Raw genomic sequence first — 57,671 nt, 5'->3', positions numbered from 1 at the left:
GAAAGCACTGATGACATTCATCAAGCCTAATAAAAACGGCATTTTGAGTACAGGGTCTTGCGGCTCCATTAAAATGAAACCTTTTTTGGCCACACGGGCCATTTCATATAAAGCGGCGTAGGGTCGGGGAAAATGGTGATAAGATTCCTTGCACAAAATGTAATCGAAGGCATGATTAGGATAGCTCATTGCTTCGGCATTTTGTAGGGAAAAATCTGTAATCACTTGTTGGTTTTTTGCGATGGTCAAAAAATCGGTGTTCAGATCACTTGCAATAGCCTTGTTGCCTGATTGGAGAATGTACTGTGCATCAAATCCATAGGCATCGCCAAGCGTAAGCCATGTTCCGTTTTTATCGGCAAGTAACGGATTTAGGCTTTTGAAGAAAATTTCTTGTAACCATTTGCCAATAGTAAGTTGCTTGGTATTCAAATGGTTTTTAAGGTAAGTTGATTTCGACTCCTCGGTAGGGAATTTTTGGTTGTACCATTGGCTGTGCTTCTCGTAACTATCTAAATTAAACATGGGCTTTTTGAATATCTACGGGCTAAAAGCCAAAGATGTTGGGCAGAAAAAAATAAAAAAAATCTTCCCAACGTTTAGTTGATACGATACGTAATAGCTAATAGGGATTGATGTATAAACACGGATTTACATATTTGAATGAGCGATTTGGATAAGGAGATAGCAGCATTAGTTAAAGCTTGTGCTGAAGGGCATCGCCTATCACAGGAACGCTTGTACAAGCTATTTTATGCAGATATGTTGAGGACCTGTATCCGATACGTGAAAACAGACGATTTGGCTAGGGAGGCCTTGAATACTGCTTTTTTGAAAGTGTTTCAACACCTTCATACTTATGAAGCATTTAAAGGGACACTAGAAGCTTGGATGCGCACCATTATGATTAGAACATGCATTGACCTGAATAGAAAAGAATGCAAGTTTGAAGCCGCTACTTTAGCGGATGATTTTAGCCACGAACAAGCTTTTGTAGCTCCCGAAATTTTAGATAAACTTTACGCCCAAGATCTTATTGGTTTAATTAGGCATCTACCTTATGCTACTCAATTGGTTTTTAATCTTTCCGTGATTGATGGTTATTCGCATAAGGAAATTGCCGACAGGCTAGAAATAGGCGAAGCTACCTCTAGGTGGCATCTCTCAGAAGGGAAAAAGCAGCTTCGGAAATTACTGCTTTCCAATACAGAAAGCGACATTCATTATCATACTGAAAACAAAGGAGAGAAAAAATGAAAAAGTCGGTATGGTCTCATCAACTTTGGCAAAAGAAAATGGCCGAGCTCCCAGTCAATGATGACTTGGATGCGGCATGGCGGCAAATGAATCATTTGTTGGATCAGCAATTTGTGCCCACCAGTGCCCAAGAGGTCTCTCTTCCTGAAAATGGCTTATTCGCTCAGCTTGCTCAAATCATTAAACTGATTCTTCCTGTAGTGCTGGTAGCAGGTGGGGTTTATTTTGCTTTTTATCAAAAGCCAAAAGCTACAGTGCAGAAAAAAAGTACAAAGCAAGAGCTGGTTGAAGTACCGAGGAAAAAACAGGTGTTAGAAAACTTGGTGGTTGTTGATACCGCAACATTGATGCCTTCTGAGAAGAAAGTTAAGGAGATGTTTGTTAAAAAAGGAAAATCATCCTCAAAAAATAGTTTGCTGAAAACTCCTTCGACCTCTCCAAATCATCCTCAAGAAATAGACAATTTAAAGAGAGGAGTTGACGCAGCTATCCTTTTAAACAAAGCCGAAATGCAAACCGAAATTGACAGGCCTGCAACCGCTAGGGCGAGCCTACTTCCTTATTTGGATAACAGCGTTGGCCTAGGAGCGTATCAGGTGACGGCAGATTCATTGAAGTGGGTGCCTAATGAGCTAATGCAAAGAGGTCAAAAAGACCTGAAGTCACCAGTAGTTTTATCTAAACGTGAACAACGTCGTTTGAGAAGGACTTTGGCCAGAGATTCGGTAAGGAAAGTAAAGGAGGCGAACCAATTGCAGATGGCCAACTTAAAGCCCATTAAGGAAAAGCCGAAAAATAGAAAGCCAAAGGAAATGGTTACACCCAAATTTAGTTTCGAACTACAGGGTGGGCTAATGTTTGCCAACCAAAATACTACTCCCTATTTAGGTGTCCAAACTCAATGGACCTTAACCAATAAGTGGTTGCTTGGCACAGGAGTTCGGTTTACACAGGCTAAGATGAATGGCGCATACGAGCACCCAGGTTATAACACGGTGACCACAGGTAGTCCTTTCCAAGTGCTTGATTCAAGGAAACATACCAATTTGGTACTTCCGTTAAATGTCAGTTATAGGCTTCATCAACTGGTTAGTTTAAAAGCTGAAGCCAACTTGGCATTTGCCCTGGCGAAAAGTGGCGGCAGTAATGTAGGGTATGTTGCCAGCTATTTAGATACTGTTTTCCATAGCAAGCAAATTCAACAAGCTTTGTCTGAAACGAGTGTCAACAAACTGCATTTTAATATTGGGGGCGGAGTCAATATTCAGTTCAAGCGATTTAATATCGAAGCCATGTATTTCTACCAGCCAAGGCCTTATCGGATCAGTAGCGGTTTGGGCAGTTACCAGCAAGGCTATCGAGCTTTTAGTATTGGTTTGGGCTATCGCTTCTAGTCAATTATTTCTCCTTTACAGCAGCAACCATTTTTTCGGTTACCAACTGGGTGTTCTTATTGCCAAAGGCGTTTCTGATGTAGTTCATCACATCTGCAATTTCATCATCCGCAAAACCCGAAGGTGGCATGGCATTGTTATACGCTACCCCGTTTACCACTACTTTACCATTCATGCCGAATTTAATGGAGTGAATAGATTTTTCGGGATATTTTAGCAAGAAATCGGATTTGGCCAGCGGCGGGAAAGTACCTTTTAACCCTTGTCCATTAGCTAGGTGACAAGTTACACAGCTTTCCATATAAAGTTCTTTGCCTCGTTCAATGCTCTGGTTTAAATCGTCTTGAGCATTTAATGAGAAAATCGCGGCATAGGCCAGTCCACAGCCAATAAAGGTCAATAACTTCATGCTTATGCTTTAGGACTTATTTTAACAATTGAACCTGTATTTTCTAACACAACGTAGATATTGCCGTCAGGACCTTGTTTCACATCTCTCACCCTGCCTATCTTGTCAAAAATGATTTCTTTCTTCACCACTTTGTTGCCTTTAACGGTTAAATGTTCCAAGTTCATAAACTTTAAAGAACCTACTAGCAAATCGCCATTCCATTCTTTAAATTTCGGACTGTTCACAAACGTCATCCCGCAAGGAGCGATAGAAGGTTTCCAGTAAATGACTGGTTGTTCCAAACCAGGAGCTTCGGTTTTATCAGAGATAATGGAGTTGTCGTAATCAATCCCGTAAGTGATTAATGGCCAGCCATAGTTTTTACCTTTCTCCACAATGTTCAGCTCGTCGCCACCTTGAGGACCATGCTCATGTGCCCAAATGGTGCCCGTAGTAGGGTGCATTACTAAACCCTGTGGATTTCTGTGTCCGTAGCTCCATATTTCTGGTAAAGCATCTTTTGTTTTTACAAAGGGATTATCGCTAGGAATTTTTCCATCTTCATGTAGGCGGACCATTTTTCCCTGTGCTTTGCTCAAGTTTTGGGAGTTTTCTTTTTGTCCACGTTCCCCTAATGAAAGGAAAACATAACCTTTATTGTCGAATAAAATTTTACCTCCAAAGTGTACGCCCCCTCTTACATTTGGACTTGCTTTGTACAAATGTTCGATATTGGTGAGTTGGTGTCCGTCTAGTTTTGCACGCATTAGTGCGGTATTTGCCCCGTTATCATCGCCAGCTTCGCCTTCTTTTTTAGGAGAAGAATAGCTGATGTAAATCCAGCCGTTTTCTTTATAGTTGGGGTGAAGTACCACGTCGAGCAAACCACCTTGTCCACGGTAATACACTTTAGGGATACCCGTAATCTCCTGTGGGTCTAGTGTGCCCCCTTTTACTATTCTCAATTTTCCGCCTCTTTCGGTAACCAGCACTCGGCCATCAGGTAAAAAGGCCATTGCCCAAGGCATGGTCAAACCAGTCACAATGGTTTCCGATTTAAGGTTTTTTTCGTCAAGGCTGGCTTCACTTGGCTTGATGTTACAATGGCTCATTAATAAGCCAGCGACCAATAAAGCTACAGGTAAAATAAAAAATTTAAAAGACTGTTTAATCATCGAAAAAGGAGACTTCATAAAGGACATTTTTTCCTAAAGATATTAAAATAACGTAAGTTGGGGATAAAGAAAAAAGGAATTTTAGCATACAGCTTTTTCTTCAGCATGAAAAAGTGCGGATTTTTTACGTGCTGGACTTTCGCAAAGCGGAATTGCTGAGCGATAAACTATTTTAGGATTTGGAGTTTGTTAGGCAACCCTCTCTGCCCTTTGGGCATCTCCCCCAGAGGGAGAGAAAAGCAAGGTGTTAACATCGGACGAGAAATGGACGCACACCGTTTATAGAGCTCCCTCTTTGGGCATCTCTTCCAGAGGGGAGGGGAGAAAAGAGCATGGTTTTTTGGCTGATTAGTGATAAAAAAAACGGTCGCAATTACTAAGTATTGCGACCGTTTAAAGGTGTAAAATGCTATTTATTTATCCTGATGCGTTTTAAGCAGGCTTTGAAAATAGTCAGTTAAAAATTTTAACTGCGCTTTTTCCATTGGCTGCTCGTTGTTAAAGACAGGAGCTGTTGCAAAATCGCAACGCAGGTTGCCCAATGGCTGTAGTTCAGTAAAGGCTTCCTGATAGGGTTTAATTCCCCAAAGGCTTTCCAATTGTTGCCAGTTGCCAGTAGCAAAGTTACAGGCAGGAACGCTTTTGCGCGTTAAGCCACTCGTTTCAAATAGCGAGAGGCTTTCGGTTTTCAAGCCTGTTAAGAATGTTGTTTCTCCAGTTGCAAAACTACAGCCTATTGATGGTTGCGGCCGTAAAGCTGCATCCGTGCCATAGCTTACCTGGGCGTGGCTTAACAACCCTGCAAGCAGCAGGTTTGTTAACGCGAGACCAAATTTTAATCCTTTCATTGCTTAATATTCATTAAATACTTTTTTGAAAATCGCCTCATGCTCCAATGTACCGGCATATTCCATCAATACCGCATCAAATTTATCAGCGGCACTTTTCATGCCCAGAGCCACCATCTCTTGGTCTTTGCTATTAAGCATTAACAAAATAGTAGCAATACTACCAGGTTCTTTTTTCTCAATATTAGCCACCATATCGCCTACAAAAGCAGCTACTTTCTCTTTCTTTATATCACTATTTGCATAATGGTTATAAACTTTTTCAAACGAAGAGTTTAATGATACAATAGCGTTGATGTCTCTTTTTGCAATAGCATTATTGATCACTTCGCTATTGTTTTGAGTTGAATGCAACATAATGCCACAAGATGAAATGGTAAACATCATAATTCCAAAGCCTAAGCCTAATAAGATTGATTTTTTCATGGTTTTGATTTAAATATAAATTGTTAATAAAAGTTAGGCCGCTAGCGTGTTTATGTTATTTGTAAGCACCAGCGGCCGACTGTTGTTTCTTTATTTAGCCGTTAACATGCGATTAATTTGTTTTAATGCAGATTTAAGATGTGCGTTGGTTAGTGCATCAGTAAATTTGCCGCTCTTAATGGCTGCTTCAACTTGCGTTTTTAATTGTTCTGCGTTAACGGTAGCTAGAGCCTTAACAACTCCATTGTCGTTATTTGGAATTAACTCTGATACTACGCTTCCAATCATAGGCAAACCTTTTAAAATCTCTAGCGGACTTGCTGTAGCAGGCATAATTAACTTAGCCATTTTTTCCAAATAGCTATTTTGAACGCTCTGCCTATAATTATCTATCTTTCCACCGTTAATCAATTCTGCCCATATTTTATTTTGAACGTCTTTAAGGTAATCTACCAATTGGTAGCTTTTATCGCCAAAACGCGTATTCATTAAACTCATTTTAGCGAGGGTTTGCTCTCCGATCAATGCATCTATCTGGGGAAGTATATATTTTTTCTGAAGATCAACTGCTTGTGGATTACCTGGGTTATAAAACTTCCCTAAAATGGCCTCATTATTAAATAACCAGCCCTGGCTATGCAAAGCCCAACGATCCAAAAAGCTTATAGCCTCCTTTTGTAGTGCTATTGGGGCAGGGCTATAATTATTTGGCGCACCATCACTAGCTTGATAACTATCGCCATAAACCCCGCCGATATAAGTAGCGGCATGACCAAGATATCGCATAAATTGCGTTAATAATCCATACTGGAATGATTCGGCTAATTTTTGATAATCTTCTCCTGGTTTAATTTTCCATTCAGGTAAATGAGCAGCTATGTACTGCAGGTTTTTTATGCCATAGGTATTGGCCTTCATTTGATTGTCACCCAAATCTTCGTATTGAGCTCTTGGATCGGGAACTCCTGGATATTCTACTGTAGCTCCCCAGCGCAAGCGCGGGTTTTTAATGGCAGCGGATGTTGTGGCATCTAATTTTAGTTTTTCTTGACTTTCACTCAAATTACCATACCAACGATAGCCCCAAGCAATGGCCCATTCATCATAATCATTCACACGTGGGAACAAACCTGCGGTATCAATATTATCTTCAGGTTGTGCTACATAGTTAAAACGAGCATAATCCATGATGGATGGTGTATGACCATTTTTTTCGACCCAAGCTTTGTTACGCAACATCTCTACTGGTACCGAATTAGAGGCAATAAAGTTATGACGCAGGCCAAGGGTGTGCCCGACCTCGTGAGCCGATACAAATCGGATCATTCGTCCCATTAACTCATCATCCATTTCATATTTACGAACTCTTGGATATACTGCACCTAGTTGTGCCAGCGGCCAGTTTTCTAAAATTACCATTACATTGTGGTACCAATTGATGTGCGCTTCCATGATTTCTCCGGTGCGTGGATCGTTTACATTTGGTCCAGAAGCATTAATGACTGGTGAAGGCTTATACACGATGGCAGAATAGCGGGCATCGTCCAGCGACCAGGTAGAATCCTGTTCTTTGGTAGGGGCGCGTTTGGCCATAATAGCGTTTTTAAAACCAGCTTTTTCAAAAGCCTTTTGCCAGTCGTTTACGCCTTGTATTAAGTAGGGGATCCATTTTTCAGGTGTAGTAGGGTCAATGTAATATATAATGGGTTTTTGTGGCTCCACTAATTCGCCTGCCAAGTAACGTTGCACGTCTTCTGGTTTCGGTTCTAGCCGCCAACGATTAGTCATTGCACGCGTTTTAACTCCATGTGGATTGTAGGAATAATCAATAAAAACATTATAAAAGTAACCTACACGATTATCGTACTCACGCATTCGCATTGGCTTTTCTGGCAATAAAACCCAACTGCTATTTAAAACCATGGAGTAACTATTGTCCGAAGCTTGTTGTCCAGGTACTGATACTCCAGCAGGCAGCATCCCAGCAGCACCTCCGCCTCCGCCTCCACCGTAGGTCCTTGCCAAACGAAACGAGAGATTGTTTGGGAAGGCGTTCAACGCATCTACGAAAAATGCCTCTGCTTTAGACGATCCTATTTTAGCCTGCTGCTTAACTTTTGAATCAAAGCCAAAAAGATCTTCATTATTTTCTAACATTTGAGTGATGTCTATTAATTTAGCGCTGTCAGGTGAAGTAGTTTTAACGGGCAGCACATAATTAATGGATTGTTTATTTGAACGTTCCACATTTTTGTACATGTCATCTCCAGGCTTCACGCCCAAAATCGTATAATCTCGTTTTGAGATATTAATTTTCTGTCTTTTACTGTCTAAACTAAGCGTAATAATGACCTCGTTAATTTGATCACCAGCATAAAAATTCTTTAATCCAGCGGCTCCCTCAGCTATTCTGTTAACGATTAAAATTTCTTTGTTCATTATATTTTGAGGAATTTCCAAGTAGTATTTCTTATCTACTTCAATCAAATTCATCAAACCTTTTTTTACGACAGCTTTATCGGTAACGATCTTATTATAAGCCATTGGCTTCTTCAGGGAATCCAGATTTGGCATTTTAAAGGCCGGTGCTTCTGTTTTACCCGTTTCTTTTTTCTTTGTCTGCTGCGCATAGCTGCCCGTCAGGGCAAACATCGACAGCAAAGCAATCAGTGTTGTTTTTTTCATTTTAGGGTTAGAAATTAATGGTTTAAGAATTGTAAATTGTTGTGTTTGGTGCAAAGCAACCCATTTGTACCTCACCGTTAAAAATTACCAAAGGCTTAGTCCTCTAAAAGTTTTTGACCAGAAAAATCCTTGGTTGGTTGGGGAATGCGCCCCCTATTTGGCCACATAGCACCAAAGTGTTTGCCTTAAATCTAACGGCCTCCAAATCGGCGCTGAAGAAAGTATAGGTGCTTAACAGATTCCCATTTTGATCTCTCAACTGGAACCTATAGCCAAGCCTTGCATCTGCTGCTTTGAGCGGATATTTCTTAAAGTTAGCCTGTTGTTTGTAGGTAAGCCCTTCAAATTCATTAACGGTTACACTGCGCGACAGGTTTAATTTTAGTGGGCCGCTGTTGCTAATTAAATTGATCACCCTTACGGCAAAGGCACTATCGGCTACATTATACAAAGGGTAGGTTTCTTCTTTTGTAAGGATGGTTTCGAGATTTGGCGACTGCCCCGTAAGGTACAAACTGTACATGCCCCCACCTACAAAGTTTTGGCTTAGGCTTAGCAATGGCGCTGCCGATTTATGGCTGCCTACTTGGATGCTCGTTGTGGAAAGCAGCACCCCTCTTTTCACGTCAGTAGCATAGTCTAACGAATCAGGGTAGGTGATAAAGTTAGCGGCATTGCCTGTGGCATTTACCTTTAGCGGCGCAAATCCAATGGCTGCATTTACAATTTGCAGCCCCGCTATTTCTTTTGTTTTTTCCTTCTTGCAACTATAGAAAAGCCCGCCTAACATAGCCATTAATATTACAATCTTTGTCTTCATCTTTATGTCTTTATTTATCATCGTTATTACAAATTATTTTTGCTGTAAATTAATAACCAGGGGTTTGCGCTAAACCGGCCCTGTTGTCGTTAACGGTTAGTGGCAGGTATTGCTTATAGCTCTCCCATTTCGCTCCTGTGCCCAGTCTGCTGGTTTGCATTTCTTGCTGCATTACAGCGTCCAATTTGCCTGTACGCCTCAAATCAAACAGGCGATGTCCGTCTTCGAAAAATAATTCTGTGCGTCTTTCTTTTAAAATGGCATCCAGTAGGGCATCGGGCGTAGCGGCGGTGGTAACTCCCAATCCAGCACGTGAACGAATGGCGTTTAAATCGGTAATGGCGCTTGCCAGTTTGCCAGCATCGCCCAACTTGGCCAATTGTGCCGCCGCCTCTGCGCGGATCAGGTATTGCTCGGCCAGCCTCAGCAAAGGCAGGCGGTCCAGTTTGGGTTGCCCGATAATGGTGCTTTTGTATTTACTGGGCAGGTTTATCATCATGCCTGTCAAAAAGTTTAAATCCATTCTAACCCAGTTTTTAAGGCGCAGGTCGTTAGGCTCAAAACTGCTCATCAAGGAACTACTCAATGAATTACTAGGCGGGGGGAACCCACCGGCTTCAAATAAACGAGCATCCTCGTCGCAATCGCCCTCTAAAATAAACTCGCGGCTGGTGGCTAAAAAGGTATTGCCTATGCTGGCACGTGGTTGCAGGGCGTAGCGCGTATCTTTAATTACCTGATCGGCATTGTCCCAGGCCTGTTGCCATTGGCCGGTAAATAAACTTACCCTGGCCAGCAGGGCTTTGGCCGCCAGCTGGTTTGGCCGGGTGCGGGCATTGGTAGCCGTGGTTGTTTTTCCAGACACGTCTTTATAATCGGGGCTGAGCAAACTGATGGCCTGCTTTAAATCGGCCTGCATTAAGCTATAGGCCTGTGCCGGGGCTACACGCGGCACGATTATGTTTTCTTTATAATTGGTACTGGTGATGATGGCCACATTGCCGTACATATTTACCAGGTAATAATACGCCAATGCACGCATAAAATAGGCTTCGCCCAGCCATTGGTTTTTATAAAGCAGTTTGCTTTGGTTGGGTACATTTTCGAGTACGCCGTTGCAGATGTAAATGATATTGTATAGCCTTGGCCAAAAATACTTGCCAGCAGTATTGACGGGGGTAATTTTCCAACTATAAACGGCAACTGAAGAGGGTTCCCCATCTAAAGCTGCAAAAGGATCTTCAACCGCCACCATTTCATCTGCATACAATGCCAGTAAAAGGTTGCTTCCTTTTGTTCCTGTCTGGCTCTGTTTTAGTGCGCCATAGGCCCCGGTCAGCAGCGGACCTATGGCATCATCGTTCGCGTAAGCACCTTCTGCTTCGACGGAATTGGCGGGTTTGGGCAGGGTTAAATAATCCTTCTTGCACGATGCCAAAAGCCCCAGGCCCAGCAGTAGCCAAAAACCTGGTTTTAAGGAGGTGAATATTTTTTTCATTTTTTAAATTATAAATGGTTCTATGTTTAATTGATTTACTTGTGGAGGCCTGTTGCCCACCATTAAAAGCTTACTTTTAAAGCGCCCTGGAAAGTTCTGGTCAGTACGTATCCAGGGCGGGTAACATCGGGGTCTGTACCCGAAAATGGGGTCCAGATGACAAACAGGTTACTGCCCGTAAGCTGCAGGCTCACATTTTTTAAACCCAGTTTTTCAACGGTTTTCTGTGGCAGGTTCCAGGATATGTCCGCATTTTGCAAACGCACCACGCTGCCATCTTCAATACCAAAAGAGGTTTCGTCTATAGCCCGATTTGCTGGGGCGAAAGTAAGCTTTCCTATGTCCGATACCTGGCCCGGACGCTGCCAACGGTCTAAAGCTAAAGTCGACATATTACGGAATTGGCTCATACTCATCAAATTCGCCTTTATATCGTTTTGCATCATTCGCTTGGTATAGCCAATGGTAAAGCCCAGCGAAAAAGCTTTGTAATTGAAGCGGTTGTTTAGCGCACCAAAAAATTTGGGCGAGAAATCTACCCATTCGCTATGCCTGTTTCTATCAATTTGACCAGTAAGGAGATTGCTAAGGTCTGTATATGCATTGGGTCTCAGATCATTACTGATAATGCCGTTAGCTTCGCGGTACATCAAATCGCCATTTTGCGGGTTTACACCTACAAAATTGATGACCCTTTTGCCATTAACGGATTTGCCCTCCTCATAATTGAAGAAAATATTGGTCATTGCCTGATCCAGTTTGGTTACTTTGTTGCGCTGTATGGATGCGTTGAAGTTGGCCCGCCAGCTAAAATCTTTTGAAGTGGCCACCAATAGCCCCAGCACGGCTTCGAAACCGGTATTTTGGATGGTTGCCGGGGTGTTGGTAATTACCGAAGCAAAACCGGTGCTGGTTGGTAATGGCATAGCCTGCAACTGATCACTGCTGATGTTGCGGTAATAGCTAAAAGAGGTGGTTAAGTTTCCTTTTAAAAAGTTGAGTTCCATACCAAGCTCTGATTTGGTGTTCTTTTCCCAATGAAGATCGGGGTTGGCCAAATTTACTGGAAACAGACTAGTCTGGTTAAGATACTGACCCACCGGATCATCATTTTTTGCTAGCATGGCCACGTATTGATAATTGGCAATCCCATCTCCACCCTGTGTACCCCAACTGGCCCTAAGCTTGCCAAAAGCAACAAAAGGCAGGGCTTTGGCAAACCAGGGTTCGGCACTCATGATCCAAGCCCCAGAAACTGAACCAAATAGTCCATATCTGTTGCCAGAACCAAACTTGGTAGAACCATCATAGCGGGCATTTAAATCGAGGATGTATTTGTTATTCCAGTTGTAATTCAGCTGTGCAAAATAACCCAAATAGCGGCCAGGCTCGTAGTTGTAGCTAGCTGTAATATCTGAAGGATTTTTGGTAAAAGTGGGGTTATCAATTACCACATCGGTAAGCAGATTTCTCCCTTTAATCTGAGTACTGTAAGTATATTCATCCCGCAGGGTAAAGCCTGCCCTAGCCGAGAGGCTGCCCAGGCTGCCCAGTTTACTCACATAAGCAATGTTAGGATCTAATGTGATGGTACGCATACCGCTGGATAGTACACCACTTCTTGTAGTAGCCTGGATTAGGGAACCACGATTAGGATCCAAGGCCGTGCTGGGCGTGGCCGCAAACTGACGCGAATTGGTCATGTTGTAACCCATCCTTGTTTCGATGGTTAAGCCTTTTATCGGGCGGTAGTTGAGCGTTAGGCCAGTATTAAATAAGTTGGTATTGGATTGGAACAGCTTGGAAAGGTCAGCCATCACATTGGAAGGATAGTCGACAAAGTTGTAGGAGCCATCGGCAAGTAAAAGTGGTGGCGCATTGGGTACCAGGGTAACATCCCCAATAACATTAATGGCATTATCTGCATTGCTGCTGTACAATGCCGAAATTGCCGCATCGAACTTGCCCCCCTGGTTAAAAGCGAGGTTGATATTGGCCCCGCCCCTTTTTGATCCGCCAGGGCCTATGTTTACACTCCTGTCGTTTTGGAAATTACCCCCCAAATAATAGGTGAAATTATTGAAACCACCAGAATAGGAGCCGTTTACATTATAGTTAAGCGGTTGCTGCGGAGCGAAATACTCATTCCAATTGGTGTAGCGCGTTGCTGGCCAAGTGCCATTAAAAGGGAAACCAGATCGATCGTTGGCAATGGCTTGTCCACTATTCCGATAGGACTCCAGTTGCAGGTTAATAAAATCGGTGGTTTTCAGCAATTCGGGTGTGTAGCCCCGTACATCAAGCCTGGTATTTACGTTAATGCTCAACCTGGGCTCGCCCTGCTTGCCCTTTTTAGTGGTAATGATAATTACCCCGTAGGCACCCCTTGAACCGTAAATAGAGGTGGCGGCCGCATCTTTAAGGATGTCGATACTTTCAATCATCGAGGGATCTAAAAAATCCAGACCATTTCCATAACCACGTGGTAGATTACCTAAAGTAACCGGTGTAGAGGTTAATGGATTGTTATTTTTGTTGTTGTCCCCGTACAAATCTAAAGGCATTTTGCCCAAAGGAAATTGGGCACCATCTACAATGAGCAAAGGCTCCGAGTAGCCAAAAACCTGCGCCCCCCTAATGGTTGCATTAATGCGATTGCCCGCTCCGCCGCCATTATCTTGTTGGATAAAAAGGCCTGGCACCTGATTTTTAATGATTTCGAGTACGTTCCTGGAAGGGTTTTTTTCGATCTCTTCTTTAGAAATAGTCGTAATATTGCCCGTACTTGTCCTTTTTGGACCACTTCCATAGGCTTGTACCTGTACTTCATCGAGTTTGCCGACATCGGGCTTCATGGCCACAATGGTAAGATTCGTTGGGTTGTCTTTAAATGCTGAGGCCTTTAACTCGCGGGTTTCATAACCTACATAGGTAAAAACCAGCATGCTTTCCCTGCTTTTTACGGGGATATAAAATTTGCCTTGCTGTCCTGTGATAAAAGGATTGTTGGCAACACCCTTTTCACGTACTGTTACGCCTGGCAGGGGTTGGCCAAATTCATCGGTTACCAGCCCGTATATACTCTGTTGCACGGAAGAACTGGTGTTGCTATTTGGCTTGGCCTTTAGCACAATTGTTTTATCGGTAACGCTGTACGTGATCGGCTGGTTTGCGAATACTTTATCCAAAGCCTCAGTAAGTGGCATATTGTTGAGCTGCACACTAACGGGTTTGCTGCCTTTTAATACGTTATCATCGTACCAAAAGCTAAAGCCGCTCTGCTTTTTAATTTCTACCATCACCTGATCGAGCCTGGCATTGCTTACTTTAAGACTAATGACCTGGGCATATAAACTAGCAGATACTTTCAGGGAAAGTATCATGAATAATACTATTAATTTCATCGTTAACAGTGTTTGGAATATTGGTTTTTTCTTTTTATGCCCAAGGCATAAGAAATGTTCATAAAAATTCATATTTTAGTTAGTTGGTTAGCTTAAAAAATCTTTAACAGGCTTTGTGTTCGCCCTGCGAACAATGCTTCCCAATAGCGCCGGTGGTCTTGAACAATTGCCGGCGCTTCTTTTTGAGGGAATTCATGAGTAGTGTAGAGTTTTTTTAGTTCATAAGCATTAATTTTTGGTCAAATACTATTCATCTTTTTATTAAGGTTTTACCGTAATTACACGGCCATTTACTTCAAAGTGGATATCGTTTAAAGCCAGTACTTTCAACAAGGCAGATAGGTCGGCATTTCGAGGCATGCCACCAGTGAAAGTTCTTTTTGGCAGTACCCCTTCATATTTAACGGTTACATTGTACCACCGGCTTACTTGTCGCATGATGGTTTGGATATCTGCATTGTTAAAAAGCAGTTCGCCGTTTTTCCATGCCAGCGCCGTTTCAAGATTGGCCTTGTCTACTAACAGTTCTTCATGGGTAGCAATTGCCTGCTCTCCTGGTGTAATGATTTTTGTTTTATTCCCATAACTTACCTGAATTTTGCCCTGTTCAAGTGTTGTTGTGGTCTTATGCTCATCGGCATAACTGTTTACATTAAAGTGTGTTCCCAGTACTTTAATGGTTTGATCAGTTGTTTTTACTATGAAAGGATGGGTTTTATCGTGAGCGACTTCAAAATAAGCTTCACCACTGAGTTCAACTGGACGATCTTCCAATCCGCTAAAAGAAGCTGGGTATTTTAATGAACTGGCTGCGTTTAGCCATACTTTGGTTCCGTCGGGTAATTGAAGTTGAAACTGCCCGCCCATAGGGGTTGAAATCGTATTATAGATGGAGTTGGCTTTTGCTGAAGAAGGAGCTTGATCCGCATTGCTATACAGTAATCGACCATCAGCTGTTTTTTGGATCAGCACATTAGACTGTTGCGCCAACTTACCGTTAGCGGCACTGGCCAAATCAATTTTTTCTCCTCCGGCTAAAGTAAGGGTTGCATTGTCTGATCCAGGTCTGATCTCCTGAACTATTTTTTGTTGTACGGGATGCTTATCTACCTGCACCTGATAATAAGTAATGCCGAGTAGAAAAGCTACGGTTGCGGCAGCGGCATAAGGCCACCATATTTTCCGTTTTTCGGGTAAGCGTAATTTAAGGCTGCGTAAAGATTCTTCTGTTTCTTCAGGCATCCATTTCTTCAGTATTTCTGAGCGATAGTCGGCATTTGTAAGTTCTTCAAAAAGTAAGGTATTGGCAGCACTTTGGTTTGTCCAATTTTTCAGTTCCATGCTTTCATCATCAGAGAGCGATCCACTGATGTATCCAGAAATCAGGTGGATGATTCTTTGGCTTGGTTCTAGTTTTTTTAGGTTCATTGTCGTTGCCTTTTTTAAGCATTACGAAGCGAATGGGAAAAAGTACCTATTGGAATTAAAAAATATTTTATTTCGTATGCAATTCATTTTGCCAAATGAAATATCAAAAGTTTCCATTTTTGATGTGATTGCTTGCTGTGTTTTGTTTTTGAAACGAAAATGTTGCAATTTTGTAAACTGTTATTTACTTTAGATAAATAGTTACTGTAACTTCTAACCTATAGAATATCGCTCGCTAATCATCATGAAGGGCAAACAGCTTTTAAGTGACCATTTATTTCCCATTTATTTAGGGAAGGAGATGGGTTTTGAATTGGCTTACAGATCATACCACCAGCCACTTCGCTTCTTTGCAACGCGTTATGTTTCCGAAGAAGATGCTCAGGATCTCATCGAAAATATTTTTGTTAGGCTTTGGCATAAAAACCAGGTATTTGATAGTCCCAGCCATCTACAGGCTTTTTTGTACCGGGCGGCATATAACGCATGTTTAAGTCATATTAAGGCGGTAAAAAATGCCGAAAATCGTCACCATTTGGTAGGTAGCAATACCCCCGAAGCTGAAGAAAGTTTTATGCAAACGATGATCAGAGCAGAAGTGCTGGCTGAAATATACCGGGCGATCAACTCATTGCCTTTGCAATGCGCCAAAGTGATTACTTTGAGCTTTGTTGATGGTTTGAGCAATAAGGAAATAGCCCAACAGTTGGATTTAACAGAACAGACTGTAAAAAATCATAAAGTAAGGGGACTGAAGATCCTGCGGGATCAACTTTCTGGTGATGCTATGGTATTGCTGTTATCTTTGCCAGCAATTTGTAAGTATGTTATTAAATAGTGTGAATTGAGGATAGGAAAAATACTCCTTAGCCATTATAATTAGACTTTTGGTCCAAAAAAATCCGTTTCCTGATACTGTTGTTAACCTTAAGTTTGAAATCTGTCTATTTGGTTCGTTTAGGGAAAATATAACCACATAGATACATAGGGGCAAAATTCTAGTCCGATTTTAGTAGAACGAAGAGGGCTTGCTAGTACTGGGAGATAATGAAATCTCATAAAACGCTTTATCCCGAACTCACATTAGTTCAAAACATGCGACTCTGTAGGGGTAGTCTCCATGCTAATTATAGATGCTGTAAATATTTGACTTCTGCAAATGCTTGAAACATATTCATCTGAGTTCGCTTAATATGTTAACAACAACATACCCTAAAAAGCTGATGCTGAAATAAATTACCTTCGGTGAGCTCGCTAAGGCTCAGTTTGCTTCGCAACTACTTCGTGGTCAGCATGAGGGAGTGTAAATTTAACGTCACCCTAAATTTATTTCAGGTTCAGTGTATCAGCCTTTAAATATCTTAAATTTTAAAATGGCGAAATTGACGTTCAAGCCCCTTTACTACGCTATCTTTCCTAAATGGAGAGAATAAGCAGTCTTAAGGATCTAAAAGAAGCTTTGGAAAAAGAAAAGGTTGACTAGTGCTAGCCAACCTTTTGGTTCATTTTTTTAATTATTGTCCGCGTTTGCGTTCATTGTCCTTGTTGGAGGTTTGATCTGATCGTTGACCACCAGCATTGGTAATGCCTATTTTCTTTTTATCAAGCTTTACATCGTAATTTGCTCTATCGGCAATGGTGCTACCATGAACACGGCCATTATTTTTTGGAAGATTGGTACTTTTCATGATCTCTAAATTTTAAGGTTGATCAAAACATTGATTGTAGAAATAACCTGTAAACAACTGCTTTAGTTTTAGAAAAAAGAAAAAGCCCATCCTTTTCTAGTGGATGGGCTTTCGATTTATAGAGAAATCGCAGTGCGATTAGAATTTTATTCCTAAACCTACTTGGAAGCCTTGGTTTTTAAACTCAGGGGTGGTAGTGGAACCATTTTCGTTATTTTTTTGGAAGTCTATAGCGTAACGGCCATAGATACCCACTTTGTTGCTCACATCAAACCTTGCACCAATTACACCACCTAACAAGCTCTTTTTAAAACGATCAGATTCGTCTTCAACAACTTGCTGTTCTGCTGAACTAAACCCGTTTTCGAATTTATTTTTGGTAGAAAGTAAGAAGGATACTTGAGGACCAGCTACTACATTAAAACCTTCGGCTAATTTGATACTGGCCAAAATAGGCACATCGATAAAGTGGGTAGTTTGCGTGAATTTGCCCAAGCCAGATTCTAATTTGTAACCTTTGGTTGAGTATAATAACTCTGGCGTAAAGGCCAAGTTTTCTAATAATTTGATGTCTAAGGTTGCACCCACATGGTAACCTACCAGGTAATCGGTTTTAAAATCGTTATTACCGTCGTCTTTAATGATGTTTGAAAAACTGGCACCACCTTTAATACCAAGTCTAATAAAACTATCTGTTGACTGAGCGTTTGCAGTAAGGCCAGTAACAAACAGGCCAAGTACCAGGATCACTATCTTTTTCATTTCTTTTAATTTTAGTTTAATTAACGAGGGGCTACGTTGCCCTTTCGCCAAACCTCTCTCAAATAAATGTGCCAAATACGAGAGGCTACTATCTCAAGAAGTATCTGTTATCTTTAAAAAACCAGTTTAAAAGGCAGATTTTTAAACGATTAAAAAAAATAAAACGGGTTTTACGGCTAAGAAATTAAACAAGTAAAGGTGTATCAAATTTAATACAATTGGCTATTGTGGGCAGGCTCAGGGTGTATTTTTTACACCTCTTTACAAAAATGTGCTACAATTTATTGGCAACAAGAAATGTATTCCGCATCTTTAAAGGATTTTCCGCAAGAAACAGCATTCTCGGAAAAACAACAACCAAAATTTTTAACACAAAAATGAACAAGAAACTTATCTATGCATTGGGTGTGGTTTCCTTAATTTCGATAGGGAAAGCCAGTGCACAACAACCATCTTACCTCGATTTATTGAAGCAACAGCCGCATTGGGTTGATTCGGTATTTAATAAGTTGAGTACCAAACAAAAAATAGCACAGTTGTTTTTCGTGAGGGCACATACCAATCTTAGTCAAGCCTATCAAGATTCAGTTGGTAAAGTAATCAAAAGAGAAAAGTTGGGCGGCGTCGTGTTTTTTCAGGGCGGACCAGAAAGACAGGCCATCCTTACCAATAAATATCAGCAAAAATCTAAAGTTCCATTGTTGATTGCCTCTGATGGCGAATGGGGTTTGGGTATGCGATTGGACAGTACCATTTCTTATCCTTACCAAATGGCTTTAGGTGCCGTACAAAACAAAGAACTCATTTATAAAATGGGTTTAGAAGTGGCTAAAGATTTTAAACGCATTGGGATGCACATGAACTTAGCGCCCGATGTTGATGTGAATAACAACCCACGAAATCCAGTAATCAACTTCCGTTCGTTTGGAGAAAATAAATATAACGTAGCCGAAAAAAGTGCTGCTTATTTGAAAGGAATGCAGGAGGGCGGTTTATTGGTGAGTATTAAGCACTTTCCAGGCCATGGCGATACTGATGTGGATTCTCACTATGATTTGCCACAGCTTAAATTCAGTAAAGAGCGGTTGGATTCGTTGGAATTGTATCCGTTTAAAGAGCTGATTAAGCAGGGAGCTGCTGGGGTAATGATTGCCCACATGAACATTCCGTCGCTAGACCCCACCCCAAATATGCCTTCAACCCTGTCGAAGCCTATTGTGACAGACTTGTTGAAAAATGAGCTAGGGTTTAAAGGTTTAATCATTTCAGATGCAATGGACATGAAAGGCGTAACCAAATTCTATAAAGATGGTGAAGCCGAAGTAATGGGGCTAATTGCAGGAAACGACATTTTGGAACTGGCGCACGACACCAAAGAAGCAGTGAAAAAAGTGAAGCAGGCCATTAAAGACGAGCGTATCACCATGGCGCGTATTGATGAGAGTGTGAGGAAAGTGCTGACTGCTAAATATTGGGCAGGCTTGACCGTAAAACCACATGTAGATGAAAACAATATTGCGGCAGAAGTTAACCGGCCAGAAAGCATGGCGCTGGTACAACAACTGGCCGATGCCAGTATGACCCTGTTGAAAAGCAGAGATGGTTTGGCTGGCTTAACCCCTAACAAAAGAACCGTGATTGTAAATGTGGGAACTCCACAAGCAACTTTGTTCCAAACGGAAATATCGGGCATTTACAAAAACTCAATTGCTTTTAATGTAGATAAAAATGCCAGCGCAACGGCTATTGCAGATATCTTGAAACAAATTAAAGGCGACGACCAAATCATATTGGCTATTGTGGATACGAGGTTGCGCCCTGGGAATAACATCCCTTTAAATAAAGACGTGAAGGATTTGATTACTTCCCTGTCTGCTAGAAATGCGATGGTGGCTTTCTTTGCCAACCCTTATAACTTGGCTAATTTGCCAGGTATCGAAATGGCGAGGTCAATTGTAGTGGCCTACCAGAAAGAAGACTTTATGCAAAAAGCGGCAGCAGCGGTATTCAACAAAAAATTAGTGCCAACGGGCAAGCTACCTGTTACAGTGAATGCCATGTTTAAATACGGCGACGGCTTGTAAAACTTGTCATTACATTAAGAAGCGTTCAGTTCAACTGGACGCTTTTTTTGTTTTTGAAGCGCAGTTTTGCTGCTGCTATGGTCGGCAGTCCCGCTTTCACTTCAAGTCCGCACGCTCCGCCCATTGGCGAATCGTTTGCGGGCTTTACGTTTAATCGGGGCTATTTTACTGAGTTTAGTGCAATAAACCTTGGTTGTTGGTTTGCAAGTTGGCGAATGCCAAAGATAGATTAAAGTCGCTTTATTTCACCCTTTCAGGGTTGCTGGATGTGTGACGTGACTGTTATCATTGTTCCACCCCTTCGGGGTTGTGTTTCAAATCCGAAAGGCTGATGTTTTGATGAGGTTTATAAGCAATGTTAGCCTCGCTTCATCCCTTTAGATTTTCTAGAGATGCTATTTGTTTCTATAAGAATTCCATCACTTTCTTGCTATGCCCCAAGTCCGAAGGACTGACATTATCATGTTGATGGTATTTGAATGATAACGATTTATTTTTCAAAAAAAATCCCGCTCATAACGAACGGGATTAAAAATTTATTTTGTGGCGGCTGGATTAACAGCTTTGTAAGTCCAGTTCTTTAAGAAATTCGTAATCAGTTTTACACTATGACCTTTTCCTTCTTCCAAATACGCAGAGTTTTGGATGTGGATGACTTCTCCATTGCCATCTAATATTAAAAACACAGGGAAGCCAAAACGTCCCGGGTTTTTCAATTTCTTTAATACCGCTTCATTTTTGTTTTCAGGACTGTAATTAACTAATACGGTTTCGAAATTGGCATTAAGGTAGTTTTTAAGCTCAGGAGTTTCTTCCACCAAATTATGAAAGCGAATACACCACACACACCAATTGCCACCCACTTGTACAAAAACATGTTTATTCTCTTTTTTAGCTTTTACTACAGCAGCATCTATATCAGCTTGTGCATTTGCTGAGGGATTGTAAATTTTAACCCCTTCTGTTTGGCTCTGAGCAAAACTACTTAACCCGAAGATTAAAGTAATGATAAGAAATAATAATTTTTTCATTTTATAAATGTTAGATAGTTGATAATGTTGCAAATATAGATGAATTAAAATATACTACTGTTTTTGTAGAGTAAATTTTTGAAGAGCTATTTCTGTACTTTTGTGGAGCAAATGGTTCCCTTTTTAGATATTCATACACACGAAGCAAAGCAAAAGGATGGAGTAATTGCCATTCAAAGTCTTTCATTAACCGAAAGTACCTTTTTGGCGATGCCCAAAACCAAACCTATTTCCATCGGCATACATCCGTGGTATGGTCATTTGGAAGAGCTTGCCAAAAATATGAAGTATTTGAATGTGTTGGCTAAACAACACAATGTAAAACTGATTGGTGAATGTGGTTTGGATAAAATACAAGGCGAGGAAATGACCAATCAGCTCGAAATGCTAGCGGTGCAGATTGACTTGGCTGAACAGTTAAACAAACCTGTGATTTTGCACTGTGTGAAAGCTTTTGATGAGCTTATAGCTTTAAAAAAGAAATTGAAGCCCTCCGTGCCGATGATTGTACACGGCTTCAATAAAAAACATGAAATGGGGCAACAACTGATGGCACAAGGCTTTTATCTGTCCTTTGGTGCGGCAGTTTTAAAGTCCGATGAAATAGCCAAAGTGCTCAAAGAAATCGACCAGCCCTTCTTTTTAGAAACAGATGATTCGAATATTGATATCGTTGAGCTTTACGAGCGAGTAGCAGAAATAAAGAAAATATCCGTTGATGAATTGAAAGATGTTATTTTTGCAAATTGGAAGAAAATAGGATTGTTGTAAATAGTTTTGGGTTGCCTGTTACGAGTTATAAGTTTACGGGCGCTTTATCCCACAACCTGTAATCCACAACTCGTAACATTAAAATTTTACTTAGTAAATGTCTGATTTAGCTTGGTTATCGCGTTCGGCGTTATTGGTGGGCAACGAAGGAATAGCATTGTTGCAACAGAAACATGTTTTGGTGATTGGATTAGGTGGTGTGGGCTCTTTTGCGGCAGAGTTTATTTGTCGTAGCGGTATAGGCGAAATGACCATTGTAGACGGGGATGTGGTTGACCCGAGTAACAGAAACAGGCAATTGCCCGCTTTGGCTACCAATCATGGTGTAAGTAAGGCTCAAATTATGAAGGAGCGTTTATTGGCCATTAATCCCGAGCTTAAACTGCACGTTGTTGAAGACTTTTTAACCCCACAAAAATGTAGGGAAATTTTAGCTGAAAAGTTTGATTATGTGATGGATTGTATCGACAGCATTACCCCTAAGGTAACTTTGCTATCTACTGCCCTGCAATTTAACTTGCCCATTGTAAGTTCTATGGGTGCCGGCGGTAAAGTTGATCCAACCAAACTTCGCGTAACTTATTTACCTGATACCTATCAATGTGTTTTTGCGCAGTATGTTCGTAAACGTTTGAAAAAATTGGGCAATGCCAGTACCATTAAAGCCGTATTCTCCATTGAAGAAGTGATGAAAGAATCCTTAATCATGACCGACGGTTCGAACTTTAAAAGGTCTGCTTATGGTACCATTTCTTATTTGCCAGCAGCTTTCGGAGGTGTTTGTGCTTCGGTGGTGATTAGAGATTTGCTAGGCTATAAAGTGGATATTGAAAAGCGTCCAGAGCGCATCGGCAAAAAATCAATTGCCAAAAGCAAAAAGGCAACGCAGAAGAAATCCTAATTCGCTTTGCGCTAAATAACTTTTATATCTGATGATGCTCATTTTTCCCTGAGTGCCCTTTCAGTAACTTGGCGGCATGCAAAATCAGATGATCAGAGTTACAAAGGAATTTACTTTTGATATGGCGCATGCCCTTTTCAATTATGATGGCCCCTGTAAGAATATTCATGGGCATACCTATCGTTTACAGGTTACCGTATCTGGTTATGCCAACCAAGACCCGCAAAATGTAAAGTGCGGCATGCTGATCGATTTTGGCCAACTTAAAAAGGTAGTCGCCGAACATGTGATTGATAAATACGACCATGCTTTGGTATTGAACGAAGCAGTCCCAGCGTCTTTGCGTGCCAGCTGTTACGCCATTTCGGAGAAAGTGCATTTTGTTTCCTTTCAGCCCACCTGTGAAAATATGCTGCTTAGTATCAAATTTACACTCCTGCCAATTTTGGAAAGCGACGGTTTTACCTTGCAAGCAGTACGATTGTATGAAACCCCAACCTCTTGGGCCGAGTGGAGAAGAGAAGACCAACCGAAGTCTTTTCAATAAAAGTTGAGTGATTAGCTGAGTTTGGTTAACTTCACTTCATGGGAGTCAAACCACTCAAAATACTTCAGGCATCGGCGGGCTCGGGCAAAACTTTTAGCCTGGCAGCACATTATCTTACCTTGCTTTTTAGTGGCGAGCATAAATATCGGGAAATACTAGCGGTTACCTTTACCAATAAGGCTACCGAAGAAATGAAAACCCGTATTTTGGAAGTGCTCAAAGGTTTCGCCGATGGCAATACTTCCAAAAAAATAGAGGATTACAGGACCATTGTATTGGCGGCACATCCTGATTTGAACCTAGAAACATTAAAGCTAAAAGCAGATAAAGTTTATCGCAGAATTTTGCACGATTATAGTCGCTTTGCGGTAAGTACTATTGATGGATTTGTACAAAAAGTAATCCGTGGTTTTGCTTTTGAGTTGGGACTCAATGCCGATTATACCTTGGAAATGAACTACGACAAGGTGAAGAATGAGTTGGTAGAAAAGTTAGATGAAAGTCTGAATCATAACCAGCAACTACTTCAATGGATTATTGACCTAGCTCTTGAACGCATTGGCGACAATAAGAGTTGGAATTACAAAGCCGAGTTGATGAACCTCATTAGCGAAGTGTTTAAGGACAGCTACGAAGTTTTTGAAATTGCGGTGAATTCCTTGGGCTTAGATAATTTGGATGAGCTCTTTAAAAAATATATCAGCGTTACCAAAAGCCAAATCCAAAGTTTTCAAGACAGATTAAAGGAACTAGGGACCACCGCCTGGCAGCTCTTGGAAAACCACGGCGTAAGTGCCGACCAGTTGAAAGGGAAATCTCGTAACGGCTTGCTGAAAATTCTCAATATTGCTCGAGGAGATTTTTCTAAACTAGATGCTGTTTTTAAATTGATAGATGAACCCGACGAATGGTTCCAAAAAGGGGTGGACTTACCACAATTCTATCAAGAACTAAATGAGCAAATGACCGCTATTAAAGCATATTATGATGCTAACTTGGCGACTTATAGTCTGTCTATTGCTTTTAATAAAAACCTTTACTATCTGCGTTTGATGCAAGAAGTGGCAGTACTGCTCAGCAATTATCGAAACGAGAATGATAACCTTTTAATCAGTGATGCGCAAAAGTTGATTACTGGAATTACCGATGATGCGGGTGAAAATCCTTCCTTCATTTGGGAAAAAGTAGGCAGTAAGTACAGGAACTTCTTGTTTGATGAATTTCAAGATACTTCGGTGAACCAATGGAAAAGTTTTAGGTCTATTCTATCAAACGCTATTGCTTCCCCAAGTCAAAAACATATCGATAATCTGATTGTGGGGGATACTAAACAGTCTATCTATCGCTGGCGTAATGGCGATTGGAACATCCTCCATCAACAGGCAAAAAATGAAATAGGTGCCGCAAATGTACTCGATGACCATTTGGAAGAGAATTATCGCAGTACCGAAAATATCATCAGCTTTAACAATTATTTGTATCAAACGTTGCCGCTGGTAGTGCAAAATAAGCTGAACGAAAACGTCACTGAAAAATCTGATGACTTGCTGCAATGGTGGGACGAAAATGGCTATAGCGATATTGTCACTTCGGTATATGCTAAGGCCAAACAAAACCTGTCGCCGTTTACTAAAGCTGGCGGTACCATTAAAGTAAAACGTTTTGGGAAGGATGACGCAGGTGAGGAAATAGAAAGGTTTTCAGAAACGGTTTATCGCGAAATAGCTTTACAAGACGTCATCGAAGAAATTAAATTCCTTAAAACTGAGAAAGCCTATCAGGAAAAAGATATGGCCATTTTGGTGCGTTCTAACATGGAGGCAATGCTTTGTGTAACTCGCTTAATGGAACACAATATTCCTGTGCTATCTGGCGAAGCATTGATGGTGGCCAACAATAGTGCAGTACAACTCATAGTGAATACGCTAAAAGTGTTGGTGGGTATCGACTCGCAAACGGCATTATATAAGGCCAATAGCATTTCGCTTTACCATCGTTTGCATCAAAAAGTTATTGAACCAGCAGCGTATTTGGCATTAACAGGTAAATCATTAAGTAGTCTGTCTTCGCTACTTCCAAAATCGCTTTGCGAAAATTGGCAGACTTGGATGCAGCTGCCTTTGATTGAACTTGTAGAAAACCTTATCGAAGCATATGGACTGTCTACATTAAAACAGCATATTCCTTATTTGTTGGCATTTAGAGATTTAGTGGCCAATGCTACACGTTTGGGCGAGAAAGGCATCGTTAACTTCCTCACTTGGTGGGATGAAGATGGGGTGCGACAATCCTTGCCTTCTCCAGATGAGGCCAATGCCGTACAAATTGTGACCATCCATAAATCCAAAGGATTGGCATTTAGAGCTGTTTTTGTGCCTTTTTGTAATTGGGAGCTTAAAACAAAAGCCAACTCTATTTTTTGGGTGTCGGCCGAAGATACCATTTACAAGGAGTTGGGCGGTATTCCTTTGAAATTTGCGGAGGAGCTTAGCAATTCAACGGTGGCCAAAGCCTATTACAAGGAATTGTTGGATAGTAATTTGGATGCCTTAAATATGCTTTACGTGGCTACCACTCGTTCCAAAGATTACCTATACCTATCGGTGATGGAGAAAAAGGATGCTTCTAATATCAGTTCCGTGGGCGACGCGTTGGCGCAAGTGGTAGGACAATTGAGTTCGGTTGATGAAGAAGGTTTTGACGCCACCGATCGGTATGAAATTATCGACCATGTGCTGGAAAAACCTGAAATAAGCGAAAGCAATGGCTTTGAATTGGAGGAATATCCCACAACCAATCGACTGTCGGCTTTGTATGTGCCTTCACAGGATAAACATTTACAGCATGTGCTCAACATAGAACAATCAGGTCGTTTAGGTTCTATCAAGCACGAAGTATTGGCCAATGCCGCTAACCAAAAAGAAGTAAAAAGTTACCTTGATGAGTTATTGTTAAGCGGAGTGATTGCAGAACTGGAAGTGAAAACACTGCATGAAGAAGTGATGGACGTTTTAAATCACCCCGAGTTAAAGGCTATTTTCGACAAGTCAACCGAAAGTATCATTGAGAAAAACATTATTGATGCCGATGGTAAGTTACATCGACCAGATCGTATTTTAATTGATGGCGAAGGAGTCACTATTTTAGACTATAAGTTTACTTTGGAGCAAAGCGATCGACATATTGAGCAGATATTGAATTATAAAGAACTGTTATTGCAAATGGGTTTTCAAAAGGTGAAAACATATCTGTTTTATGCGGTGACTAAAGAATTGAAACTCGTATAATGATAGATAGAGTCAAGCTATTGGTTAATAAATATCCGCAAGTCTTTTGGTTTGTGGTTTGGATTTTATTTTACATTTTATTGAGTAAGGTTCATGAGCTAGCCTCAACAATTTTTCTTGTAATAGCTATGCTAGTAGGATTGGCCTATTCACTTTTAACAAGTTATAACTATCGTCGAGGAAAGTTAGAATATGTAGTGTTTCCTGTCTATAATGATGATCATTCTCAATTTCAATCCTTCTTTTTTAGTGGCGCATTGTTGGTGGGTTTAGTCATCGCCTATTACGCTGATTATACCACTGTTTTTTGGTCTTGTGTTTGCCTATTTATTATTCTGCTTTTATTTTTTAGTGCCCTTTTTAACATGCCTGGAGGCTTTTTAAAGGTAAAATCCAACAGGATGAGCTTGTACGGAGTGCCAGAAACAATTGAGATGGAAGAAATAAATGCTATTGATATCTATCACGACCGAATAGTCGTTCACGGCCTGAAAGGAAAAATATGGCTTGCCTCCAATATTAAAATTGATCATGTCTATGCAGAGAAAATAGCAAGTTACTTATCAACCAATTTGGTAAATTATCCAGTTAACATAAACAATCAATTGATCGGTAATTAAATGACACCATTTTTAAAAGAAGTTGCAGAAGATTTAGTTGCCAAATTTGGTGATGATTTACAGTATTGCGCTATTGTTTTCAATAACAATAGGCCAGCAACCTATTTGCGTAAATACTTGGCCGATATTATCCAAAAACCATTTTTTAGCCCCGCAATATATACCATCCAAGAATTTTTTGCTGGAAGTGTAAAGGAAAAGCCTGCAGATTTCTATTTACAGTTTTTTACCTTGCTCAAAGTATACAATAAGTTGTTGGAGGAAGAAGGACTTGCGCCGATGAAGAGCAGTCAGTTTTTTCCTTTGGCCAAAATTATGCTCAGCGATTTTGCCCAGATAGATAATGACTTGGTAGATGCCAACAAACTCTATCAGGAAATGGAAGATGTAGCGCAAATCAATCTGGAATTCGATTACCTCAGTAAAGAACAATATGATTTTTTAGCGCAGTTTTGGCAATCTTATAGTGAAGGAAAGCATAAAAAACAGCAAGAACTTTTTATCAAAATGTGGCGACGCATGCCGCGTTTATATCAATTGTTTCACGAAGAGTTAAAAGCACAAAACTACATCACCAATGGCCAAGTTTATCGTCATTTGGCCAATACAGATTTGACGACCTCAGATTTTATCAACTCTTTTAATCGAGGGAAAATCATATTTGTAGGCTTTAATGCGCTGACTAGGGCCGAAGCAAAAGTATTTACGCACTTGAAGGAAGCAGATAAGGCTTTGTTTTACTTTGATGTAGACACTTATTACCTAGAAGACGAACTTCAAGAAGCGGGGTTGTTTTTGCGAAAGAACTTTAAGCAACTAGGCCTAACAAATGTCTTTGAAGATGATGATAACGGTTTTGCTTCCGAAAAGCATGCGGTGAATGTCTACAAAGTTCAAGGGCAAAGCGCACAGGCAAAAATTCTCAATCAAATTATTGGGGATGAAGATGGGAATCAAGAACTCGGTACCACGGCTGTTATTTTAGCTGATGAGCAATTACTGATGCCTGCGCTGCAAACCATTAACGATGGTATAGATCTTAACGTTACCATGGGTTTTGCCTTGGCGGGCTCTACCGTTTTTGGCCTGGCCGATTTATGGTTGACCACCCAATTAGAATTAAAGGAAACAAACAAGGTTGACCACCAAACCCTGGAAGCCTTTGTCACTCATCCGCTGACGGGTTTAAGTACAAAATTAAAAGCCAATGTGCAAGAAGCGTTGTTGCGTGATAATGTGGTGAACATTGATTTGCACCGCTTGATTAAACAAGGTGGTATTTTCGAAAGATTTTATCAAAAAATAGAAGACCCCTCTCGCTTGGTTGAAGAACTACTAAGTGTGATGAAATACATGTTGGCACGTCTGTCTACACAACAGTCGTTGAAAAAGATTGATGCTGATTTGATGGTGAAAACCATTGAGGAGCTCACTCGATTGAATGATACTTTAAGAAACTTTGTCGCAGGAGAAGAGTTCCGTTTTGTGGTACAGCTTATACAGAAATCTTTGCTTGGCGTATCGGTGCCCCTAAGTGGAGATCCCTTAAAAGGTGTGCAGTTGATGGGTTTGCTGGAAAGCCGTAACCTTAATTTTGATAAACTCGTGTTTCTGGGTTTTAACGAGGGGATTATCCCTAAAACGTCCATTGGAAACAGCTTTATTCCCGATAGTATTCGTAGGGCTTATGGCTTGCCTGTGCTGGAAAATTTAGATGCCATTTCTTCTTACATGGTCTACCGTCTATTGCAAAGAGCTAAGAGTATCAATTTTGTCTATAATAGTTTAACGGACGAGCGAAATAGCGGTGAAGTCAGTAGAATTCTGAAACAATTGGAGTACGAAAGTAATTTCAGTTTCAATTATCAGTCCTTAAATTTACCAGTGAGTACCGAGCCTAAAGAGGAAATCGTTATTGATAAAAATGATCCTGTGATACAGGCCGCTTTACAGCGATATCTCAAAGGGGAGAAGATTTTATCACCATCAGCCTTAACCATGTATATCGCTAACCCTATTGATTTTTTCTTCCGATACATTGCTGAAATTAAAGAGCCAGAGGAAGTGACGGCGGTCATAGAAGCCAATCAGATAGGTTCCATATTACACAAAGTGATGGAGTATTTCTATATCGGAGAAATTGGCAAGGAAGTTACTGCAGACGTGATTTTGGTGAAGAGGAAGGCATTGAAGCAAATGGTAACCAAAGCCTTCAATTTTGTAATGACCAACAAAGAAGAGAGTACTTTGGAGTATTCTGGTATGCAAAAAGTGATTTTGGCAATTGTAGAGGCTTATGCAAATATCATTTTAAATAGAGATGAAGCCGATGCCCCTTTTACCATTCTTAGCTTAGAAGAAAAAATAAGCACCGAATTAGCGTTTGAGCTCAATGGGAAAATGCAGCAGGTAAAACTGTTTGGCTTTATTGATAGGGTTGACGAACGCAATGGCGTAACGCGCATCATCGACTATAAAACGGGAAGCGATAAGCTTACTTTTTCAGAGATAGAAAAGCTATTTGATACGGATGGTAAAAGCATCAACAAAGCGTTAATTCAAACATTGATTTATACCTATGCTTACGAAAGGCAGTCGGGTAGGCAGGGCGTTGAACCTAGTTTGTTCGTGGTAAAAACTATGGCCGATGGAAATGTCTACTTTAGATCCAGAAAGTCTACGCTATCTGATGCCTATTTAGAGGAAGTTAAACCATTATTTTTAGCACAGTTGCAGCAAAAAGTGGCAGAGATTTTTGATTTAAATGTGCCGTTTAGGGCGAGTGCCGTGCCTGATAATTACAGTTATTCTATTTATAAAACTTTGTTTGGAGCTTAATTATGTCTGATTGTTCATTGCAAGTGGTATTCGTAACTCGTCAATCTAAAATTGTAAATTAGTAAATGCTAAACCTCAATTTTAATCCATTTCCTGTTTTGCGCACTCAACGCTTGCTGCTACGACAAGTGGTTGAAGCCGATGCGCTGTATGTAATGAAAATACGGGGCAATGAAGAAGCCATGCGCTACATTCCGCGACCAAGAGCAAAAACTACGGAAGATGCATTGGGTGTAATAGCGATGCTTACCAACGGCATTAACGAAGGAAAATCCATCAACTGGGCAATTTGTAATGCTCAAGATCCTAACGAAATTTATGGAATTATGGGCTATGTCAACTTCTATCCACAAGAATTAAAAGCTGAAATAGGCTACATGTTGCATCCTGATTACTGGGGACAAGGTTATGTGCCCGAAGCGATTATCGCGGTAGAAAAATTTGGTTTTGAAAGCATTCATCTCGAACTTATAGAAGCTAAAATAGACCCAAGGAACGATAACTCGCGGAAAGTGCTTTTGAGAAATCACTATCAGTTTGATCGATTGATGCAAAAAGAAATGACCTTTGAAAATGAAGAATTAGATTCGGAGTATTATGTAAAAAAGAAGTCCGTTGGATAATGTTGTCCAACAGCTACTTGATTTGAATTGTTCACCTTATCAAAATAACCATGCTAAAACATGCTGTGCCAATTCTTGCTTCGCTCAATGCAGAAGAAACAATTGCCTTTTACACCCAAAAATTAGGTTTCACTTTTCATTCTAATTGGGATGGCTATCTCATTTTTAGTAGAGACGAAATCCAAATACATCTTTGGCCAACGTCAGACGAACAGGTGCCCAAAAACACAGGTTGCTATGTAAACGTCACGAATGTAGACCAGCTTTACGAAGCGTTTTTGCCGCTAAATATTATCCACCCCAATGGGCAATTAGAGGACAAGCCTTGGGATATGAGACAGTTTTCTATTTTGGATAATAGCGGGAATATTATTCATTTTGGAGAAGACATTTCAGGGGAAGCTTAATGGGCATTTCAAACTTTCATTTGGCAAATCATTTATTTTAGAACATTTTCTATGGCTTGCAAGCTAATTGCAATATTACAATTACGAGCTTTTTGAACCTTTGCATTGCAACAAAGTAATATTTATATTTGCCATCGTTAATTTTCAGCAAAACAATGAGAGAAATCCAATTCAGAGAAGCATTACGCGAAGCATTGAGCGAAGAAATGCGCAAAGACCAAAACATTTTCATGATGGGTGAGGAAGTTGCGCAATATAATGGAGCCTATAAAGTAAGTCAAGGGATGTTAGATGAGTTTGGCGACAAACGCATTATCGATACCCCAATTGCCGAGCTAGGTTTCGCAGGTATTGGAATTGGAGCGGCAATGAACGGCCTTAAACCAATTGTTGAGTTCATGACCTTCAACTTCTCGTTAGTAGCGATTGACCAAATCATTAACTCGGCAGCAAAAATGTTGTCAATGAGTGGTGGTCAGTTTTCAGTGCCAATCGTTTTCCGTGGCCCAACTGGTAATGCAGGTCAATTAGGAGCACAGCACTCGCAAAACTTTGAGAACTGGTACGCAAACTGTCCAGGTTTAAAAGTGGTTATTCCAGCTACTCCTTATGATGCTAAAGGTTTGTTAAAGCAAGCTATTTTAGATCCAGATCCAGTAATTTTCATGGAATCTGAGGTGATGTACGGCGATAAAGGCGATGTGCCAGCAGAAGAGTATTACTTAGAGCTAGGTAAAGCCAATGTAGTTAAAGAAGGTACTGATGTAACCATCGTTACTTTTGGTAAAATGTTAACCCGTGTAGTTAATCCAGCAGTAGAAGAATTAACAAAAGATGGCATCAATGTAGAAGTAATAGACTTACGTACTGTACGTCCAATTGATTATGCAACCATCATCAACTCTGTAAAGAAAACTAACCGTTTAGTAGTGGTAGAAGAAGCTTGGCCATTGGCTTCAATCTCTTCTGAAATTGCTTTCAACGTACAAAAAAATGCATTTGATTACTTAGATGCGCCAGTAATTCGTGTTACTTGTGCTGACGTTCCACTTCCATATGCACCAACTTTAATTGCTGCCAGCTTACCAAATGCTGAGAAAGTAGTTAAAGCGGTAAAAGAAGTAATGTACGTTGCTAAATAGAAAAAATGTTACTGGCCTAGCCAGTTCACAAATAGTAAGTCCCGTTCTGTAAAGAGCGGGATTTTTTGTTTTTAGAAAAGCAAGCCCTGTGTTACTATCCTCCAAAAGTCCCGCTTTCCATTACAATCTTTTTGTTGCTGTCATCCTGAACGCTAGTGGGATCTTTTAGCTAATAGCGATCACAATGGAGATTCCTTGTGCCTCGGAATGACAACAACAAAAAGGATTTTCACTTCAATCGGGTTTAAATGGATGATTCGTGCCTAAACTCAAGCAAGCTTCTACATGCGGCTTAAACTTTCAGATGGAAAAAGATTAATATCACTAAACCAACTGTTCTGGCTCATTAACTACCTCAATTTCTCATGCTAATATTGTCTAAACAAAAACACATAATACGATGAGAAAAATATTAACCTTATTTCTTTTAGTAGGATTAGCCACAAATTCATTTGCACAGCAAAAAGGCGACTTTAGAATGCGTCTTCGTGCCACCGCTGTCATTCCTCAAGAAAGCGCAACTATCAGTACCATTAACGGAAATGTCGATATCTCCAACACCATTATTCCAGAGTTAGACTTTACCTACTTCTTGGCTAAAAACTTCTCCGCTAACCTTATTTTGGGGACTACCAAACACGAGGTGAGTGCAGTAAACACAGCTTTAGGCAATGTAGATTTAGGAAAAGTTTGGTTATTGCCACCCACCTTAACGCTTGCTTATCATTTGCCAGTAAGTAAACAAGTGCAGCCTTATGTAGGTGCAGGCGTGAATTACACCATTTTCTACGGCGTTAAAGATGGTCCTGCGATTGCAAAAACCACTTATAAAAACACCTTTGCACCTGCAGCTCAATTGGGAGTAGATTTCGATATCAGCAAAAAGCTATTCCTCAATTTCGACGTCAAGAAATTATGGCTAAGTACTGATGCTACCGTTACCACCCTTCCTTCTGTAGCAGGAGGAGCTACGGTAGTGGCTGATACCAAAATAAATCCTTGGCTATGTAGTTTCGGGATCGGAATTAAATTATAGTTTCTACTAAGCTAACTATAGCGCACACCACATTTCTACTCAGAAGTGTGGTTTTTTATGTTGAAACCATTTTTTAGAAACGCTAATAAATGTTTAAATTGCAATTAAACATGTACCATGGAAATCAAAGACGTCAAAATTTATCATAAAAAGCCAGTATTTCCCGTCAGTGAAAATTTCCATAAATACTTGCGTACATACCAGCGTGATGCCAGGCTGCCCGTTACGTACGAAGATTTAAAATCATTTACTGAAAGTTACCCTATTCTAGATAAAGAAGGTAAAGATACGCTTTGGGAAAGTCCGATTTATGCTCAGAGCCAAATGGAAGAGCTGCACACAGGCCTAAAAATAATTTATGCCAAGTTGAAGGCTTCTGGTAACCTAAGGATTGTACAACATAAATACATAGATAAAATTGACTATTGTACTTTTGGTAATACGCATCCATTTAGGGTAAGAATTGTAAACCGATTAAATGATGTTTATGATTATTTCTACGTTAAAAAGGCCGATGCCTCAAGGGTTTTTGGCTTGGAGTTGGAAGAAATTTTATCGCCCAACCAAGTGAATTATCTGGTCGATGGAGATACCATGATTGAAGAGCATATTGTCGGGCTGCCTGGTGATGTGTTTAACAAAGGAATGATTCATCAGGCCGAATATAATCCTACCCGTATCGCAAAAGAGTTTGTGAAGTTTAACGAGCGCTGTTTGGTGACTTTATTGGGGGATATGCGTTCTTATAATTTTGTAGTGCAAATTACCCCCGATTTTGACGATATCCAATTTCGTATCCGTGCCATAGATTTTGATCAGCAGTTTTACGAGGGTAATATCAAAGTTTACATGCCGCAATTTTTTAAGGAAAACTACCCTTTGGTGAAGTTGTGTATGGAGCATTTGACGGAGAAAACGGTTCAGCAATATAAGCAGGAAGAATTGTCGTCCATTGTACATAGGGTTCGTAGTGAGCGTCATCGCTTAACAGATTTAAGAGATGTTTCATGTAAAGAGGAATTGACCACTAAGGAAAATATCATGAAACTTAAGAAAAGCATGGCAGTATATTACAAAAACCCAGCCTACGAAGATTGTAAGAATATGACCGATATTATCGAGCTTAACCTTAAAAATATCATCAGGCAGGTGAAACTTTAAGCTATAAACCTTAAGATTCCATCAAACCAACAGTGCCGCCAACCCAATCGAAATCTGCATTGTACCGTACACCAATCATTTTTCCGCGACTTAAACGAGCCAAGTTAATGCATAGCTGCGGTTCTTCACCATCTGGCCACAAATACATCAGCCTGATTTCAACTTTTACACCACCATCAGGGGATTGTACAATGGGCTGGTAAGTTACTTTGCGTTGCAATATCCAGTTTTCAGGGTCCTTGATTACGCTAATATCACTCTCTTTTACATCAATAATTACCCCCATTCCAGCAAAAGAAAACAGCGGCTTTAATACATAATTTTCTAAGTCATGCGGTAATTCTGTAAGCTCATTTAAAAACTTCGTTTCGGGCACAAACTCACCTTTTAACATTGGCATGGTATATTTGCTAATGCGATAGAACCAGTTAGGGTGCGTTACCCATTCCACTTCTATTTCTTCCCGAGGATCAAAACTGTTTTCGAATATGGAGGTTTGATCAGCAATTTCATCAAAAATTAGGCGATTATAAATTCGTTTAATAGGTGTCTTTTTATCACCTTCTATGTAGTATAGTTTTTTGCCTTCTTTTTTAACTTCTTCTAAAGGCAATATCTTAATTCCTAGCTTATTAGCGGTGACGCTAAAATCTATCAGCGTTTTTTGATTTAAAGCATCAACGTCCATCAAAATCACCTCCTGGGGTTGGTGTACTCCCACAATCACTTTCTTCAGCAAATTAAAATAGCTTTCTTCGTTTAAGCCATTAAAAAAAGGAGTAAGCTGTTGATCTAAATCGAAACTTTCTTTATAAGTATTTGCCAAATGATTTTGGAAGCCATATAGCGATGGGAAGCCCTGCATTTCGATCAGCATTGGCTTGATTTTCCCTTGCTCATCGCTACAAACGCCAAAATCAAAAGTCAAAAAGTGCGGATGATCATTCTCGTTAGGTACTTTCCAATCTATCGGGATCGCTTTTTGGGTGATCTCTTTGAAATCATCACGTTTAATAAGCGCAATAATTTCATTTCCAGCAGTAATAAGCTGTTGTTTTAATTCTTCGGGCAGGAATACTGGCGATTCAGCTAGTCTAAAAGTAATTTCGGGATATCCTTCCGTAATTCTTGTTAAGAAATCCTGATATTTCTGCTCGCTGAAATTAGCATTAAAAGATGTTCTATATTTTTGGATCATAGGTAGGGGCAGGTTAAGGAAGAACGTTTATACGAATTGTAGCGCATTAATGGCTTCATCCAAGAAGTTTGGCAAAATGACACTTTTGGTTAGCATAATTCTATCTGGATTTTCCAAGCTGTGCAACATATCGTAATATTTGTCTTCGCCATGGTTTTTAATAATAGCTTCTTTCTTTTCTTCTTGAAGCAGATAGATTTTCATCCCTGTTGGATCAGCTTCTGGATGAAATTGAGTGCCTATGATGTAAGGAGAAAAGCGTATTGCCATGATACATCGTTCTAAATCTACATGGGGTCTTTCTTTTTCGATGGCCAATATTTGAGCACCAATTTTTTCAAAAGCAACAGGGCTAGGTTCAATAACTTGCCAATCTCTGCTGTCTACAGAATAAAATGGATTGTTAAGGCCATTAAAAATGCGTTCTTCTTCTCCTTCAGGAGTTAAGGAAATAGGAAATATGCCAAACGCATTAGATTTACGTTGGGTTACTTTTCCTAATTGATATTTTCTACAACCTAGTTGAAAAGAATGGCAAATTAAGAAGACATATTTTTTTTCTTCATTAATTAGGTTAAAGTTGTCAATCTGGTCCAATAAGTCAAAAAAGTTGCTTTCCCATTCTTTACCTTCTCCGTCGTAAGGGTTTCCAGGGCCTCCACTCGAAATGTAAATGTTATAACTTAAATCAGGGGCTTCCCCTTTCTGCCTAATATCAAATATGTCAATGGTTAAATTGAGCTGGTTCTCCGTTTTGTATTGGTGTAAAATTTCTTGTATACCCCTCATCCCCTGATTAGGGAAGCCCATATTCATGTCAATAATGGCTACCTTAATGTTGTTGTTGTCGCTCATCCTTTTATTTCGTCCCAATTAATGTTTGTGTTGTGATGTAATCTACTACCGACTCGTAACTTTTGGTATGTTCATAAACAGCCAACTGTCTATCGGCACCTGTGCCGTTGGCCAATATGGCGTGTACATATTCAATTTCCTTACGGCTGCCAAGCTCGTCTACCACATCATCTATAAAATCTAACAATTCAAGGACCAAATTTCGGCAATTTACTTCCATTTCTTTCCCAAAATCTATTAAATTTCCATCAATACCATAACGGGCAGCCCTCCATTTGTTCTCGTTAATGAGCGCTCTACTATAAGAAATGAAGTTTAAATTTTGTAAACGCAGCTTATAAAGTTTGGCACATAATGCCTGAAAAATCGCTGTAAAGGCCATTGTTTCGTCAATCAGCATCGGACAGTCGCACACCCTAAATTCGATGGTTTCGAAGAATGGATGTACACGAATATCCCACCATATTTTTTTCGCGTTGTCTATGCAATTGGTCTTGATCAGGAGCTTTACATAGTTGTCATAGTCTTCAATGCTATTAAAAATATCTGGAATGCCTGTACGAGGAAATTTGTCGAATACTTTTGTACGAAATGATTTGTACCCCGTGTTTCGGCCTTCCCAAAAAGGCGAATTAGTAGATAAGGCAAATACGTGCGGTAAAAAATAACGGACTTGGTTGGCAATGTGGATGGCCAATTCTCGTGATTGAAAACCTACGTGTACATGTAAGCCAAAAATTAAATTAGACCTAGCGGCTTCCTGTAGCTCATTTACAATTTCACTATAGCGGGGGTGTTCCGTAATGAGCTGTTTTTCCCAATGTGAAAAAGGGTGGGTACCAGCCGCACCAATTCTGAGGCCCTGCTCGCCCGCTAATTCAGCAACAGTGCGTCTTAGTTGCGAAATTTCTTTCCGTGCCTCTTCTGTATTCCTGCAAATACTAGTTCCTACTTCCACCACGGCTTGATGCATTTCGGCCTTTACCTGATCTTTATGTATTTTTTGTGCCGCCTCTACAATCTTTTGATCATGGGAGGTTAGTTCTCTGGTCACGGGATCGATGATCATGTATTCTTCTTCAATCCCCAGGGTAAACTCATTCATAGATAGTTAGACTTAGCGTTATTTAATCGGTTTTTTAGTTGTTGGTTTTGGTTTTGCCACCGGTTTTGCTTTTGGTAAAGCTTTAGCGGGTTTTGCCACTAAGGGAAGCGCTGCAGCACTGGTTTTGATATAGTTGCCCCAAGTAAGGTTGTTTTTGCCAAATTCTTGCGCTAAGGCTTTCTCTATGGCATAGTTAGCGGCAGTTTCAACTACCCATTCGAAATTTTCTGCACCAACACTTTCTAAGGCGGCATCTGGTGCGGGATTGCAAAAATCGATAGCGATAGGAACGCCATTTCTCACGGCAAATTCAACGGTGTTGAAATCGTAGCCTAAATATTGGTTAAGTTTTAAGGTGTAATCTTCAATTGTTTTTAATAGTTTTTCACTCGGTTTAGGACCATCTACAACATAGCGTAAATGATGCGGATTGCGGGGCTCATATTGCATGATGCGTACGTACTTGCCTCCAATGCAATAGCATCTAAAGTATTCTTCGAACGTGATTTCCTCTTGGAGCATCATTACGGTTTGCTTCGTTTCGCTATGCTTCTCAAAAAATTCTTCTATACTTTCCAATTTGTAAACCTCTTTCCAGCCGCCGCCATCAAAAGGTTTCATGTAAGCTGGAAAGCCTACGTAATTAAATATCGCCTCCCAGTCAAAAGGCATTACCAAATTGCTAAACGAATGTTCGTTAGTGTCATCAGGGTGCTCTCTAGAAGGGATTAATACCGTTTTAGGAACAGGCACTCCAATGTTTTCGGCCAGTGCATTGTTAAAAAACTTTTCATCTGCACTCCACCAAAAAGGGTTGTTAATGACTGCGGTGCCGCCCATCGCTGCATTTTTTAAATAAGCCCTGTAGAAAGGAACATCCTGTGAAATACGATCGATAATGACCGCATATTCGGGCTTTTCGGCCTGGAAAACCTTATCTATTTTTACGAATTCTGCCGTAATGTTTTTTACAGCTTTTTGGTTCACTCGATCAATAAATGCTTGAGGAAATGAACGCTCCTGTCCAAATAAAATTCCAATTTTTTTCATAGTATATATGTTTAAATAGTTAAAAATTCATCATAGTTGATAAATGTATTCGGGAAACATGGCTCTCCATATTGGCCAATCGTGATCAGCATTGGATCTGATATCTAGCCAGTGATTAATGCCTTTGTGGTGTAAAATGCCCGATAGCTTTTCATTGTCGGGCCTGCACATGTCCCTATCTGTAGTACCCAAAACAATTTTAAGCTGCCAAAGCTCAGGGTTGATGTTGTTTGGTATATAATCTATAGGGTTATTGAAATACACGTCATCATTATAAAACCCATCTAATTGCCCTGTGATATCAAAAGCACCACTCATGCTAAACATATGGCTTACCGCCCATGGATGTCGAAATGCGAAGTTGGCCGCATGGTACCCTCCAAAACTGCAGCCTGCGGTAATCACTTTGTTTCGGCCTGTTTCGCTTGTGGCAAGTGGCAATAGTTCTTCTAGTAAAAACTTATCATACCAAATATGATTTTTTACCCTTTCGGACGGATGGATATTTTTGTTGTACCAGCTTAGGGAGTCGATTCCGTCGGGGCAATAAATCTTGATTTTGCCTTCCTCAATAAAATTTTGGACCGACTCTATCAGCTTAAAATCCTTGTTCTCGTAATATCTTCCCATACTGGTGGGGAATAAAATAATTGGGTAGCCACTATGGCCAAACACCAAAGTCTCCATCTCCTTATTAAGACTTGGACTGTGCCATTTTTGTAATTCTTCTTTCATTGGTAATGATTATAAAAATTAAGTTAAGTAAATCATTTTCAATGACAAAAAAATATTTAGATTTTTTTTACTTATTATAGGTTGCCTGATTTTTGGGATAATGGTAACTTTGTAACTGAATTAAGCATTAAACGAAAACTTTATTAGCTACGTTATCAAAACTACCTATCAAATAAAATCAAAATCTCTTCAACGCACGGTTGATGTTGACCTTTATATCCCCGCTAATTTGCTTGGGAATGAAACAGTGCACCTACTTTTGGTGAATGATGGACAAGACTTGGCACAAATGGGCTTGGAAGAAAGCTTGTCGACATTGCAAAGCAAATGGAAAATAGATCCAGTGGTAGTAGTAGGTATTTGTGCTGGGGAAGAGCGTTTGCTGGAATATGGCGTGGCCAACCAACCTGATTTTAAGAACCGAGGCAGTAAAGCAAATTCATATACCCGTTTTGTGGTAGATGAGCTATTGGCTTTTATTGACAAGCAAATCAATATCACAGGTAAAAAGGCTTTTGCTGGATTTTCATTGGGAGGGTTAACCGCATTTGATATTGCATGGCATCACAGTCATATTTTTGATCTTGTTGGAGTGTTTTCTGGCTCATTTTGGTGGCGTAAGAAAGATTTGGTTGATGATTATACCGACGAAGACCGAATATTACATCAAATGATCAAGCAAACGATGTCAAAACCCGATTTGCAATTTTGGTTAATGACAGGGACGGAGGATGAAACTGCCGATCGGAATCAAAATTTCATCATTGATTCTATTGACGATACTGTAGATGTCATTAAGGAGCTCGTAAAAAAAGGTTACAAAAGGCATACAGATATTTTTTATTACGAAATGGTGGGCGGCAAACATAATGTTGCAACTTGGAAAAATGCATTTCCAAAATTTTTGGAATGGGCATTTGCAAAGAAGCTGTCTACTTAAATTTAGTCAATAAAAATATTTCTACGTTAAACCTTTCTTCGCGGTTTTTCTCAAAAGATAAATTTATTCTGATAAAATAGTCTTTATGAGCAAAAAATACGCTTTTTCGTTTCTTTTATTTTTGATGCTAGGGGCCTGTTCAAAACACGCGGACAATGATCATCCTGCAGAAATAGATGATGATTTGCTAGGCCCGATATCCAGACCAGAAGCAGGATATGGAAGCGATGGGAGCTACACGGTAGCAACCCAAAGTTTTGCCAGCCCAACCTACAACGGCAAACAGGTCACTGTTTTTTATCCAAAAGAAGCTACTGGACCCAGGCCAGTGATCTTCTATTCGCATCCTTATGGAGGAGAAGAGGTTAATTACAACTTGGGCTTGTATCAGTTCATTGCTAAGAAGGGCTTTGTGATTGTTTTTGCACCATATCCAACAACAGGAGTAGATATTGATTTCAGATATAATACACTATGGCAGAGCTTTAAAAAAGCGGTGCAGGATTATCCAAATATTATTGACACTAAAAAGGTGGGGTTTGTTGGACATTCGTTTGGCGGAGGTGCGTCTTTCGGCTTGGCAGCAAAGGCATTTGTTGAGGAAGGTTGGGGGCAAGATGGGAGGTTTATATTTTCCATGGCACAATGGTATAGCTATTGGCTAACGGATGCCCAGCTCAAAGGATTTCCTTCGAATACAAAATTGGTTACGCAGGTATACGACGATGATGAAACCAATGATCATCGATTGGCGATAGATATTTTCAAGAACATCAATATCGCCAATGCGGAGAAAGATTTTATTTTAGTCAAACCTTCCACGCTGCCTAACTATGCTTACACGGCCGATCATAGCTTGCCAAGTACGAGAAATGGAATAGATGCTTATGATTACTATGCCGTGTACAGAATTATTGATGCTTTGATTGATTATAGTTTTAACGGGAATGTACAAGCGAAGGACGTGTGTTTAGGAAACGGCTCTTTGGCCCAGAAAACAATGCCAAGTTATCATGGTGTTGCGCTTCAGCCTCTATTGGTTACGGACAATCCGACAGCGCAATATCCGCAAACAAAATATCTTTTTAAATGCACATCATTAGACAACCCAAGGTTAGGGAGTTGTCAGTAAAGGGTACAAAATTTAAATTCAGAAATATTTTTTCAATCCTCATACAATAAACCCCACTAACGGGAGTTTATATTACTGAGAGCGTTAATTTAGATGGCGGGGACAAGGTGGTATGCCGAGTCCCCGTTTCTTTTTTATGTCCTCCAAGCTTGATAGATATTCTTGATGAATAGATTGAGATAAGTGATTTTCTTTCACGCTCTGCTAAGCGTAATTTCACCACATGATTAAAGGATTATTTGAAACACACCTTTTCGTAGAGGATTTGGAGAGGTCTGTTGATTTTTATAAGAATGTGTTAGGGCTTATAGAATGTGGCTATAACGATGATCGTAGGGTGGCGTTCTTTTGGATAGGCGAGCCGAAAGGCGCTATGCTTGGTTTGTGGGAAAAGCCTAAGAATGAAATTGACATCCGTCATTTTGCATTTAGCTGCGAGCTCGACGACGTATTGAACAAATCGATTGATTTTTTGAAGGAAAGAAACCTGAAGCCTTATAATTTTCTAAAGGATGGTAAGGAGAAGCCAATGGTTTTTGCATGGATGCCAGCAGCGGCCATTTATTTTAAAGACCCCGACGGACATGATTTGGAATTTATTGCCCTATTGGAAGGGGAAGGAAAGCCAGAACTGGGGGTAATTAGTTATGAGGAATGGTTGACGTATGTGTAGAAAAGTCTTTTTTGTGGTTGTAAATAGGGTATTGGAAATGACACAGGGGTAAAAGTTTTGCCTCCTAAACCCGATTGTAATGGAAATACTTTTGCTGGGGATTGCTTCGTAATTCGTAGTGAGGGGAATAGCAAAAGATTGAAATGTAAAGCGGGACTATGGTGTCCGATTGGCAATGCAATTGATTTACAAAAACTTAACATCTTTTTCGTAATGGTTATGTTTCGTTTTTCGGCTTTTTTCGCTACCTTTGCGCCCTTAAATACTATCGCATAAGATGCAAAATATTAGAAACATAGCTATTATAGCCCACGTAGACCACGGTAAAACCACCACGGTAGACAAAATTTTACATGCCTGCTCTATTTTTCGTGATAACGAGGAAACGGGAGATTTGATCTTGGATAACAATGATTTGGAGCGCGAACGAGGCATTACCATCGTGTCTAAAAACGTATCGGTTAAATATAAGGACGTTAAAATTAATATTATTGATACCCCTGGTCACGCCGATTTTGGTGGTGAGGTAGAGCGTGTGTTGAAAATGGCTGATGGCGTGCTTTTGCTTTGCGATGCTTTTGAGGGAGCGATGCCTCAAACTCGTTTCGTAACTCAAAAGGCTTTGGCTTTAGGCTTAAAACCAATTGTAGTTGTAAACAAAGTTGATAAGGAAAACTGTCGCCCAGAAGAAGTTTATGAGCAAATTTTTGAGTTGTTCTTTAACTTAGAGGCTACTGAAGAGCAGTTGGATTTTCCTGTAATTTATGGTTCGTCTAAAAATGGTTGGATGAGCACTGATTACGCACAACCAACAGATAATTTTTTCCCTTTATTGGATGCGATTGTAGAACATATTCCTGCTGCCCCAATTAATGACGGTACTTTGCAAATGCAAATCACTTCGTTAGATTATTCTTCTTTCGTAGGTCGTATTGCCATTGGACGTGTACACAGAGGAACCATTAAAGAAAACCAACCTGTTACTTTAATTAAACGTGATGGTAAATTGGTTAAATCTAGGGTAAAGGAATTATATACTTTTGAAGGTTTAGGTAAAGTAAGAACTACTGAAGTTAAATCTGGAGATATTTGTGCGGTGGTAGGTATTGATGGTTTTGATATTGGTGATACCATTGCTGATTTTGAAGCACCGGAGCAATTGCCAGTAATTAGCATTGATGAGCCGACAATGAACATGTTGTTCACCATTAACAACTCTCCTTTCTTTGGTAAAGAGGGTAAGTTGGTTACTTCTCAACGTATCAAAGATCGTTTGATGAAGGAAATGGAGAAAAACTTGGCGTTGAAAGTTGTTGAAACTCAAGGTGCGGATTCATGGTTGGTTTATGGTCGTGGTATTCTCCATTTATCAGTATTGATCGAAACGATGCGTCGTGAAGGTTATGAGTTACAGGTAGGTCAGCCACAAGTTATCGTTAAAGAAATTGATGGTAAAAAACATGAGCCAGTTGAGACTTTAATTGTTGATGTACCTGGTGATGTTGCTGGTAAAGTAATTGAGTTGGTAACGCAACGTAAAGGTGAGTTGTTGATTATGGAACCAAAAGGTGATTTACAACACTTAGAATTCGAAATTCCTTCTCGTGGTATTATCGGTTTACGTAATAACGTATTAACGGCTACTGCAGGTGAGGCGATTATGGCACACCGTTTTAAAGCTTACGAGCCTTGGAAGGGAACAATTCCTGGTCGTTTGAACGGTGTATTAATTTCTATGGATAAAGGTACCACTACTGCTTATTCAATTGATAAATTACAAGATAGAGGTCGTTTCTTCGTAGATCCAGGTGTGGATATTTATGAAGGACAGATTTTAGGTGAGCATATCCGTGATAATGATTTAGTTATCAATATTGTTAAAGGAAAAGCGTTGACTAACATGCGTGCTTCTGGTACTGACGATAACACGCGTATTGCACCAGCCATTAAATTCTCTTTAGAGGAATGTATGGAATACATACAAGCTGATGAGTATATTGAGGTTACCCCTGCGAGCATACGTTTGCGTAAAATCTTCTTAACGGAACAAGAGCGTAAAGTTAAGGGCAAAGCTTTTCAATCGTAATTGATTGTATGCTAGCATAGTAAATTCGGAAAATTGAAATTAATTTATTAACTTTAATTGTCCGAGACATAGGAGAATTACAAAGGCCTCCCGACTATTTGTCGGGAGGCCTTTTGCTTGTGTGTTAATTTGGAAAGAATTTAATTGGGATGTTGTACTGAGTTCTAACTGGTTTGCCATTTAATGAGCCTGGTTTCCATTTGGGGCTAGATTTAAGGACTCTCTCTGCTTCTTCTTCAGTGCCTGATCCTAACCCCCTAAGTATTTTAATATCGCCCAGCGAGCCGTCTTTTTCGATGACAAAGGAGGCAAAAACATTTCCTTTGATGTTTTTTGCTCTAGCTGCTGCTGGATATTTGAGGTTATCTGAAAGGAACTTATAAAATTTAGGTAGCCCACCAGGAAATTGTGGTGGGTTTTTTAGTGCCACAAAGGAATAAAGTTCGTCCCCTTTAGTGGTAGTTTGAGCTTGGCCTAAGTGGTAGCCTAATATTGAAACTAATAAGATAAGCGCAATTTTTTTCATTTTTATCGTTGAGTTGGTTTTTTACTAGGTCTTCCAGTCACTACTTTTTCAGCATTTTTTGTAGTAATAATTACTACACCATTTTTTGCTTTTTCACCATAAAGGGCTACCCCGCTATCATCTTTCAAAATGTTGATTGTTTCAATGGTTTTAGGATCTATGCCGCTAATTCTTCCATTTTCCAAAATTTCGCCGTCTAAAATGTAAAGAGGTGATTTTCCGTCTTCAAAGTCTTTTCCTCTCAGCACAATTTGATCTCCTGTTAGTTTTATTGCACCCTCTTGAGATTCGATCCTAATGCCTTTTACAGCGCCAGTTTGTCTTTTATTTAGGCTAAACTTAATTGGGAGATTATATTTTACTCTAACGGTTTTCCCATTTTGAGTGCCTGGCTCCCATTTTGGACTAAGTTTTAAAATTCTTACAGCTTCTTCATCTGTGCCATATCCCAATCCCCTGTCTATTTTAATATGATTTAATGAGCCGTCTCTTTCTACAATGAAGGATACAAACACATTTCCTTGAATCTCTTGTTTCGCGGCTTCCTCTGGATATTTAATATTGTCGCCTAAAAATTTATAAAAATCATCAATTCCACCTGGAAATTTTGGAGGGTTTTCTAAGCTCACAAAGCTATGTACTTCATCGGCCTCGAAAGGGTATCCAACAATAGAAATGGTGTTTAAACTGATGAAGTTAGCCTTGTTCTTTGCATTTTCATTGAGAAACGGAGCCGAAGAGCCTTGAAGCATAAATGCTACTTTTAGACTGTAATTTCCGTCTTTTAATGCGCCTTCTTTATAGGCACCAATTCGGTTAACTAGTTCTTCATCGCAGCCTGCTCCCAGTTTGGTTTCTATTTTAATATCCGTGGTTTTTCTGTCAATTACTTTAAAGGTGACCACTAAATTTCCTTGAACTTTATTTTCGGCAGCTAGGGAAGGATATTTTACCGTATTGCCTAAATATTTATAAAATGAGTTAATGCCATCTACGGCCTTAGTCCCTTTAGGAAGTGGGAATCTTACGATAGGTTCTCCAATAACTACCTCAACAGACCTTTCTGGTTTCAAATTTAGCACTTCTGCTACGGTTGCTTTTGCTTCTTCAAGTTGTACTTGTTCTGCTGCGGCTAAAAGCTGTTCGTTTTTTCTGATGGTTGAAGAAGAAAGTAATAGGGCTAATGCAAAAAGAGGAACGAAAATGCCATATTTCACGATGGCTGTTTTTCTAGACCTTTCTTTGTAAAGCATAAAAATCCGCTTCTTAATCATTGATTTTTTAAGGAAACCATTGGTTAAGGTATTCACGTTTACACCAAAGGCTTGGTTAAGTAACAACATGGAGTAAGCCTCCTTGTCGCCCTGAAATTTGGCAGCAGCCTCATCAGCTAAATATTCGTGGATATTTTTAACCGTAGCCTTATAGAGGTAGATAATGGGGTTAAACCAAGTGAGGATACCTAAGGATTCGAAAAATAATACATCAAAAGTGTGCAGTTGTTTAATGTGGATGTCTTCGTGATGATTTACGGTTGCGGCATCAGGAAGATTTTCAGCCACTATTTTTTTATTCCAGAAAGAAAATGCCAAGCCATTTTTAAGGCCATTGAACATCTTTTTTACACCGATCAATTGAATGATAAAGCGGCTTAGGAAGAACAAAACTCCCGATAGGTAAATTAGGACAATGAGGCTGCCCCAATTAAAACTTTGGGTTTCGGCAACTACTGGCCCTTGGGTAATGAGCTGGTTCAGTTGTTCAACCTGTACGTAAATTTGCTGACTAATTTCCTGTTTGCTAAACCAATCTAACTGTATAAAAGGAATTGCCAGCGAGAAAATGCCCGAACAAATTAAGTAGACTCTATTTAACACGAAATAGGTCTCTTTGGTGAGTAATAATCTATAAAAGACGTAAAAAACAACCAAATAGATATTTACTTGCAATAAATAATGTGACCAGCTCATTTTGGTTTATTTTTAAATTTGTTAATCATTTTTAAAATTTCATCCACATCGCTTAGATCGAGCTTTTCTTCTTTTACAAAAAAGGAAAACATACTTTCTACAGAGTTTTCGAAATAATTACCCAAAAGCTTTTCGGTGGCATGCCTTTTATATTCGTCTTTTGAAATGAGGGGGTGATATTTGTGGGACTTTCCGTAAGCTTCATGACCTATAAAACCTTTTACTTCTAAAATTCGGATAATGGTTGATACAGTGTTATATGCGGGCTTAGGTTCAGGAAGATAATCAATTACCTCTTTTACAAAAGCGCTGTCAAGTTGCCACATTACCTGCATAATTTGTTCCTCTGCTCGAGTTAAATCTTTAATTTCCATGTTGTCTATTTTAAATATTGTCTTTTAAAGCGCAAGCTTAAGCTAAATATTTTAATACCAATATATAACTAATTAATTAGTTTTTAAATTTTAGTTAGAAATATTTTCTATTACGATGGCTTCGGTTGTTTAAATGAGCTTGGTTTCGTAGTATTGAACACTAAAGAACTTAAAATGAAGATAGCTTTTCATGGTGCTGCCAGAAACGTAACTGGAAGTAAACACCTACTTACCTTAGACAATGGAACTAATATTTTATTGGATTGTGGGATGTTTCAGGGAATGGGGCAGGAAACGGAAGCATTAAACGAAAACTTTGGTTTTGTAGCCGCCGAAGTAGATGTTTTGGTATTGTCGCACGCACACATTGACCACAGTGGATTGATTCCTCGTTTGGTGGCCCAAGGCTTTAAAGGTAAAATTTACGGAACTCCTGCTACCAAGGAGCTTACCAAAATCCTATTGTTGGATTCCGCGAAAATACAAGCTGGAGATTTAAACTATAAAAATAAGAAGCTGGCCAAACGAGGCTTACCTTTAGAGGAAGCGCTATATGAAGAGGAAGATGTGCTGAAAGCGATGTCTTTTTTTGAAATTGTTCCTTATCACAAAGAAGTGGTGATTACCGACGGGGTTAGCTTACAGTTTATTGACGCTGGACATATCATTGGCAGTGCTTCGGTACATTTGCGCATTACTGAACAAGGCAACACCTCTCAATTGAGCTTTAGTGGTGATGTAGGACAGTATGGCGATTTACTTTTACGTTCACCGCAATCATTTCCGCAGGCAGATTATATTTTATTGGAATCTACCTATGGTGATAAACTCCATAAAGATGCTCAGCCAACGGCGCAAGCATTATTGAATGTGGTGATTAAAACCTGTGTGGAGAAGCAAGGGAAGTTGATTATTCCTGCTTTTAGCGTAGGCAGAACGCAGGAGATTTTATACGTGCTCAACAACCTGGATTTGAAAGGTCAATTGCCAAAAGTGAATGTGTATGTGGATAGTCCACTTTCAGCAAAAGCGACTCAGATTGTAGAGAACCATGCCGAAGGGTATAATGATGAGGTGTTGGATATTATGAAAATTGACGACAATCCTTTTGATTTTGAGCGATTACATTATGTAGAAACTGCGGAAGAATCAAAGGCCTTGAATACTAATCCCGCACCGTGTATCATTATTTCTGCATCAGGAATGGCCGAAGCCGGAAGGGTAAAACATCACATCAAAAACTGTATTGGAGATCCTAAGCATACCATTTTGCTGGTGGGTTACTGTGAGCCAAATTCATTGGGAGGTAAGTTGAAGAATGGTGCTACAGAGGTGGGAATTTTTGGAGATCGATTTACGGTACATGCAGAAGTGCAAAGTATCCAATCAATGAGCGCTCATGGCGATTATAATGACTTGCTCCAATTTCTTTCTGGTCAGGATGCAAGCAAGGTGAAGAAACTGTTTTTGGTGCATGGTGAGTATGAAGTACAATTGAATTTTAAAGAGAAACTGCACGCTGCTGGTTTTAGGAATGTAGAAATTCCAGATAGGCACCAATCGTTTGATTTACCTCGTTAGTTAGCTAATTATCGAATTGGCTAATTTGATAATGTCAGTTAACCGATTTCAACAATTAAACAATTAACCCAACTAGATTTTTATTAAATCGTTCTTAATGCCATAAACCACCAAGCCAGTTCTGGATTTTAGGTTAAGCTTGGCGAATAAGGATTCGCGGTAATTGTCTACCGTACGGGGACTCACATTCATGAGGGATGCAATTTCCTTGTAGGTAAGCTCCGAGGCACAATATTGCAAAAAGGTAAGTTCTTTTTCGGTAAGGATATTTTTGGGCTCTTCATTTTTGATAGACACCAGTAAACGGCCAGAGACGAGTTCGTTTACATAAAAGCCCTTTTCTAGCATTGCTTTAATGGCAATGAGTACTTCCGAAGGTTTCGATTCCTTCAAAAGATAACCATTTGCACCAGCCTTAATCATGTTGATGATGGATTTTTCATCTTCGAACATGCTGAGGGCCAAAACATAAATATGAGGATAGTGCTCCTTGATCCATTTTGTGGCAGCAAAGCCATCTACTACGGGCATGTTAATATCCATGAGGATCAATTGTACGTCTTCATTCTTTTTAATTTTCGACTGTAGATCACTGCCGTTTACCGCTTCAAAAACAATGACAATCTCCTCAAATTCACTTAACAGGCTTGCTAAGCCAGATCTGAACAGGGTGTGGTCGTCTACTAAGGCTATTTTTATCTTTTCTTGCATCATTTAAGGATAGGGTATGATTAGGGTGATTTGAGTTCCTTTACCTATTGTTGAGTCAACTTGGAATGTGCCGTCAATTAACTTTACTCTCTTCTCAATGGTGTGCAGACCTAGTCCAACACTATTGTTTTTAGATACGTCGTGATAATTAAAGCCAATGCCATTTTCTTTAATGACAATGAGCAAGTTTTCTTGTTGTTGTGTCAAGCTGATGATGATTTCGGTTGCCTTGGCATGTTTGATAATGTTATTGACGATTTCTTGAAAGAGTCTTAAGATAATCAAGTCCTTTTCGGGAGAGGTCTCTAGCTGTTCTTCAAGTTGGTTGGTAAAGTTAATTTGGTAGATTTCAGATTTTTTAAGCCAAGCTACTTCCTGCGCAAGGGCATAGCCGATACCTTTTTCGAGCAGTTTTTCTCCCTGTAATAGCTTAGCCAATTCTCTTAGTTCCTTAATGGATTTGTTCACTAACTCGGTAGAGTTGTCAATTTTTTTGCTTGCCTTTTCTCTGTCATCTATGTTAATAGAAGCCAAGGTTAAGTTGGTAAGGCTTAGCAGCTGTCCAATATTGTCGTGGAGGTTGCTGGCGATGGTTTGCATGGTTTGCTCCTGCACTTCAATTTGGGATTTGAGTAGAATGGTTTCATGTGTTTTCTTAAGGCTTTCTTTTTCCATCGCATGAATTTTTCTTCTCTTGTTGTAAGTGAACACGAGGAAAACCAATCCAGCAGCAACTAAGAAAAAAACTAGTGCTGAGAGTAGGATTGCGTTATATAAGTCTGCTTGTTGTTGATGCATAAAAACGATTTGATCCAGCAGCCATACATGATGATGTTGCCTAATACAACTAAAATAGCACGTAGAGGAATCTGATTTTTAACTTGAAGTTTTAATAGTTCGCTAAAGAAAATCGAGGTAGAAGCAACGATAGCCGTATAGAAGAGGGTACCAGTTACAAACCAAAATGCAGCATCTTTTAAGAGATCGGAATATTCATCTTGTTGAAAGATGCTGTAGAAATATAACCCACATAAAAATAGTTGTACTACCGATAGATAAATGAGGGTTCTAAAGAAGAAGTTACTAAAGCCATGGCTAAAGCCTTCCCATAACAATACTCCCAAAAAACTAATGGAGAGCAATAAAACGAAGGGTTTAATTCTTTTTAGCTTGATGATATGATTAAATACATAAAAATAAAACAAGCCATATACTGGCATGAAACTATTATAAAGCCATTGGTTATTCTTTAGCAGTTTATAGTTAAGACCAATAAAGTTGAACCACTCTAAAACCATTGCTATCAATAGATAAACAGGAAATAAAAGCCAAGGATGTTTCCTGGGCTTTTTTATTAAAAATACAGCAGCCATAAAAGCAATAATTATGGCTATCTGAGAAATTGGGAATTTAATCATTTCCTATATCTGTAACACTAGGATCATCTTTAGGGCATTCTGGTGGACAAATTTGAGCCATGTCTAAGCCATCTCCATAAGGGTCATTTTTTTCATAACCTGTAATGATGATGCTGTCATTATCATTGTCTTTGGTGTCATCTAACATATCTTCAAAGCGCCCGCTCCGTAATTCAGTATTGCAGGCAATAATTGTATTGTGGCCTTTATAATTTGGTTTTCCTGGGCAGTATCTTTCATTGAGATGGTTTCCCAAATATAGTTTAAGGCCATGTTTTTTAACATCTACTAGCTTTGCTAGTTCTAGCTTTTCTCTGTCTAAAATTTTATTATCAATAAAAAGCTCAAATATTTCTTTAAGATTGAAATGGGCAAGTTTTAGCTCTCGTTGAGCTCTAATGCTTCTGTATTGATTTACCATTGTTTCTACATCCGACCTTTTCAGACGCAATTCAAGTTTTTTTTGAGGGTCATTTAATTTTTGTGGCATAGTTGTAAGGTTTAATTATAAATTTTCGTCAAAGAAATTGATTTTTTAATAAAAGTAATACCGTAAAAACACCCTGTAAATTAAGGTAATATCTCTAAAGTTGGAACAGTTCGGTCTAAATAATTTTGGGTAAAACTAAAGAGCTATGACAATCCAAATTAATGAAGAACATCTACAAGACAGTATCAGTACCCGAGAGGTGGAAGTTTTACAATTGATTTCCTTGGGCTATTGCAATAAGGAAATTGCTGATCAGCTTTTCATCAGCAGGCTCACTGTTGAAACCCATCGAAGAAATATGGTAAAAAAAATGGGCTTTAGAAATGCCTACCAGTTGGTGGTATGGGCATTTAAGGAGAGGGTATTTGTATAGAAATTATCGCAATAGCAATATTTACTTAATACAGAAAATAATAGATGTAGAATTATAATGGAGGCCAGAGACCATTGAAAAAAACGGAGCGTATCCGAAAAGCTATACGAGTAGGAAGTAAATAAATAACAAAATGGCAACACTGATTACTTTAGACATTTTCTCTGGGCGTCCCAATCCAACTTGGGAGCTTTCTGATGAACAGGCAAAGATCCTTAAGGAGAAACTTTATTCTTTACGTGAGAAATCACTTTTGAAATCCCCAAGTATTTTGTACGGGCTCGGCTATCGTGGGTTTATCGTTTCTTCCGTTGGAGATCCTGATTTGCCCCAAAAAATGCTAGTAAATGCAAACATTGTTGACTTTGGCTGGACTAGAGAGAGCTATGTTGATCATCAAAATGATATAGAAAAGTGGTTATTGGATACTTCGGGTAGTTTTTTGGATGACGAAATCAAAAAAATTGCTTTAGAGGAAATCGATGTCAAAAACAAAAGCTTTGAATCAACTTTAAAAAGCAAAAAAGATACTGCTAAAGTATTAGTAGAGCCGCCTTATAATCCTGGTTGGTGGAATAATGATGCGAGTAGGCTTAGAAGTAATAATTGTTATAACTATGGAAGTAACTTTGCAACTAATACTTTTGCGCAGCCAGGTAGAGGCAGTGGTCGTATGTATGCAGCAATTAGCTGTGCCGAAGTAAGCGCTGCCGCTGCTCGTGATGGTTTGATATCGATTCCAAATGTAGATAGTACTCCTGCAGATGGGCATTATGTAGCATTAGTAGTGGGTCCAAATTGGGATTTTCATTGGTACAGAAGAGATAATAATGGGATGTGGTCTCATAAGCCTGGAGGAACTCCCGTAATAAACTATGATCAAAGCGGTAATCTCATTAGTGATCCGAGATATGCCAACAGAGGTAGGTATACTGATTTTTGCGGATTTTACCATGTTATTCCTAGCCGAATTAGAATCTTATAGGATTTCGGTAAATAGTAGTTTCCTAATTAAAAACCCTGACGGTTCTAAAAAACAGTCAGGGTTAAAACATTGACCAAGGCTTTTAATTTCTTGGAGCAACTGGTTTTGGTAATTCTTTACGAGGAATTTTCTCGGCACGTTCTGAAGTGTGATAAACGAAAGAAGCGATAATCGTTGCGGATTTTTTCAAGTCATCCTCTACCAATCTATCGTAAGTATCTTGGTTGGTGTGGTGGGTACGCGTATTGTAGTCCATTGGATCTTGGATAAACTGGAAACCTGGTAAGCCTACGGCATCATAAGCTTGGTGATCGGTACCGCCAGTGTTGCTAATGGTTACCGTTTTTGCACCTAAATCAGCAAATGGATTTAACCAAGCTTGGAAAATATCCTTTGCTCCAGCATTACCTTGCAAGTAAATACCACGTACAGCACCAGTACCATTGTCTAGATTGTAATAAGCACTAAGCTTTCCGTGCTCAGGCAATAATTCCATTTTGGTTGGATCAGCAAAATGTTGCTTTACATAACCTCTTGATCCGTGTAAGCCTTGCTCCTCAGCATCCCAAAGGGCAATTCTAATGGTTCTTTTTGGCTTAAAGTCAATGGCTTTTAAAATCCTCATTACTTCAATCATCACGATAGAACCAGCTGCATTATCAGTTGCACCAGTTCCTGAATGCCAAGAATCAAAGTGACCGCCTAGCATTACAATCTCATCTTTTAACTTTTTATCAGTACCTGGAATTTCAGCAATAACATTGTAGCCTTTCACATCCTGTGGATAGAAAGTTGTTTTCACGTCAGCTTCCACCTCTACTTTTTGACCAGCACGCAATAAACGTAAAATGTGCAGAAAATCCTCGGCTGATACTTCTAATTCTGGAGCAACAGGTTTGGCATCTACCGCATAAGAGGCACCGTTGCTCGTAAAGAAAGTACCATAGTTACCACGGGCGTAGGTTAAAATCAAACCTACTTTTTCTTGTAATAACATTTCATTGATCGCGGCTCTGTTTTGACGCATACGCATCATCATGGCCATTTGGTTGTTGCCACCACGGCCACCTGGGCGTGCCTGCCCTGGAACTGCAGGTGCTGCTGCTGCCATTTCAGCAAGTTTTTCGTCAGTGTAGCGTGTTACATCTGGTGTATATGAATTTTTAAGCGGCTGTACCATTACCGATTCAATTACTACAATTTTGCCAGCCAGTTTGCCTTTATATTTTTCAAGGTCAGTAACCGTATCCGCTTTAATTAAAACAACTTCCGATTTAATTGGCCCGTTGGTGCCTGGTGTCCAAGCTTTAGGATAACCAATAATTGGTCTGTAAAAAGGAGCAGTAGTAGCAGCATAATATCTCTCTACTGACCAACCTTTTCCAAAGTCGCCCCAACTTTCTTGTTTGGCATTTTTAAGTCCAAGCTCGGTAAAATATTTCACGGCCCAGTCTCTTCCTCTTTTAATACCTGGAGAATTGGCCAAACGAGGTCCAATCACATCGGTAATTTGGAAAGCAATGTCCATTACTTTCGAGTTTTCTAATCCTTCCTTTCTGATCTTTTGTACAGCCTCAGTATTCACTTGTTCTTGTGCAAAAGCGTTGAAAGAAAAGGCAATGGCTAATGCGCCAATGGTAAATTTCTTTATCATAAATTGTCTATTTAGGTTAAGTAACAATATGGTGTGAATTTACAGGTAATGTCAAATAGTTGTAACTTTCTATTCAGAATTTTACAACCTAAATGAATATGAAAAATCTTCGTCTGGCTTTGCTAATGAGCATAGGGTTTTTGGTTAATTCTCTTGTCTTCGCACAAAAAATAGAAGTTAGAGACCCCCAAATTATCAACATGTTAAATGAGGTTTCGGCAAATAATCTGGAAAACTTGATTAGAAAGATGGTTTCTTTTCATACCCGCCATACGTTGAGTGATACTTTAAGCAAAACCAAGGGGATAGGTGCGGCCCGAAGTTGGATCAAGAGTGAGTTTGAAAAATATGCCGCAGAGAGTGGAGGGAAGCTACAGGTTTCATACGATACCTTTTTGCAGCCCGCTGATGGAAGAAGAATTAAAGAGCCTGTAACTTTAAAAAATGTAATGGCTGTTTTACCTGGTACTGATCCCAATGACAAACGGATGCTGATGGTTTCTGGTCATTATGATTCAAGGGTGACCGACGTGATGAACATAAAGGACTTTGCTCCTGGTGCTAACGATGATGCCTCTGGGGTAGCTGCGGTAATGGAAATGTGTCGAGTAATGAGCAAGTACCAGTTTAGAACTACTTTGGTTTTTGTCGCTTTTGTAGGAGAAGAGCAGGGATTATACGGAGCCGCTAATTTGGCAAAGCGAGCAAAAAGCGAAGGTTGGGATGTTCATTTGTTGATGAATAATGATATCGTGGGAAATTCATACGGAATGGAAACGGATATCAAGGACAATAAAAGTGTAAGGGTGTTTAGCGAGGGCGTTGCCGCTGCCGAAACGAAGGAACAAGCAGCTGCCCGTCAATCAGCAGGAACAGAGAATGACGGTAATGCTAGACAAGCCGCTAGATATATCAAGGAGGTTGCTGAGCGTTATGTTGATCAATTGGAAGTAAAGCTCATTTATAGAAGAGATCGGTATTTAAGAGGTGGCGACCATACTCCTTTTTCGCAACAAGGGTTTACGGCGGTGAGGGTTACCGAGATGAACGAAGATTTTAACAGACAACATCAGGATGTGAGGACTGAAAATGGATTTAAATATGGAGACTTACCAGAATATGTCGATTATAATTATCTCCAAAAAGTTAGCCGTATGAATATGTCGGTGATGGCCAATTTGGGATTGTCTACCCAAGAACCGCAAAATGTAACGGTGATAACTTCTGGCTTAACTAACAAAACTCAGTTAAAATGGGATGTGCCGAAAGGTAAAACGCCATTTGGCTACTATGTGCTTATGAGAGAAACCACCAGTCCTTTTTGGGAGCGAAAATTTTTCGTAAAGGAACCTACCGCTACTTTAGCCTACTCAAAAGACAACTACTTTTTTGCGGTACAGTCAGTTGATGAAAATGGCCACGAAAGTTTAATGATTATTCCAAAACCAGGAAGATAAAAAAAGGCGGTAACCAGCCGCCTTTTTGTTATTAACTAAAACTAAACTAAAAAATCTTTATTTAATATTTCTCTTGGTAAGAATAAAGTAACCGACAATAAATAAAATCACTCCGTAAGCAATGCTCACCCACACCTCTTGTGTAAACACAGCGAAGCTTTCAGGGTTAGCTTTTTTTGCAGCTGCACTTGAACCTAATGCCAGAGTTGGATCGCTATATGGAATAAGGTAGGCATATTTCCAACCAACACTGCCCGTGATCATTCCCATGATGGTTCCTACGAAACCAATTCCCATAGGCTTTAAAAAATCAGACCAGATTAAGCTCAATATAAACTGTACAGAGAGAATACCTAAGGAAGCCAAAAACAGTTTGCCATAAAGCTTGCTTAATATAATTGCTGGATTGTAATCATTAAAAGTAAACTTGGGCACTAGCATTTGTAGCAAATACCCAGTGGAATAAGTAAGTAAGGCAAAAAGAAATAAACATATAAACAATAGCGCAACAGCATATGCATATTTAGCGGCGTAAATTGAAAACTTATTTAAAGGCTGCGAAAACAGCGTTTTCCAAGTGTCGTTTTTATGCTCTATGTTGTTTACCGAAAAAGCCATAAACATCACATAGAACGGTAGAATGAGCATGCCCATTACTCCCAATGCTGCTCCGCTATATTTGAACCAAAGTATCATGCCTGGGTAATTGTATTTCAGCACTTTAGCCGAATCGTAATAATATCCCAAAGCGATTAGTCCACAAATGATTAACGGTAAAACAATGGCCGCCCAAAATGCTAGTGTTTTACGTGATTTGTAAAATTCTGAAACAAAAGATATGTAGAAAGAACGCATGATATTAGTTTTTAGAGGTGATGTCTAGGAATAAATGTTCGAGGTCTTTTTTCTCGGTGTAGATAGCATAAACGGTTACGCCGTTATTGACCAAAAGGCTGTTATACTTGCCCATTTCTGCCTTGCCTGTATATGCGATTTTTACAAGACCTTCGTCCATGTCGATGATTTCGGCTCCAGTAGTGCTTAATATGTTAAGTGCAGCAGCGCTATCATCTACTTCAATTTTGATAACAGGTTTACTCAAGTCGTGTAGCTCGTTAATTTTGCCTTGAAAAAGCAGTTCACCTTTATTGATGATGCCCACGTGGGTAGCTGTTCTTTCAATTTCTGCAAGCAAGTGGCTCGAAACCAGAATGGTTTTGCCATGTTTGCCAGCTAGCTCAATCATCAAATTTCTAATCTCAATAATTCCATTAGGATCTAAACCATTGGTAGGTTCATCTAACAGTAATAGTTCGGGATCAGCGATTAAAGCCAAGGCTATCCCTAAGCGTTGTTTCATGCCTAGCGAGTACTTGCCTGCTTTTTTATTCGCAGCGCTTGTTAGACCAACTAAAGCCAGCATCTCAGCAACCTTGCGTTGATTTATTCCTAAAAGGATACAACGGTTGATCAAGTTTTCTTTACCTGTTAGATGCGCATAGATGGCTGGTTGCTCTACCAGGGAGCCCATTTGTTTTAAGCAAGCTGTACGGTTGCTGTTTAACTCTTTGCCAAAAATAAAAACCTTGTCTGAAGAAGACTGTAACAGGTTCAGTAATATTTTAATAGTAGTGGTTTTTCCAGCTCCATTTGGGCCTAAAAAACCATAAATACTTCCTTTCGGGACCTGTAGTGATAAATCTTTCACTACGGTTTGTGAGCCAAAACGATAGTTCAGTCCAACGGTTTCAATGGCAAACGATGTGTTCATGTTTATCTTAGGATTACGCTAGCAGCCTTAACAATAGTAGTGTTTTCAGAGGTAGTGGTTGTTTTTACCATACCTTCTTCATTGTTGCTTGCATCGTTGTTGTTAGCGGTGAATGCAAATAACATTACTATAAATACAGGGAATAACAAAAGTAGAAATGGCGATACGTTGGTTAACTTTTTCATGGTTCTAAGGTTTAAAGTTTAATACTCTTTTCGTTTCCGTTGAACAAATAGAATAATTATTAAAACCCTGTGAAAATGTTTTAGACCAAGTGTAAAATATCCTAGATAAACGGTTAAAATGCCTGTTTGTCGAATAAATGGGCTAAATTGCCCATTCGTAGAAAAAAAATGCCAGTTG

Annotated in this window: 52 protein-coding genes (1 of these 52 cut by a window edge); 23 read left to right on the top strand and 29 right to left on the bottom strand. The window is 39.7% G+C overall.

What is annotated here, in order from left to right; translation table 11 throughout:
* A protein-coding gene (locus tag DUT70_RS10910; protein WP_113647369.1) for a class I SAM-dependent methyltransferase crosses the window boundary here: on the bottom strand, window positions 1-525 show its 5' portion. It extends 378 nt beyond the left edge of the window; only the first 525 of its 903 coding nucleotides appear in the window; it begins with the start codon at window positions 523-525; the stop codon falls past the left edge of the window.
* Window positions 526-663: 138 nt separating this feature from the next.
* Between DUT70_RS10910 and DUT70_RS10905 the strand changes: the two genes are divergently transcribed.
* Together DUT70_RS10905 and DUT70_RS10900 are read left to right on the top strand one after the other, a co-directional pair.
* Window positions 664-1,257, top strand: coding sequence for an RNA polymerase sigma factor (locus DUT70_RS10905; protein WP_113647368.1), 594 nt, complete (start codon window positions 664-666; stop codon window positions 1,255-1,257).
* Window positions 1,254-2,651 carry a TonB-dependent receptor gene (locus tag DUT70_RS10900; protein WP_113647367.1) on the top strand — a complete coding sequence of 466 codons (1,398 nt, stop codon included), beginning with the start codon at window positions 1,254-1,256 and terminating at the stop codon, window positions 2,649-2,651. The genes DUT70_RS10905 and DUT70_RS10900 overlap by 4 nt, the downstream gene beginning before the upstream one ends.
* 4 nt (window positions 2,652-2,655) lie before the next feature.
* Here DUT70_RS10900 and DUT70_RS10895 read toward each other — a convergent pair whose 3' ends face one another.
* The 9 genes from DUT70_RS10895 to DUT70_RS10855 all read right to left on the bottom strand — a co-directional run bounded on the left by DUT70_RS10895 (window position 2,656) and on the right by DUT70_RS10855 (window position 15,326).
* Complete coding sequence (locus DUT70_RS10895) at window positions 2,656-3,060, bottom strand: c-type cytochrome (protein WP_113647366.1); 405 nt, start codon at window positions 3,058-3,060, stop codon at window positions 2,656-2,658.
* A 2-nt stretch (window positions 3,061-3,062) separates the two neighbouring features.
* Window positions 3,063-4,235, bottom strand: coding sequence for a PQQ-dependent sugar dehydrogenase (locus tag DUT70_RS10890; RefSeq protein WP_205529787.1), 1,173 nt, complete (start codon window positions 4,233-4,235; stop codon window positions 3,063-3,065).
* A 395-nt stretch (window positions 4,236-4,630) separates the two neighbouring features.
* Window positions 4,631-5,065 (bottom strand): hypothetical protein, encoded by a 435-nt coding sequence (locus DUT70_RS10885; RefSeq protein ID WP_113647364.1) that lies wholly within the window; start codon window positions 5,063-5,065, stop codon window positions 4,631-4,633.
* Window positions 5,066-5,068: 3 nt separating this feature from the next.
* Entirely contained in the window at window positions 5,069-5,491 is a 423-nt protein-coding gene (locus DUT70_RS10880; protein ID WP_113647363.1) for a hypothetical protein, read from the bottom strand.
* A gap of 90 nt (window positions 5,492-5,581) precedes the next feature.
* Window positions 5,582-8,176, bottom strand: a complete 2,595-nt coding sequence (locus tag DUT70_RS10875; RefSeq protein WP_113647362.1) for a zinc-dependent metalloprotease — start codon at window positions 8,174-8,176, stop codon at window positions 5,582-5,584.
* A gap of 103 nt (window positions 8,177-8,279) precedes the next feature.
* A complete protein-coding gene (locus tag DUT70_RS10870; protein ID WP_113647361.1) occupies window positions 8,280-8,996 on the bottom strand; it encodes a hypothetical protein in 717 nt (238 codons plus the stop codon).
* Window positions 8,997-9,045: 49 nt separating this feature from the next.
* Window positions 9,046-10,434, bottom strand: a complete 1,389-nt coding sequence (locus DUT70_RS10865; RefSeq protein WP_162926609.1) for a RagB/SusD family nutrient uptake outer membrane protein — start codon at window positions 10,432-10,434, stop codon at window positions 9,046-9,048.
* Between the two features lie 122 nt (window positions 10,435-10,556).
* The gene (locus tag DUT70_RS10860) at window positions 10,557-13,898 is read right to left on the bottom strand and encodes a SusC/RagA family TonB-linked outer membrane protein (protein ID WP_162926608.1); all 3,342 of its coding nucleotides are present in this window, start codon (window positions 13,896-13,898) and stop codon (window positions 10,557-10,559) included.
* 261 nt (window positions 13,899-14,159) lie between these two features.
* Window positions 14,160-15,326 (bottom strand): FecR family protein, encoded by a 1,167-nt coding sequence (locus DUT70_RS10855; protein WP_113647358.1) that lies wholly within the window; start codon window positions 15,324-15,326, stop codon window positions 14,160-14,162.
* 244 nt (window positions 15,327-15,570) lie between these two features.
* Between DUT70_RS10855 and DUT70_RS10850 the strand changes: the two genes are divergently transcribed.
* Window positions 15,571-16,164, top strand: a complete 594-nt coding sequence (locus DUT70_RS10850) for an RNA polymerase sigma factor (protein WP_113647357.1) — start codon at window positions 15,571-15,573, stop codon at window positions 16,162-16,164.
* A 676-nt stretch (window positions 16,165-16,840) separates the two neighbouring features.
* Here the strand turns inward: DUT70_RS10850 and DUT70_RS21175 are convergent.
* Both DUT70_RS21175 and DUT70_RS10845 read right to left on the bottom strand, forming a co-directional pair.
* Window positions 16,841-17,014: a hypothetical protein gene (locus tag DUT70_RS21175; RefSeq protein ID WP_162926607.1), complete on the bottom strand. Its 174-nt coding sequence runs from the start codon at window positions 17,012-17,014 to the stop codon at window positions 16,841-16,843.
* Window positions 17,015-17,152: 138 nt separating this feature from the next.
* Window positions 17,153-17,776, bottom strand: coding sequence for a porin family protein (locus DUT70_RS10845; RefSeq protein ID WP_113647729.1), 624 nt, complete (start codon window positions 17,774-17,776; stop codon window positions 17,153-17,155).
* Window positions 17,777-18,153: 377 nt separating this feature from the next.
* Here DUT70_RS10845 and DUT70_RS10840 point away from each other — a divergent pair, with 377 nt between their 5' ends.
* The gene (locus DUT70_RS10840; RefSeq protein ID WP_113647728.1) at window positions 18,154-19,860 is read left to right on the top strand and encodes a glycoside hydrolase family 3 protein; all 1,707 of its coding nucleotides are present in this window, start codon (window positions 18,154-18,156) and stop codon (window positions 19,858-19,860) included.
* A gap of 536 nt (window positions 19,861-20,396) precedes the next feature.
* Here DUT70_RS10840 and DUT70_RS10835 read toward each other — a convergent pair.
* Window positions 20,397-20,891 carry a thioredoxin family protein gene (locus tag DUT70_RS10835; protein ID WP_113647356.1) on the bottom strand — a complete coding sequence of 165 codons (495 nt, stop codon included), beginning with the start codon at window positions 20,889-20,891 and terminating at the stop codon, window positions 20,397-20,399.
* Window positions 20,892-20,969: 78 nt separating this feature from the next.
* Here DUT70_RS10835 and DUT70_RS10830 point away from each other — a divergent pair, with 78 nt between their 5' ends.
* From DUT70_RS10830 to DUT70_RS10780, 11 genes are all read left to right on the top strand, one after another.
* Window positions 20,970-21,662, top strand: coding sequence for a TatD family hydrolase (locus DUT70_RS10830; protein ID WP_240432085.1), 693 nt, complete (start codon window positions 20,970-20,972; stop codon window positions 21,660-21,662).
* A 97-nt stretch (window positions 21,663-21,759) separates the two neighbouring features.
* Window positions 21,760-22,563 (top strand): tRNA threonylcarbamoyladenosine dehydratase, encoded by an 804-nt coding sequence (locus DUT70_RS10825; protein ID WP_113647354.1) that lies wholly within the window; start codon window positions 21,760-21,762, stop codon window positions 22,561-22,563.
* 88 nt (window positions 22,564-22,651) lie between these two features.
* Complete coding sequence (locus DUT70_RS10820) at window positions 22,652-23,110, top strand: 6-pyruvoyl trahydropterin synthase family protein (RefSeq protein WP_205529786.1); 459 nt, start codon at window positions 22,652-22,654, stop codon at window positions 23,108-23,110.
* Window positions 23,111-23,148: 38 nt separating this feature from the next.
* A complete protein-coding gene (locus DUT70_RS10815) occupies window positions 23,149-26,397 on the top strand; it encodes a UvrD-helicase domain-containing protein (RefSeq protein ID WP_113647352.1) in 3,249 nt (1,082 codons plus the stop codon).
* Between the two features lie 128 nt (window positions 26,398-26,525).
* Window positions 26,526-27,017, top strand: coding sequence for a hypothetical protein (locus DUT70_RS10810; protein ID WP_128353350.1), 492 nt, complete (start codon window positions 26,526-26,528; stop codon window positions 27,015-27,017).
* Window positions 27,018-29,855: a PD-(D/E)XK nuclease family protein gene (locus DUT70_RS10805; protein WP_113647350.1), complete on the top strand. Its 2,838-nt coding sequence runs from the start codon at window positions 27,018-27,020 to the stop codon at window positions 29,853-29,855.
* A gap of 65 nt (window positions 29,856-29,920) precedes the next feature.
* Entirely contained in the window at window positions 29,921-30,478 is a 558-nt protein-coding gene (locus DUT70_RS10800) for a GNAT family N-acetyltransferase (protein WP_113647349.1), read from the top strand.
* A gap of 50 nt (window positions 30,479-30,528) precedes the next feature.
* Window positions 30,529-30,885, top strand: a complete 357-nt coding sequence (locus tag DUT70_RS10795; RefSeq protein WP_113647348.1) for a bleomycin resistance protein — start codon at window positions 30,529-30,531, stop codon at window positions 30,883-30,885.
* Between the two features lie 155 nt (window positions 30,886-31,040).
* The gene (locus tag DUT70_RS10790; RefSeq protein ID WP_113647347.1) at window positions 31,041-32,027 is read left to right on the top strand and encodes a pyruvate dehydrogenase complex E1 component subunit beta; all 987 of its coding nucleotides are present in this window, start codon (window positions 31,041-31,043) and stop codon (window positions 32,025-32,027) included.
* A 400-nt stretch (window positions 32,028-32,427) separates the two neighbouring features.
* On the top strand, window positions 32,428-33,063 hold the full coding sequence (locus DUT70_RS10785) for an OmpW/AlkL family protein (protein WP_113647346.1): 636 nt from the start codon (window positions 32,428-32,430) through the stop codon (window positions 33,061-33,063).
* A 117-nt stretch (window positions 33,064-33,180) separates the two neighbouring features.
* Window positions 33,181-34,224, top strand: coding sequence for a hypothetical protein (locus DUT70_RS10780; RefSeq protein ID WP_113647345.1), 1,044 nt, complete (start codon window positions 33,181-33,183; stop codon window positions 34,222-34,224).
* Window positions 34,225-34,234: 10 nt separating this feature from the next.
* On the opposite strand, the gene DUT70_RS10775 is transcribed toward DUT70_RS10780, so the two are convergent.
* The 5 genes from DUT70_RS10775 to DUT70_RS10755 are packed head-to-tail and all read right to left on the bottom strand — an operon-like array spanning window position 34,235 to window position 39,167.
* Window positions 34,235-35,422, bottom strand: coding sequence for a hypothetical protein (locus DUT70_RS10775; RefSeq protein ID WP_113647344.1), 1,188 nt, complete (start codon window positions 35,420-35,422; stop codon window positions 34,235-34,237).
* A gap of 27 nt (window positions 35,423-35,449) precedes the next feature.
* Window positions 35,450-36,277 carry a type 1 glutamine amidotransferase gene (locus tag DUT70_RS10770; RefSeq protein WP_113647343.1) on the bottom strand — a complete coding sequence of 276 codons (828 nt, stop codon included), beginning with the start codon at window positions 36,275-36,277 and terminating at the stop codon, window positions 35,450-35,452.
* A gap of 4 nt (window positions 36,278-36,281) precedes the next feature.
* Complete coding sequence (locus DUT70_RS10765; RefSeq protein WP_113647342.1) at window positions 36,282-37,382, bottom strand: carboxylate-amine ligase; 1,101 nt, start codon at window positions 37,380-37,382, stop codon at window positions 36,282-36,284.
* An 18-nt stretch (window positions 37,383-37,400) separates the two neighbouring features.
* Window positions 37,401-38,432 carry an ATP-grasp domain-containing protein gene (locus DUT70_RS10760; RefSeq protein WP_113647341.1) on the bottom strand — a complete coding sequence of 344 codons (1,032 nt, stop codon included), beginning with the start codon at window positions 38,430-38,432 and terminating at the stop codon, window positions 37,401-37,403.
* A gap of 30 nt (window positions 38,433-38,462) precedes the next feature.
* The gene (locus DUT70_RS10755) at window positions 38,463-39,167 is read right to left on the bottom strand and encodes an esterase family protein (protein ID WP_113647340.1); all 705 of its coding nucleotides are present in this window, start codon (window positions 39,165-39,167) and stop codon (window positions 38,463-38,465) included.
* A 142-nt stretch (window positions 39,168-39,309) separates the two neighbouring features.
* Here DUT70_RS10755 and DUT70_RS10750 point away from each other — a divergent pair, with 142 nt between their 5' ends.
* The 4 genes from DUT70_RS10750 to typA all read left to right on the top strand — a co-directional run bounded on the left by DUT70_RS10750 (window position 39,310) and on the right by typA (window position 43,998).
* A complete protein-coding gene (locus tag DUT70_RS10750; RefSeq protein WP_113647339.1) occupies window positions 39,310-40,107 on the top strand; it encodes an alpha/beta hydrolase in 798 nt (265 codons plus the stop codon).
* 85 nt (window positions 40,108-40,192) lie between these two features.
* Window positions 40,193-41,239, top strand: coding sequence for an alpha/beta hydrolase (locus DUT70_RS10745; protein ID WP_113647338.1), 1,047 nt, complete (start codon window positions 40,193-40,195; stop codon window positions 41,237-41,239).
* 223 nt (window positions 41,240-41,462) lie between these two features.
* Window positions 41,463-41,912 carry a VOC family protein gene (locus DUT70_RS10740; RefSeq protein WP_113647337.1) on the top strand — a complete coding sequence of 150 codons (450 nt, stop codon included), beginning with the start codon at window positions 41,463-41,465 and terminating at the stop codon, window positions 41,910-41,912.
* A 277-nt stretch (window positions 41,913-42,189) separates the two neighbouring features.
* The gene (typA, locus tag DUT70_RS10735) at window positions 42,190-43,998 is read left to right on the top strand and encodes a translational GTPase TypA (protein WP_113647336.1); all 1,809 of its coding nucleotides are present in this window, start codon (window positions 42,190-42,192) and stop codon (window positions 43,996-43,998) included.
* 124 nt (window positions 43,999-44,122) lie between these two features.
* Here the strand turns inward: typA and DUT70_RS10730 are convergent, their stop codons facing one another.
* From DUT70_RS10730 to DUT70_RS10720, 3 genes are read right to left on the bottom strand one after another with little or no spacing between them, the layout of a single operon-like run.
* Window positions 44,123-44,524, bottom strand: a complete 402-nt coding sequence (locus DUT70_RS10730; RefSeq protein WP_113647335.1) for an energy transducer TonB — start codon at window positions 44,522-44,524, stop codon at window positions 44,123-44,125.
* Window positions 44,525-44,526: 2 nt separating this feature from the next.
* Window positions 44,527-46,494, bottom strand: coding sequence for a M56 family metallopeptidase (locus DUT70_RS10725; RefSeq protein WP_113647334.1), 1,968 nt, complete (start codon window positions 46,492-46,494; stop codon window positions 44,527-44,529).
* The gene (locus tag DUT70_RS10720) at window positions 46,491-46,868 is read right to left on the bottom strand and encodes a BlaI/MecI/CopY family transcriptional regulator (protein WP_113647333.1); all 378 of its coding nucleotides are present in this window, start codon (window positions 46,866-46,868) and stop codon (window positions 46,491-46,493) included. Before DUT70_RS10720 ends, DUT70_RS10725 begins: the two co-directional genes overlap by 4 nt.
* Window positions 46,869-47,042: 174 nt before the next feature.
* On the opposite strand from DUT70_RS10720, the gene DUT70_RS10715 reads away from it, so the two are divergent.
* Window positions 47,043-48,449, top strand: a complete 1,407-nt coding sequence (locus DUT70_RS10715; protein WP_113647332.1) for an MBL fold metallo-hydrolase RNA specificity domain-containing protein — start codon at window positions 47,043-47,045, stop codon at window positions 48,447-48,449.
* A 72-nt stretch (window positions 48,450-48,521) separates the two neighbouring features.
* On the opposite strand, the gene DUT70_RS10710 is transcribed toward DUT70_RS10715, so the two are convergent.
* The 4 genes from DUT70_RS10710 to DUT70_RS10695 form a co-directional block, all read right to left on the bottom strand.
* Complete coding sequence (locus DUT70_RS10710) at window positions 48,522-49,163, bottom strand: response regulator transcription factor (RefSeq protein ID WP_113647331.1); 642 nt, start codon at window positions 49,161-49,163, stop codon at window positions 48,522-48,524.
* On the bottom strand, window positions 49,164-49,835 hold the full coding sequence (locus tag DUT70_RS10705) for a sensor histidine kinase (protein ID WP_162926605.1): 672 nt from the start codon (window positions 49,833-49,835) through the stop codon (window positions 49,164-49,166).
* Window positions 49,836-49,906: 71 nt separating this feature from the next.
* Window positions 49,907-50,458, bottom strand: coding sequence for a hypothetical protein (locus DUT70_RS10700; protein ID WP_128353349.1), 552 nt, complete (start codon window positions 50,456-50,458; stop codon window positions 49,907-49,909).
* A gap of 112 nt (window positions 50,459-50,570) precedes the next feature.
* Window positions 50,571-51,068 (bottom strand): hypothetical protein, encoded by a 498-nt coding sequence (locus tag DUT70_RS10695; RefSeq protein WP_113647328.1) that lies wholly within the window; start codon window positions 51,066-51,068, stop codon window positions 50,571-50,573.
* 145 nt (window positions 51,069-51,213) lie between these two features.
* On the opposite strand from DUT70_RS10695, the gene DUT70_RS10690 reads away from it, so the two are divergent.
* Window positions 51,214-51,441 carry a response regulator transcription factor gene (locus DUT70_RS10690; RefSeq protein ID WP_113647327.1) on the top strand — a complete coding sequence of 76 codons (228 nt, stop codon included), beginning with the start codon at window positions 51,214-51,216 and terminating at the stop codon, window positions 51,439-51,441.
* A 133-nt stretch (window positions 51,442-51,574) separates the two neighbouring features.
* A complete protein-coding gene (locus DUT70_RS10685) occupies window positions 51,575-52,426 on the top strand; it encodes a hypothetical protein (protein WP_113647326.1) in 852 nt (283 codons plus the stop codon).
* 82 nt (window positions 52,427-52,508) lie between these two features.
* Here the strand turns inward: DUT70_RS10685 and DUT70_RS10680 are convergent, their stop codons facing one another.
* Window positions 52,509-54,080 (bottom strand): M28 family metallopeptidase, encoded by a 1,572-nt coding sequence (locus tag DUT70_RS10680; protein WP_162926604.1) that lies wholly within the window; start codon window positions 54,078-54,080, stop codon window positions 52,509-52,511.
* A gap of 98 nt (window positions 54,081-54,178) precedes the next feature.
* Between DUT70_RS10680 and DUT70_RS10675 the strand changes: the two genes are divergently transcribed.
* Window positions 54,179-55,537, top strand: a complete 1,359-nt coding sequence (locus DUT70_RS10675; RefSeq protein ID WP_113647325.1) for a M20/M25/M40 family metallo-hydrolase — start codon at window positions 54,179-54,181, stop codon at window positions 55,535-55,537.
* Between the two features lie 57 nt (window positions 55,538-55,594).
* Here DUT70_RS10675 and DUT70_RS10670 read toward each other — a convergent pair whose 3' ends face one another.
* The 3 genes from DUT70_RS10670 to DUT70_RS10660 are packed head-to-tail and all read right to left on the bottom strand — an operon-like array spanning window position 55,595 to window position 57,493.
* Window positions 55,595-56,392, bottom strand: a complete 798-nt coding sequence (locus tag DUT70_RS10670; RefSeq protein ID WP_113647324.1) for an ABC transporter permease — start codon at window positions 56,390-56,392, stop codon at window positions 55,595-55,597.
* 4 nt (window positions 56,393-56,396) lie between these two features.
* Window positions 56,397-57,308, bottom strand: coding sequence for an ABC transporter ATP-binding protein (locus DUT70_RS10665; protein ID WP_113647323.1), 912 nt, complete (start codon window positions 57,306-57,308; stop codon window positions 56,397-56,399).
* Window positions 57,309-57,310: 2 nt separating this feature from the next.
* Window positions 57,311-57,493 (bottom strand): hypothetical protein, encoded by a 183-nt coding sequence (locus DUT70_RS10660; RefSeq protein WP_113647322.1) that lies wholly within the window; start codon window positions 57,491-57,493, stop codon window positions 57,311-57,313.
* Window positions 57,494-57,671 lie beyond the last annotated feature (178 nt).

Source organism: Pedobacter chitinilyticus, from assembly GCF_003313385.1.
GTDB classification, from domain to species: Bacteria; Bacteroidota; Bacteroidia; order Sphingobacteriales; family Sphingobacteriaceae; genus Pedobacter; species Pedobacter chitinilyticus.
Note: the sequence above shows the minus strand (reverse complement) of the source record. Positions and strands in the feature narration are given on the sequence as shown.

Excerpts from the sequence above, each read along its gene's own strand:
- DUT70_RS10905 (WP_113647368.1), top strand. The coding sequence starts at position 664 with ATGAGCGATTTGGATAAGGAGATAGCAGCATTAGTTAAAGCTTGTGCT.
- DUT70_RS10900 (WP_113647367.1), top strand. The coding sequence starts at position 1,254 with ATGAAAAAGTCGGTATGGTCTCATCAACTTTGGCAAAAGAAAATGGCC.
- DUT70_RS10895 (WP_113647366.1), bottom strand. The coding sequence starts at position 3,060 with ATGAAGTTATTGACCTTTATTGGCTGTGGACTGGCCTATGCCGCGATT.
- DUT70_RS10890 (WP_205529787.1), bottom strand. The coding sequence starts at position 4,235 with ATGAAGTCTCCTTTTTCGATGATTAAACAGTCTTTTAAATTTTTTATT.
- DUT70_RS10885 (WP_113647364.1), bottom strand. The coding sequence starts at position 5,065 with ATGAAAGGATTAAAATTTGGTCTCGCGTTAACAAACCTGCTGCTTGCA.
- DUT70_RS10880 (WP_113647363.1), bottom strand. The coding sequence starts at position 5,491 with ATGAAAAAATCAATCTTATTAGGCTTAGGCTTTGGAATTATGATGTTT.
- DUT70_RS10875 (WP_113647362.1), bottom strand. The coding sequence starts at position 8,176 with ATGAAAAAAACAACACTGATTGCTTTGCTGTCGATGTTTGCCCTGACG.
- DUT70_RS10870 (WP_113647361.1), bottom strand. The coding sequence starts at position 8,996 with ATGAAGACAAAGATTGTAATATTAATGGCTATGTTAGGCGGGCTTTTC.
- DUT70_RS10860 (WP_162926608.1), bottom strand. The coding sequence starts at position 13,898 with ATGAAATTAATAGTATTATTCATGATACTTTCCCTGAAAGTATCTGCT.
- DUT70_RS10855 (WP_113647358.1), bottom strand. The coding sequence starts at position 15,326 with ATGAACCTAAAAAAACTAGAACCAAGCCAAAGAATCATCCACCTGATT.
- DUT70_RS10850 (WP_113647357.1), top strand. The coding sequence starts at position 15,571 with ATGAAGGGCAAACAGCTTTTAAGTGACCATTTATTTCCCATTTATTTA.
- DUT70_RS21175 (WP_162926607.1), bottom strand. The coding sequence starts at position 17,014 with ATGAAAAGTACCAATCTTCCAAAAAATAATGGCCGTGTTCATGGTAGC.
- DUT70_RS10845 (WP_113647729.1), bottom strand. The coding sequence starts at position 17,776 with ATGAAAAAGATAGTGATCCTGGTACTTGGCCTGTTTGTTACTGGCCTT.
- DUT70_RS10840 (WP_113647728.1), top strand. The coding sequence starts at position 18,154 with ATGAACAAGAAACTTATCTATGCATTGGGTGTGGTTTCCTTAATTTCG.
- DUT70_RS10835 (WP_113647356.1), bottom strand. The coding sequence starts at position 20,891 with ATGAAAAAATTATTATTTCTTATCATTACTTTAATCTTCGGGTTAAGT.
- DUT70_RS10825 (WP_113647354.1), top strand. The coding sequence starts at position 21,760 with ATGTCTGATTTAGCTTGGTTATCGCGTTCGGCGTTATTGGTGGGCAAC.
- DUT70_RS10820 (WP_205529786.1), top strand. The coding sequence starts at position 22,652 with ATGATCAGAGTTACAAAGGAATTTACTTTTGATATGGCGCATGCCCTT.
- DUT70_RS10815 (WP_113647352.1), top strand. The coding sequence starts at position 23,149 with ATGGGAGTCAAACCACTCAAAATACTTCAGGCATCGGCGGGCTCGGGC.
- DUT70_RS10810 (WP_128353350.1), top strand. The coding sequence starts at position 26,526 with ATGCTAGTAGGATTGGCCTATTCACTTTTAACAAGTTATAACTATCGT.
- DUT70_RS10805 (WP_113647350.1), top strand. The coding sequence starts at position 27,018 with ATGACACCATTTTTAAAAGAAGTTGCAGAAGATTTAGTTGCCAAATTT.
- DUT70_RS10800 (WP_113647349.1), top strand. The coding sequence starts at position 29,921 with ATGCTAAACCTCAATTTTAATCCATTTCCTGTTTTGCGCACTCAACGC.
- DUT70_RS10795 (WP_113647348.1), top strand. The coding sequence starts at position 30,529 with ATGCTAAAACATGCTGTGCCAATTCTTGCTTCGCTCAATGCAGAAGAA.
- DUT70_RS10790 (WP_113647347.1), top strand. The coding sequence starts at position 31,041 with ATGAGAGAAATCCAATTCAGAGAAGCATTACGCGAAGCATTGAGCGAA.
- DUT70_RS10785 (WP_113647346.1), top strand. The coding sequence starts at position 32,428 with ATGAGAAAAATATTAACCTTATTTCTTTTAGTAGGATTAGCCACAAAT.
- DUT70_RS10780 (WP_113647345.1), top strand. The coding sequence starts at position 33,181 with ATGGAAATCAAAGACGTCAAAATTTATCATAAAAAGCCAGTATTTCCC.
- DUT70_RS10775 (WP_113647344.1), bottom strand. The coding sequence starts at position 35,422 with ATGATCCAAAAATATAGAACATCTTTTAATGCTAATTTCAGCGAGCAG.
- DUT70_RS10770 (WP_113647343.1), bottom strand. The coding sequence starts at position 36,277 with ATGAGCGACAACAACAACATTAAGGTAGCCATTATTGACATGAATATG.
- DUT70_RS10765 (WP_113647342.1), bottom strand. The coding sequence starts at position 37,382 with ATGAATGAGTTTACCCTGGGGATTGAAGAAGAATACATGATCATCGAT.
- DUT70_RS10760 (WP_113647341.1), bottom strand. The coding sequence starts at position 38,432 with ATGAAAAAAATTGGAATTTTATTTGGACAGGAGCGTTCATTTCCTCAA.
- DUT70_RS10755 (WP_113647340.1), bottom strand. The coding sequence starts at position 39,167 with ATGAAAGAAGAATTACAAAAATGGCACAGTCCAAGTCTTAATAAGGAG.
- DUT70_RS10745 (WP_113647338.1), top strand. The coding sequence starts at position 40,193 with ATGAGCAAAAAATACGCTTTTTCGTTTCTTTTATTTTTGATGCTAGGG.
- DUT70_RS10740 (WP_113647337.1), top strand. The coding sequence starts at position 41,463 with ATGATTAAAGGATTATTTGAAACACACCTTTTCGTAGAGGATTTGGAG.
- typA (WP_113647336.1), top strand. The coding sequence starts at position 42,190 with ATGCAAAATATTAGAAACATAGCTATTATAGCCCACGTAGACCACGGT.
- DUT70_RS10730 (WP_113647335.1), bottom strand. The coding sequence starts at position 44,524 with ATGAAAAAAATTGCGCTTATCTTATTAGTTTCAATATTAGGCTACCAC.
- DUT70_RS10725 (WP_113647334.1), bottom strand. The coding sequence starts at position 46,494 with ATGAGCTGGTCACATTATTTATTGCAAGTAAATATCTATTTGGTTGTT.
- DUT70_RS10720 (WP_113647333.1), bottom strand. The coding sequence starts at position 46,868 with ATGGAAATTAAAGATTTAACTCGAGCAGAGGAACAAATTATGCAGGTA.
- DUT70_RS10715 (WP_113647332.1), top strand. The coding sequence starts at position 47,043 with ATGAAGATAGCTTTTCATGGTGCTGCCAGAAACGTAACTGGAAGTAAA.
- DUT70_RS10710 (WP_113647331.1), bottom strand. The coding sequence starts at position 49,163 with ATGATGCAAGAAAAGATAAAAATAGCCTTAGTAGACGACCACACCCTG.
- DUT70_RS10705 (WP_162926605.1), bottom strand. The coding sequence starts at position 49,835 with ATGGAAAAAGAAAGCCTTAAGAAAACACATGAAACCATTCTACTCAAA.
- DUT70_RS10700 (WP_128353349.1), bottom strand. The coding sequence starts at position 50,458 with ATGGTTTTAGAGTGGTTCAACTTTATTGGTCTTAACTATAAACTGCTA.
- DUT70_RS10695 (WP_113647328.1), bottom strand. The coding sequence starts at position 51,068 with ATGCCACAAAAATTAAATGACCCTCAAAAAAAACTTGAATTGCGTCTG.
- DUT70_RS10690 (WP_113647327.1), top strand. The coding sequence starts at position 51,214 with ATGACAATCCAAATTAATGAAGAACATCTACAAGACAGTATCAGTACC.
- DUT70_RS10685 (WP_113647326.1), top strand. The coding sequence starts at position 51,575 with ATGGCAACACTGATTACTTTAGACATTTTCTCTGGGCGTCCCAATCCA.
- DUT70_RS10680 (WP_162926604.1), bottom strand. The coding sequence starts at position 54,080 with ATGATAAAGAAATTTACCATTGGCGCATTAGCCATTGCCTTTTCTTTC.
- DUT70_RS10675 (WP_113647325.1), top strand. The coding sequence starts at position 54,179 with ATGAAAAATCTTCGTCTGGCTTTGCTAATGAGCATAGGGTTTTTGGTT.
- DUT70_RS10670 (WP_113647324.1), bottom strand. The coding sequence starts at position 56,392 with ATGCGTTCTTTCTACATATCTTTTGTTTCAGAATTTTACAAATCACGT.
- DUT70_RS10665 (WP_113647323.1), bottom strand. The coding sequence starts at position 57,308 with ATGAACACATCGTTTGCCATTGAAACCGTTGGACTGAACTATCGTTTT.
- DUT70_RS10660 (WP_113647322.1), bottom strand. The coding sequence starts at position 57,493 with ATGAAAAAGTTAACCAACGTATCGCCATTTCTACTTTTGTTATTCCCT.